We start from the raw sequence: 55,836 nt of genomic DNA, 5'->3' as shown, positions 1-55,836 counted from the left end.
ACGTGAACCAGGCCGCCACCCGCCAGCACACACCCAAGATCGCGTTCGTCGCGCCACCGGCCAGCTACACGGCCTCCAGCGGCAAAGCCATTGACGCCAAAGACATCGACCTGCTGGTGCGCGCTCTCTCCATGGGCCAGCTGCACCACGCCATGATGGGCACGGCAGCGGTGGCCATTGGCACGGCGGCAGCCATCCCAGGCACGCTGGTCAACCTGGCAGCGGGTGGTGGTGTGCGCAGCAGCGTGCGGTTTGGCCACCCCTCGGGCACCTTGCGTGTGGGGGCCGAGGCAGTTCAGACCGACGGCCAGTGGACAGTGACCAAGGCCCTCATGAGCCGCAGCGCCCGCATCCTGATGGAAGGCTGGGTGCGTGTGCCCGGCGGTATTTTTTGATTTTTTCGGCCCCTTCCGCCCGTCCATCAAGCCTTAATAGCTACAAAAACAGTAGCAAACCAAATCCCTTGCAATTCATGAAGACCAAACAACAACTCAAGGCCCTGGCCCACGCCCGCCGGGGTGTCATCGTGCCCGGCGCGTTCAACGCGCTTTCCGCCCGTGTCGTGGCCGACCTGGGCTTTGAAGCCATTTACATCACCGGCGCAGGTGTCACCAACATGTGGTTCGGCCTGCCCGACCAGGCCTTCATGGGCCTCACCGACATTGCAGACCACACGGCCCGCATCCGCGACGCGGTGGAGCACCTGCCGCTCATCGTGGATGCCGACACGGGCTTTGGCAACGCTCTCAACACCTACCATGCGGTGCGAACGCTGGAGCGCGCAGGTGCCGACTGCATCCAGCTCGAAGACCAGGTCAGCCCCAAGCGCTGCGGGCATTTCAGCGGCAAGGAGGTGATCGGCACCGACGAGATGCTGGGCAAGATCAAAGCCGCCGTGGACGCGCGCCGCGACCCCAACACCCTCATCCTGGCACGCACGGATGCCTGCGCCACCCAGGGCTTCGAGGCCGCCGTGGAGCGCGCCCAGCGGTTTGAGGAGGCCGGTGCCGACATCCTGTTTGTCGAAGCCGTCACCACGCTGGACGAGATCCGCGCCCTGCCCCAGCGGCTGGCAGCGCCGCAGCTCATGAACATGGTGATCGGCGGCAAGACGCCCATCACCAGCGCCGAAGAACTGGCCGCCCTGGGCTACGGGCTGGTGCTGTACGCCAACGCCGCGCTGCAGGGCGCGGTGGCGGGCATGCAGAAGGCGCTGACCGTGCTGCGCGACACCCAACGCATTGATGAAGACCCCGCCCTGGTGGCGCCGTTTGCCGAGCGCCAGCGGCTGGTCCAAAAAATGGCCTGGGATGCGCTGGAAGAAAAGTACACATAAAAAGTGCATCCAGCGCTTTAACCACAAGCGCTAACAGCTATCAATTGGATAGCATTCAGCAACCGCCTAATGGATATCCCTTGGGTTGCGGGCTGCATCCATGCCGCACAACAAGGGGGCGCACGGCACAATGGGTCTTCTTGGCACCTTGTGCGCGCTACCCTTCATGCAAAGCATCCCTTCTGAGAACGTGGTGGACCTGCTGCTCGACGCGGTCTGCGTCGTCCATGTGGACAGCACCATTGAGTTTGTAAGCCCGGCGTTCGAGCGCATCTTTGGCTACGCCCCCGAGGAAGTCATTGGCAAGCGCATGTTCGACCTGGTGCACCCCGAAGACCTGGCAGTCACCCAAAGCCAGGCGCAGCGTGTGATGGATGGCCATCTGCAGTTGCAGTTTGAAAACCGCTATGTGCGCAAGGATGGCTCCATCGCGCACGTCCGCTGGACTGCGCGCTGGTTGCCTGACAAGCAGCGGCGACTGGCGGTGGCGCACGACATCACCGAGCGCAAGTTCACCGAGTCCATGCAGGCGGTGATCTATGCCATCTCCGAAGCCGCTCACACCACACACAACCTGCAGGCGCTGTTCCAGCACATTCACCAGATCATCGGGCGCCTGCTGCCTGCGACCAACTTCGCGGTCGCGCTCTACGACGCCTGCAGTGATTCTTTGAGTTTTCCGTACCACGTCAACGAACCGGGCGCCGCCCCCACGCCCCCGGCGCCAGTGCAGGATGCGCTGTGTGCCGAGGTGATCCACAGCGGCAGCACCCTTCTGTTGACGCCCGATACCCCCGACAGCGCCGACCCCCGCGCCGCGCAACTGCGCCGGCAGCTACCCCAGGAACACGCACCGCTCTACTGGCTGGGCGTGCCGCTGCAAACCCAGAAAGGCGCCATCGGTGCGCTGGTGCTGCAAAGCTATACCGAGCAGGCCCGCTACACCGAAAAAGACAAGGAGCTGCTGCAGTTTGTCTCCACCCAGGTCGCAGCCGCCATCGAGCGCAAGCAGATGCATGAGCGCCTGGAGCACATGGCGCAGTACGACCAGCTCACGCACCTGCCCAACCGCCAGCTGTTTCTGGACCGACTCAAGACCGCACTGGCCCGCGCGCGGCGCGACCAAAGCCTGCTGTCGCTGCTGTTCCTCGATCTGGACGACTTCAAGCAGGTCAACGACACCCTGGGCCATGCCATGGGCGACCTGCTGCTACAGCGGGTGGCCCAGCGGCTGCTGGAGTGCGTGCGCGGCTCGGACACCGTCGCACGCCTGGGCGGCGACGAATTTGTGGTGCTGCTCGAAGGCGGCCATGCCCGCGAACACGCCGCCGCAGCGGCCCACAAGATCCTGGCAGCCTTCGGCCAGCCATTTGACCTGGAAGGTATCCGCCTGAGCATCCAGCCGAGCATCGGCGTGGCCATCTACCCCGAGCACGGGGGCGAAGAACACCGGTTGCTGGGCCATGCCGACGAGGCGATGTACCTGTCCAAGAAAAGCGGCGGCAACCAGGTGCGAGTGGCTTCACCCCGGGATGGGCTGGTGCCTTGACGCTGGCTGCCGCACCGCCAGCCTGCTGAGCAGACCCGCCGCGCCCTCTCTCTTTTACTTCCACCCAAACCCTTTATTCCAAACGTTCCACGCCATGCTCTACAACGCGCTCCAGCTCGCCCATGTCCTGTCCATCATCGTGTGGATCGGTGGCATGGTGTTTGCCCATTTCTTTTTGCGCCCCGCAGCGCAGTCGCTGGAGCCCCCGCAGCGTGTGCGGTTCATGCACGATGTGCTGCAGCGCTTTTTCGCTGCCGTGGGTGTGGCCGTGCTGGTGGTGCTGGGCAGCGGACTGTGGATGATCGGACGCGTGGCGAAACAAACGGTGCAGGCCGGGGGCAGCTTTGCCATGCCACTGGACTGGACCATCATGGCCACGCTGGGCCTGGCGATGATGGTCATCTTCGGGCACATCCGGTTTGCGCTGTTCCGACGCCTGCAGCGGGCGGTGGCTGCATCGGATTGGCCCGCCGGCGGCAAGGCCCTGGGCAGCATCCGCAGCTGGGTGGGCGTGAATCTGGCCCTGGGCGTGGTGATCGTGGTGGTCACGCTGCTCGTCTAACGGTGGGCGCCCGCAAGCGACCTGTTGGCCACCACACGCCCTGCGCTGTACCCCATTGATGAAACGCATTGCCTGGATCTCTTGTGCGGCCCTGGCCGTGTGCCTGCTCACCGCAGGCGCGGCCAGCTGGTGGGCGCAGCACCGCGTTGACAGTGCCCTGGCACAGACGGCACAACTGCAGCGCCAAGTGACCGAACTCAACAATGCGCTGCTGGGCTATACCCGCTACACCAGCTACCTCACCGCAGGCAAACAGACGCTGGCCGAGCAGATGAAGCTGCTCGCCGCCACCGTGGTCCGCGAAGAAGGAGCCACGCAGATCATCGAAAAATCGGTGCTGGGCATCGCATCCACCGGTGTAGTAGCCATCACCTACACCGCCGAATACGCCTTCGGCTTTGACCTGCGCCCCGAAAGCTACGAGCTGCACGCCACCAACGGCGGCATCGAGGTGCACATCCACCGCCCCACGCTGGTGGCCGCACCAGCCGTTACCAACCTGCAGCACCGCATCCTCTCGGGCGGGCTGCTGACCGACAACAAGGGCGCTGTCATCAAGCTGAGTCAGGAGGCCGCCAAACGCGCTCGCCAGCAGGGCGAGGCCATGGCGTCCGATCCGGCCGTGCTGGCGCTGTGCGAAAAAAGCCTGACCGAGTTTCTGTACGGCTTTCTGACCAAACAGCCCGGCGTGAAGCAGGTGCCACGCATCCGCGTGGTCTACAAACCGTCGGCGTAGGGGCCTGCTCCTACCCCAATTCCCCACCCATGGGGCTGACCCTCATGGTCCTGAGTGCATTGCGGCCGGGCGCCACAGAGCGGTACCACCGCACGTACCATGGTGGACAAGGAGTTCTGACTTTGTTCCGTTTTTTCGAAAGCCGCCTTCCCCCCTATCCCCCCGCCGAACCTCACCTGCCCCCCAAAGACTTCATGGCCTTTGTGTGGGATGGCACCCGTGGCCTGCGTGGCTATGTAGCAGCCATGGCAGGCCTGTCTGCGGCCATTGCCATCTATGAAGCGCTGCTGTTTGCGGTGCTCGGCCATGTGGTGGACTGGATCTCCAGCACGGCCCCGGGTGCGCTGTGGGCCGAGCGCAAAGGAGAGTTGATTGGCATCACCGCCCTGCTCCTGGCCTCGGTGCTGCTGGTGGCCGTGCAGACCAGCATCAAGCACCAGGTGCTGGCCATCAACTTCCCACTGCGCTTGCGCTGGAACTTTCACCGGCTGATGCTGGGCCAGAGCATGGCGTTCTACGCGGACGAGTTTGCGGGCCGCATCACCACCAAGATCATGCAGACGGCCCTTGCCGTGCGCGACATGATCTTCACGACCACCGACGTGGTGATCGGCATGGGCATCTACCTTGTCACCATCCTCGTGTTGCTGGCCGGGTTCGACGCGCGGCTGCTGGCGCCTTTTGCCGCTTGGATGGTGGCCTATGGCCTGGCATGCTGGTACTTTGTGCCGCGCCTGGGCAAAGTGGGCAAGGCGCAGGCCGATGCGCGCTCTGTGATGACCGGGCGCATCACCGACGCGTACACCAACATCGCCACCGTCAAGCTGTTCTCGCACACGCGGCGCGAGTCTGAATTTGCGCGTGCCGCCATGGACGCGTTCAAGCTCACGGGCTATGCCCAGATGCGCCTGGTGAGCCGGTTCGAGATCGTGAACCACATCCTGGTGGTCGCCATGATCCTCAGCGCCTGCGGCACCGCGCTGTGGCTGTGGTCGGCGGGCGAAGTCGGTGCAGGTGCCGTGGCCGCCGTCACCGCCATGACCCTGCGCGTGTCCGGCCACGCCCACTGGGTGATGTGGGAGATGACCACCCTGTTCGAGAGCGTGGGCACCATCCAGGATGGCATCAACACGCTGACCAAACCCCGCACCGTGGTGGACGCGCCCGACGCTAAACCACTCGTTGTGACGCAGGGCGAAGTGCATTTTGAGGACATGACCTTTGCCTACGGCAGCGGCCCCGGGGCCCGCCCGGTCATCGACCGGCTCAACCTGACCATCCGCCCCGGCGAGAAAATCGGCCTGATTGGCCGCTCGGGCGCGGGCAAGTCCACGCTGGTCAACCTGCTGCTGCGCTTTCATGACGTGCAGTCGGGCCGCATCCTGATCGACGGGCAGGACATCGCCCATGTCACGCAGGACAGCCTGCGCCGCAACATCGGCATGGTCACGCAAGACACCTCGCTGCTGCACCGCTCCATGCGCGACAACATCCTGTACGGCCGCCCCGACGCCAGCGAGGCCGACCTGCACCAGGCGGCCGAGCGCGCCGAGGCGGCGGATTTCATCGCCACGCTCACCGACCTGCAGGGGCGCACAGGCTATGAGGCCCATGTGGGCGAGCGCGGCGTCAAACTCTCGGGCGGCCAGCGCCAGCGCGTGGCCATTGCACGCGTGATGCTCAAGGACGCGCCCATCCTGCTGCTGGACGAAGCCACCAGCGCGCTCGACTCCGAGGTCGAAGCCGCCATTCAGCAAAGCCTGGACGGGCTGATGCAAGGCAAGACGGTAATCGCCATTGCCCACCGCCTGTCCACCATTGCCGCCATGGACCGCCTCATCGTGATGGACGCAGGCCGCATCGTCGAAGAAGGCACCCACGCCCAGCTGCTGGGCCAGGGCGGCGTGTACGCCCGGCTGTGGGGGCACCAGAGCGGCGGGTTCCTGGGCGAATCGGAAGAAGACTGAGTCGGCGAGGACGGATACGAGCCACATGGGCGACACGCTGTCGCGCACGCGGCTGTGCGGCGGGTGTGTTGTCCCTACGGTGGCGGGTTTCAACCACTGGATGGAATCGCACCAATGATCAAAGTCACCGCCGTTTACCGCTGGCGTGAAGACGCCACCTTCAACCACGACTACTACCACTCCGAGCACATGCGCATTGCCCGCGCGGCACTACAGCCACTGGGCCTGCTGCGGCTGGAGAGCGACCGCGTGCTCTACCCTGGCGAGCCTCGCCCGGGCCAGGTGGTGGCGCTCACCAACGCGTTCTTCAGCGACCTGAAGCAGGCGCAGACGGCCGCCAAGCAGACGGCAGCGGCGCTGATGGCCGATGTGCCCAACTACACCAACATCGAGCCCGAGTCGTACCTAGCGCAGCTGAACGAACATAACTTGACCACGGCAGAGTAGCCACCGCAGCGTGTTGCCGATGGTTGAATTTCAATCAGATTGGCCTCTAGCGCTTATCCATAAAGCGTCATAAGCTACATAAAATATAGCGAACCTGCAGATCCTCAGCCCCATTCAGCCCGCCATGACCCCTGAAGCGCCTTTGCCACCTACCCCGCTGCACATGCCCGCTCCCACCGGCGACCAACTCAAGGCCGCGCGTGTTGCCGCTGGCCTGAGTCAGGCGCAGGCAGCGGAGCTGATGGGCTACCCGCTACAAACGGGCAGCCGGGGCGGCGTGCAGTCGCGCACGTGGCAGGCGCTGGAGAGCACCACCGACGAGCGCAACATGCAGGGGCCGGTGTTTGCGATGTTTTTGCTGCTCACGGGGCAACACCAGGATTGGGTACTCGCCCCGCGCAAACTCGCGGGCACCGGCACAGCAGCCGACGCACAGCCTGCGCAGCGATAAAAAAAGCGGAACGGCCCGAAGGCGGTTCCGCCAAGTCTTCACGGGGAGATAAGGGTTACCGGGTGGCTCAGTCCACCTTGATATTGGCGGCCTTGATAACCTGAGCCCACTTCTCGACTTCGGCCTTCTGGAACGCAGCAATCTGGGCCACGGTCATGTCGGCGGGCTCCATGCCAAAGCCCTTCAGGCGGGTTTGCATGTCCGGCTGGGCCAGGATCTTGCGGATCTCGTCGTGCAGGCGCGTGACCACCGGCGTGGGCGTGCCAGCCGGCACAAAGATGGCCTGCCAGGACTGCACCTGGAAGTCCTTGAGTTCTGCCACGCCGGACTCGGCCACGGTGGGCACGTCGGGCATGGAGGCCAGGCGCTGGGGTGAGGTGACGGCAATGGCGCGCAGTTTGCCGCTCTGGATGTGCGGCGCGGCCACCACCGTGGTGTCAAACATCATGTCCACCTGGCCGCTGATCACATCCTGGATGGCCGGGCCACTGCCTTTGTAGGGGATGTGGGTGAACTTCACGCCCGACTTGTAGGCCAGCAACTCCACGGCCAAATGCTGCGAGCTGCCTGTGCCGGCCGAGGCCGACGACAGGCCGCCTTGCTTGCCTTTCGCCCCCGCCAGCACGTCCTTGAGGGTTTTGTAAGGGCTGTTGGCCGCCACCACCAGCACGACCGGGTTGGTGCCGATCAGCGTGACGGGGCTGAAGGACTTGATGGGATCGTAGCCCAGCTTGGGGTAGAGGCTCACGTTGATGGCGTGCGAGCTGACGGTGCCGCCCAGCAGGGTGTAGCCATCCGGCGCAGAGCGCGCAGCAGCTTCAGAGCCGATGCTGCCCGCCGCGCCGCCCTTGTTCTCCACCACCACCGTGGTGCCCAGGGCTGTACCCAGTTGCTGGCCAATCAGCCGCGCCAGCGTGTCGGTGGTGCCGCCTGCGGCAAACGGCACCATGTAGGTGATGGGTTTGCCAGTGGGCCAGGTGCCCTGGGCTGTGGCGGGCAGGCTGACAAGGGTGCTGAAGGCTGCGGCCGCCAGGGCGGCGGTGTGGATGAGAGTTCTGCGTTGCATGGTGGTGTCTCCTGGGTGTTTTGTGGATGGTGAACGGAACGGCGATAGAAAAACGGAGCGCAAAAAAGCCGGTGCGGCTGGCGCGTGCAATGCAATGGACGCTCAGGGCAGATCGACGATCTCGACCCAATTGGGGTTCTTGCCCACCGGCACCCGCGTGGGCGTGCCGGGGATGCCGGTGGCGGGGTCGATGGGGTGTAGCGCCAGGTGGTGCGACTCCTGCCCTGCCGCGATCAGAAAGCGGCCTGAAGAATCCACCGCAAAACCGCGCGGTGATTTCTCGGTGGGCACCTGGCCCAGCGGCTGGAGCTGGCCGGTGGCGGCATCCACGCGGAAGCTGCTGAGCGTGCTGGAGGTGCGCTCGGACGCATACAGCGTGCGGCCGTCGGGCGACAGGTGAATGTCGGCGGCCCAGGGCTTGCCTTTAAAGCCTGCGGGCAGTGCTGTGGTGTGCTGCACCGGGCGCAGCGTGCCGCGCTCCTTGTCGTAAGCCATCACATGTACGGCGGCATCCAGCTCGTTCAGCACATACATGGTGCGCTGGGCGGTATCCCACACAAAGTGGCGCGGGCCGGATTTTTCGGGAGCAACCTGCGTGAGCGCGGGTTCATGGGCGGTGAGCCTGCCGCTCTCGGCATCAAAACGCCAGGCCGAAAGGTTGTCGCCCCCCAGGCTGGTGGCAAACACATGGCGGTTGGCCGCATCGGCGTGGATGGCGTGCGCGTGGGGCGCCGTGGGGATGAGCTGCTGCACCGCACCCACCGCCCCATCCTTGCCAATGCTGTTGACCGTGATCTTGTGGCCGGGGTACGAGGCCGCAAACAGCCAGCGCCCCGTGGCATCGGTGTCGATGTTGGCCATGCTGTCGGCCAGCGGGGCCTCGCCCAGCTTGCGCAGCTTGCCGCTGGTGGGGTCGATGGCCAGGCTCACCACTCGGAATGGCTGCGAGCGCAACGCCACGTACAGCACCTTCTTGTCCGGGCTCACGGCCATCGGCATGGCGGTGCCGCCCAGCGGCACGGTGTCTACCGGCTTGAGCGTGGCATTGCTGCGGTCCAGTTCCAGCACCGAGACATCCTGGCTGTCCGCGTTGGCGACATACACCCAGGTTGCCGCCCAGGCGCCTGGGGTGGACAGGGCGGCAACGGCTGCCAGTGCCAGTTGTGCCACCCGGGTGCGTATGCGTGGTGTAGAGGTCATTGCCGTCTCCCGAAGGGGTCTGCGCGGTAGCAGGGCCTGGACCGCGGGTTGTGTGGGTGGATGGTCATCTGCCGGGCTGTGTGCTGAGGCACCCAGCTGTTGGCGGAGCGGTTGGGTTTTGTCATACGTTATATGTTGTCGTACAACAAGATCAGCATTGTCACCACAAGCCTGTCTTACACACGCAGGGATTACCCGAATTTCGACGAACAATCTGCAAGGATTCCCCACCTGCCTAGCAGAGGAGGAATGCGGTCAGGAAAGAGCTAGTGAAAACCCTCAATCCGCCCCAAGACCACCCAAAATTCTCACGGCATGTATTGCCATTTTGCAATCTTAGTTGTACGATGACTAACAACATCACTCAGGAGACATTCCATGACCCTGCGCCGTAGAGCCGCCCTTCTCGCCTGCATCGCCACCCTGGCAGCGGCCTCCGCCACCGCACAAAGCGCTGACTGGCCTGCAAAAACCCTGCGCATCGTGGTGCCCTACCCGCCCGGCGGCAGCTCGGACATCATTGCCCGTTCCATCAGCCAGGCGATGTCCGAGGCGCTCAAGCAGTCGGTCATCGTGGAGAACAAACCCGGCGCCAACGGCAACCTGGGCGCCGACTTTGTGGCCAAAGCCGAGCCCGATGGCTACACCATGCTGCTGTGCGACGTGGGCGCGCTGGCCATCAGCCCTTCGGTCTATACCAAGCTGTCGTTCGACCCCTCCAAGGACCTGCGTGGCGTGACCATGCTGGCCTACTCGCCCCACCTGCTGGTGGTGCATCCCTCGGTGCCGGTCAGCAACCTCAAGGAGCTGGTGGCGTACTCGAAGAAGAACGACCTGAACTTCGCCGTCACCGCCACCGGCAGCGCCCCCCATGTCGCTGGTGTGGCACTGGAACGCGCCGCCGGTGCGCGCTGGCAATACATCCCCTACAAGGGCGGCGTCACCGCCATCCAGGACACCGTGGCCGGGCAGACGCAGATCCTGATGAACGGCATGCTCGCCACCCTGCCCCACGTGCAAAACGGCAAGCTCAAGGTGCTGGGCGTCTCCAAGGCCACGCGCATGCCGCTGATCGGCGACGTGCCCACCATTGCAGAGCAGGGCGTGCCCGGTTTCGAATCCGGCACATGGCAAGGCATTCTGGTGCCGCGTGGCACGCCGGAAGCCGTCGTGCAGAAGCTCAACAAGGCGCTGATCACCGCCATTCGCGCGCCCGAGATCCGTTCGCGCCTGGCCGGCCAGGGCGCCGAGGTGGTCACCATGACCCCTGCCGAACAAGACCAGTTCTTCGCCAAGGAGCGCGCCCGCTGGGCCACCGTGGTGAAGGCCGCCAACATCAAGCTCGACTAAGAAGGTGTCAGCGAACCTCTCATGCCCGCTCATCCCGCCAAAACACGCCCACTCGTCGTTGCAAATGCTCGCCATAGCCCGCGCTATGGCTGCGCTTTGCGCCTAGACCGGCCGCGTTTTGGCAGTCTGCTCGGACATGCAGTATTCACTCACACCTCCTCCCTCGCCTTCCCATTTCCAACTACCGCCCCGCACTGACATGACTCCCCAAGAACTCAAAACCATCATGGGCTCCGGCCTGCTGTCGTTCCCGATCACGGACTTTGACGAGCAGGGCGAATTCCGCCCCAAGACCTATATCGAGCGCCTGGAATGGCTGGCCCCCTACGGCGCCAGCGCGCTGTTTGCCGCCGGTGGCACGGGCGAGTATTTCTCGCTCTCGGGCCCCGAGTACGGCCAGGTCATCAAGACCGCAGTGGATACCTGCCGTGGCAAGGTGCCCATCATTGCCGGTGCCGGTGGCCCCACCCGCACGGCCATTGCCCATGCGCAAGAGGCCGAGCGCCTGGGTGCGCACGGCATCCTGCTCTTGCCCCACTACCTGACCGAAGCTGGACAGGAAGGCCTGATCGCCCATGTGGAGCAGGTCTGCAAGAGCGTGAAGTTCGGCGTGATCGTCTACAACCGCGACCGCACCAAACTCACGGCCGAGTCGCTGGCCATCCTGGCCGACCGCTGCCCGAACCTGGTGGGCTTCAAGGACGGCGTGGGCAACATCGAGGTGATGTCCTCCATCTACATGAAGATGGGCGATCGCTTTTCGTACCTTGGCGGTCTGCCCACGGCCGAGGTGTATGCGGCGGCCTACAAGGCGCTGGGCACACCGGTGTATTCGTCGGCGGTGTTCAACTTCATCCCCCGCACGGCGATGGAGTTCTACAAGGCCGTGGCCAGTGACGACACGGCCACCCAGCACCGCTTGCTCAAATCCTTCTTCATGCCCTACCTGGCCATCCGCAACCGCGTGGAAGGCTATGGCGTCTCCATCATCAAGGCAGGTGCCCGCATCGTGGGCCACGACGGCGGGCCAGTGCGCGCGCCGCTGACGGACTTGAAGCCCAGCGAGATGGAAGAGCTCAAGGCGCTGATCGACAAGCTCGGCCCGCAGTAAGCACGGCCTGACAGATGCCTCCAAGGGCCTGGTTCTCCAGGCCCTTTTTTCAGCGATTCCACACACCACGCGCCTGGCCGTGCACGGGCGTGTGGTGCCAACGCGGCACGCCAACACACAACACCATCAGGAGACAGACAACATGCTCAAGACCCTCATCCTCGCCGCAGCGAGCGCCCTGGCCCTTGTCACGCTGAGCGGCTGCGCCAGCCACGCGACCACCGCCGCAGCGCCCCCTGCACCGGCCGCTTCCGAGCAGGCCGTGGCCGCCGCTGCCGAACGCCTGCGCCTGGCCATGATCGACCCCACGCCCGCTGCACTGACCGCCCTCGTCGCCGACGACCTGAGCTACGGCCATTCAGGCGGCCGCGTGGACACCAAGGACAGCTTCATCGGCGACCTGATCGCTGGCAAGTCCGACTTCGTGACCATCGCCATCACCGACCAGACCATCAAGGTGGTGGGCAACACCGCCATCGTGCGCCACACCCTCACGGCCGACACCAACGACTCGGGCAAGCCCGGCAAGGTGCAGATCAAGATCCTGGGCGTGTGGCAACAGCAAGGGGGCCAGTGGAAGCTGCTGGCGCGCCAGGCCGTGCGCGTCGCGGCATGATGTAGACACATCGGGGCGGCTGTGTGCCGCCGTATGCCGCCCCTTGCATTTTTTGGCACTGTTGCCCCACGAAACCATGACCACGACTCCCCCTCGCATCCTGCAAATCGGCCGCCTGCCCCTTCCCGCACTTGAAGTCGAACTGGCTGCCCGTTACAGCGTCGCCTGCCTGGCCGACCAGCCCGATCCGGCGGCTTTTCTGGCGTCGCACGGTGCAGAGTTCACGGGGGTGGTGACCACCGCAGCCATCGGCCTCAAGGGCGAAGTCATTGCGGCATTGCCCAACCTTCACGTCATCAGCAGTTTTGGCGTGGGTTTTGATGCGCTGGACATCGATGCAGCCAAGGCCCGTGGTGTGCAGGTGGGCTACACACCCGGCGTGCTCAACGACTGTGTGGCCGACATGGCGTTCGCGCTGATGCTGGATGTGTCACGCCACGTGGCCGCCAGCGACCGTTTTGTGCGCCGTGGTGAATGGCCGAAGGCCAGATACGCACTGGGCACCCGAGTGTCCGGCAAGCGGCTGGGCATCGTGGGCATGGGCCGCATCGGGCAGGCCGTGGCCGAGCGTGCGAGCGGGTTTCGCATGGAGGTGGGGTACCACAACCGCCGCCCGGCGCAGGAATGCGCACTGCCCTACTTCGAGTCGGTGACCGCGCTGGCGCAATGGGCCGACTACCTCGTGCTCACCGTTGCAGGCGGCGCTGCAACGCGCCACCTCGTCAACCGCGATGTGCTGGAGGCCTTGGGCCCCAACGGATTTCTCATCAATGTGGCGCGTGGCACTGTGGTGGACGAGGCGGCACTGATCGATGCGCTGACCGAGCGCCGCATTGCCGGCGCCGGGCTGGACGTGTTTGAGAACGAACCCAGCGTGCCCGCCGCGCTGATGGCGCTGGACAACGTGGTGCTGACCCCGCACACCGCCAGCGCCACCCACGAAACCCGCCTCGCCATGGCAGACTTGGTGCTGGAGAACTTGGAAACCTTCTTTGCAACCGGCACCGTGCGCACGCCGGTGCCGGGCACGCCGGGCGCTTGAGCCCGCCACGGCGCCCTGTGTAACGCAGCTGCCCTCACAGGGAGGGTGTGGGGCAGTTCAGCGCGTCACTTCACGCGGTCGCGCGAGATGTCCATGATCATGCGCGTGGCCAGGTACAGGCGCGGCACGATGGTGTTGATCTGCACGTACTCCGCATCGTTGGAGTGCGCGCCGTAGCCCGACAGGCCCATGCCCTCCACCACCGCGCCCTTGGTCTTGAGCGCCGCAAACGCTGCGTCGGTGCCGCCGCCGGTGGCTTTTTCCACCACATTGAGCGACATGCCCAGCTCCTGGTAGATGACCTTGCCGTAACCCGCCACGCGGCGGGATGCGTCGCTGGCCTCCAGCGGCGGGCGGCGCACTTCAAACTTCACATCCACCTTGGATGCGGGCAGCAGCTTGCTCTTGACCTTCTCTTGCAGGCCTTTCTCCAGCCCGTCAAAGTCCGCCACACGCAGCGCGCGCGCATCGGCCTGGGCCGTGGCTTCGGCCGGAATCACGTTGCGGTTGGTGCCTGCCTTGGACACCGTCCAGTTCAGCTTGAGGCCCTCGTCGGTCTTGGACAAATCCTTCATTTGCAGCAGCTGGTGCGACAGCTCATACAGCGCGTTCACGCCATCCTCGGGCTTGGCCCCGGCGTGCGACGCCTTGCCCTGCACCGTGAGGTAGGCCGCCCCGATGCCGCTAGTGGCCAGACGCAGCGTGCCGTCGGTGCCGCCACCTTCGAAGGAGAACACCACATCTTGTTCAGCCGCCACACGGGTGATGGTGCTGCGCCAGCCGGGCGAGCTGATTTCCTCGTCGCCGTTGATCAGCACGGTGAGCGTGCCGTAGTCCTTGAAGTTGAGCTTTTGCAGCAAGGCCACGGTGTGGATGATGAGCGCGATGCCCTGCTTGTCGTCCGAAATGCCCAGGCCATAGGCCTTGTCGCCATCGATGCGGAACGGCTGGCCTTTGAGCATGCCTTTCAGGTACACCGTGTCCATGTGCGCGATGAGCATGATCTTCTTGCTGCCCGTGCCCTTGAACACGGCCTGCACAGCAGGGCCCACCTTCTCGGGGGTGTCGTCGAGGCGGTAGATGTCGCTGGTTTGCAGCACGTCCACCGTGCCGCCCAGTTGCTTGAGCTGGCTGGCAATGCGCTCGGCGATCTGGTTCAGGCCTTCGATGTCCTTGCTGCCGGACTCGATGTGCACCAGGTCACGCAGGGTGTCGAGCAGCGGCTGCTGCTCCTTCTGGGCCAGCGCATGGACATCAGCCACCGGCGCAGCGTGGGCCACGGCGGCGGCAAACGCCAGCGCCAGCGAGGCCATCAGGGGGCGGACAAACGAAGGGGCTGAGTGTGGGCGGCGCTGCGGATGGTGCATGGTGCAAAGGCTCGGTGAAGGGATGAGGAAAGCGATTATGGAGTCTTGCAACACCAATTTCAAACACTGATCCTCCTTGCAATGTTTCGGTCAACGCCTGCGTGCCAGACTCAGCCCGCAGGCGCAAACACCTCGAGACCCAGCCGTGACTTGTGGCCCCGGGGTTCGAACAGCCACATGCCATACAGCGGCAGAGATTCCGCCAGCCGCAGGGGCGCCACCAGCGTGGACGCACCGCCCAGCAACGCAGGGTGCGGCACAACAGCCAGCAGGTCGGACTGCGCCACCAGGTGCAACAGGCTGGCAAAGTCGGGGCAGCGCACGGACATCTTGGGCGCGGGCATGCGGCGCACACGGTGCGCTTCCGTCAACACATCCACCGGCCCGCTAACGCTGGGCCCCACACAGGCCCATGCAGCGCCCTGCAGTTGCACCAGCGACGGGGCCCGGGCCAATGGGTGGCCTTTGCGCGCATAGACCTGGGGATGCAACTCGTACAGGGGCCGCTCCACCACGTCGGGGTGCACAAAGTTGCGCGGCTTGGGGGCGATGACCGCATCAAAGCGCCGCTGCAGCAGGCCTTCCAGCAGGCTGCCTTCATCGGCTGTCGCCATCTCCAGGGAGCGCCGGGCGTTGGGCAGGCACCAGCTGGCATACAGCAGCGGCCCACAGACCAGCGCCGCTGAAGACGTGAGCCCCACCCGCAGCCGATGCTGGTCTGCCGCAGTCACCGAAGCGCGGGGCAGCGCCTCCACCCCTTGTGCCAGGGGCAGGGCCTGCACAGCCACGGCCCGGGCCAGGTCGGTGGGCACATGGCGGCGCCCCTCCCGCACCAGCAAGGGCTGCGCGAAGTGGGCTTGCAGTGCTTTCATGCCATGGCTGATCGCAGGCTGCGACACGCCGCAGGCCTTGGCCGCCAAGGCGAACGAGCCCTGTTCGATGACCGCGTGGAGGTATTGCAGGTAGCGCAGATACATAAACACCTTTTATGTATAAGCCACCATTGTCTCTTGTCGTGCGGCGCGGAGTTGGCGACGCTACGCACTCCACTCCACGCCCTTTGCATCGCCACGTATGAGCCACACCCCCATCGACACTGTCCGCACCTACCTTGCCCACCTGCACGCCAGCCACACCGACGGGCTGATTGCCTGCTTTGAAGACGATGGCGTGGTGCATTCGCCCTTTCTGGGCACCATGCGCGCGAGCGACTTTTTCCAAAAGCTCGCCCAGGCTTCCAGCGGCAGCGTGATCACCGTGCTGGATCTGTTCGTCTCCGCGCAACCAGACAACGGCGGCGCCGTGCGGGTCGCCGCCTATTTCCGCTATGACTGGACTTTGAACGATGGGCGCGAGGTGACGTTCACCTGCGTGGATGTGTTCGCGTTCGACGCGGGCAGCACCCTCATCCGCGACATGAACATCGTCTACGACACCCACCCGCTGCGCGAAGAAGTGGGCGACAAGTACGCGCCCGATCCGGTCACAACAGCTCCACGCCCTTGAGCGTCACGAAACTGGTCTCGCGCGTCACCTGCACAAAATCCTGCAGGTACGGCTTGCCCGACAGGCTGGGCAGGCAGGCGGCGTGCAGCTCGCCGCGCAGGCCGTTGCTTCCGATGGGCCGCGCCGTCACATAGCCCCGGTCCAGATAACTCTGCACCGCCCACAGCGGCAGCGCCGCCACGCCGCGCCCGCTGGCCACCAGTTGCAGCATGGCCACCGTCAGCTCGGTGGTGCGGCGCGGGGGGCGCACGCCGGCGGGCTCCAGCACCTGGCGGATCAGGTCCAGCATTTCGTCGGGCACGGGGTAAGTGATGATGGTCTGGTCGGCGAAGTCCTGCGCCACCAGATGCGGCTTGGCCACCAGCGGGTGCGTGTTGGCCAGCAGCGCGCGGATCTCGAAACCAAAGAGCGCGTGATAGTCCACGCCCGCCTCGTCGGCATCCACCTCGGACACGATCGCCACATCGGCCCGGCCCTGGTGCAGCAGGCCCACGGGGTCGGCATGAAAGCCGCTCACGATGTCCAGCTCCACCTCAGGCCAGCGGGTGCGAAACGCATCCATGGCGGGCATCAGCCAGTCAAAACAGGTGTGGCACTCCACCGCAATGCGCATCTGCCCGCCCTGCCCCAGCACCAGGCGGGCAATATCGCGCTCGGCCCCTTCCACCTGCGGCAGCATGGCATCGGCCAGCGCCAGCAGGCGTTCGCCCACGGCGGTGAACTGCGGCGGCACCGATTTGCGCTCGAACAGCGGCTGGCCGTAGCGGTCTTCCAGCAGCTTGACCTGGTGCGACAGCGCCGACTGCGTGAGGTTGAGCAGCTGCGCGGCCCGCACCAGGCTGCCGCTGTCACGCAAGGCCACCAGCGTGCGCAGATGGCGCACTTCCAGAATCGACTGGTTCATTATTAATTTTCAAGTTGAACTACCAAAACTTTCGTTTGAATAATAAACGAGCCCGCGCGACCATCGGTGCCTTCATTGCATTGCTCCATTCAGAAGAAGGAAATCACCATGTCGCTCGCCGCTCCAACCACCCGCCGCCCCGTGCTCACGCACACCCTGGGCTTTCCGCGCATGGGGGCGCAGCGCGCGCTGAAGTTCGCGCTCGAATCCTTCTGGCGCAGCGACAGCACCGAGGCTGAATTGCAGGCCACCGCTGCCCAGCTGCGCCAGCAACACTGGCAGGCGCAGGCCGATGCGGGCCTGGGATTTGTGACCGTGGGCGACTTTGCTCTGTACGACCATGTGGCCAACCACATCCAACTGCTGGGCTGCGAGCCTGCGCGCTTTGGCTTTGATGCCCACACGCCCGAGCTGGCGCGCTACTTTGCAATGGCGCGGGGTGTGTCGGCGCACGCCTCAGACGACCACCAAGGCTGCAGCGCCGGTTGCACCGCAAAACACACCACCGCTGGCCAGCCCGCGCTGGAGATGACCAAGTGGTTCGACACCAACTACCACTACCTCGTGCCCGAGTTCAGCGCCCACACCCAGTTCCACCTGGCCAACGAGCGCCTGTTTGCCGAGGTGGCTGAGGCCCAGGCACTGGGCCACCGCGTCAAAGCCGTGCTGCTGGGGCCGCTGAGCTTTTTGTGGCTGGGCAAATCCAAAACGGCGGGCTTTGACCGATTCAGCCTGCTGACCCAACTGCTGCCCGTGTACGAGGCCGTGCTGGCACGCCTGAAGGCCCAGGGTGTGGAATGGGTGCAGATCGACGAACCCATTCTGGGCCTGGACCTGCCCGACACCTGGCGCCATGCGTTCGAGCCCAGCTACTGGCAACTGGCGCGCAGCGCGCCCAAGCTGCTGCTGGCCACTTACTTCTCGCCCCTGGCCGAGAACCTGCGCCTGGCCTGCCAACTGCCCGTGGCCGGCCTGCATGTAGACGCCGTGCGCGCGCCCGACGAGCTGGTGGGCGTGGCCGACTGGTTGCCTTCGCACAAAGTGCTGTCGGTGGGCATCGTGGACGGCCGCAACATCTGGCGCACCGACCTGGATGCGGCGCTGCAAAAGCTGCGGCCCGTGGCCGACAAGCACCAGGGCGAGCTGTGGCTGGCACCGTCGTGCTCGCTGCTGCATGTGCCGTTCAGCCTGCAGGCCGAGACGCAGCTGGATGGCGAGGTGAAGTCGTGGCTCGCGTTTGCGGTAGAAAAGCTCGATGAGCTGCGCGTGCTTGCCACCGCCTTGTCGCACGGCGAAGCGGCGGCAGACGACGAACTGCACGCCGCCCGCACGGCCCTTGCCGCGCGCCGCGCCAGCCCGCGTGTGCACCGCTCCACCGTGGCGGCCCGCATTGCCGCGGCGGCGCCAGGGGCCGACCAGCGCGCCAGCGCCTTCCCTGCCCGGCAAAAGGCCCAGCGCGCACGGCTGAAGCTGCCGCTGCTGCCCACCACCACCATCGGCTCGTTCCCGCAGACGGCGGAGATCCGCGCCGCACGCGCCGCCTTCAAGCGCGGGGCACTGGATGCGGCCCACTACCAACAGAAGATGGAAGCTGAAATTGCCCTGGCTTTGCGCAAGCAGGAAGCCTTGGGGCTGGACGTGCTGGTACACGGCGAAGCCGAACGCAACGACATGGTCGAATACTTCGGCGAGCAGCTCGACGGCTTTGCCTTCACCGCCAACGGCTGGGTGCAAAGCTACGGCTCGCGCTGCGTGAAGCCGCCCATCATCTACGGCGACGTGGCCCGCCCTGCGCCCATGACCGTGGCCTGGACCCAGTACGCGCAAAGCCTCACCGCCAAACCCATGAAAGGCATGCTCACCGGTCCCATCACCATCCTGCAATGGAGCTTTGTGCGCGACGACCAGCCCCGCGCCACCACGGCCGACCAGATCGCCTGGGCGATCCGCGACGAGGTGTGTGACCTGGAGGCCGCAGGCATCGCCATCATCCAGATCGACGAGCCCGCCATTCGCGAAGGGCTGCCGCTGCGCCGCGCGGGGTGGAAGAGCTATCTGGAGCGCGCCACGCGCGCCTTCCGCATCAGTGCCAGCGGCGTGCGCAACGATACGCAGATCCACACCCACATGTGCTACAGCGAGTTCAACGACATCCTGCCCGCCATCGCGGCCATGGACGCGGATGTGATCACGATTGAGACGAGCCGGTCGGACATGGAGCTGCTGCAGGGCTTTGGGGACTTCAAGTACCCCAACGAGATCGGCCCCGGCGTGTACGACATCCACTCGCCCCGCGTGCCCGGAGTGCAGGAGATGGCCGCACTGCTGGAAAAAGCCGCCGAGGTGGTGCCCGTGGAGCACCTGTGGGTGAACCCCGACTGCGGCCTCAAGACTCGGGGCTGGCCCGAGACCGAAGCCGCCCTGCGCCACATGGTGCAGGCCGCGCAGGAAGTGCGCGAGCGGTTGCTGGAAGAGGCGGCGCTGGCCTGACGGCCCCCCGGTTCAGCCAGCAGCGCGCTTCATCTCGGCCAGCTTCACCAGCACCTGCAGCGCGTGGTTCAGCGGCGTCGGCACGCCCAAAGCGGCGCCGCGCTTGACCACGTAGCCATTCAGGTGGTCGATCTCGGTGGGTTTGCCACGCGCCAGGTCCTGCGCGGTGGACGAGTACTGGCCCGGCATGGTGCTGGCAATGCCGCGCACCGCCGCCTGCACATCGCCCGGAATCGTCACCCCGTCAGCAGCCGCCACGGCCAGGCACTCGGCCACGATGTCGGCAATCACCTGCGTCACGCCGGGCACCTGCACCAGCGGACCATAGGGCTGCTGCGACAGTGCCGACAGCGCGTTGTAGGCGCTGTTGAGCACCAGCTTGGCCCAGAGCGCGCCGCGCACGTTGTCTGACACCTGGGTGGGAATGCCCGCCGCCGTGAACTGGCGGGCCACCTCGTCGCTGCGTGGCGAAGGTGCGATCACCAACTCGCCCCGGCCATGGTGTACGACGTGCCCGGGGCCGCCCATGGCAGTAGCCACATAGACCACAGCGGCTGCCACGGGGGTGCTGGCGTGCAGCACGGCGCGCACGCGCTCGTCGTTGTCCACGCCGTTCTGCAAGGTCAGCACCAGCGCGCCGGAGGCCAGGTGGGGGCGAATCTGCTGCGCCGCGTCTTCCGAGTCGGATGACTTCACGCAGAACAGCACCACGTCCGCGCCGTGCACGGCGCTGGCCTCGGTGCTGGCCGCCAGGGGCACTTGCACGTCCATTTCCGCCGTCTGCAGCCGCAGGCCGTTGTCGCGCACGGCCAGCACGTGGGCGGGCCGCCCGATGAGCGTGACGGCATGGCCCGCCCGGGCCAGCAAGGCGCCAAAGTAGCAGCCTACGGCGCCCGCGCCCATCACAGCAAAACGCAGCGGTGGGATGGCGGAAGGGGCGGATGCGAGCAAGGGAGATTCGGTCATAGGGCAGTCTGCAGGCTGAATCAGTGGGTGAATGAAGGTTTGAGCGCGCATGGTATCGCCCTATACCCTTACACGGAGAGAGTGAGGCCGGCAGAGCACTTTGCTTTCACGCCCTGATTGGCGCAAAATGCGCCAATCAGGAGATAGCCATGTCCGCCACTGCCTTTTCTTCCGTCAAGCTCCCCGCCCACCTGGTGGAGCAGGCCCGCCAGGCCGCGCAGCCCATGCGCCGCTCGGTGGCCAGCCAGATCGAATACTGGGCCACGCTGGGCCAGATCGTGGAACACACCGGCCTGAGCGTGCAGGAAGCACGCAGCGCCATCGAGCAGTACGAAGCCGCAGCTGCACGCACCGCCGCCCTGGCGGCCCCCACGTCGGTGGATGCCCTCACCGCCCGCCTGCTGGCAGCCCAAACGCGCGGCACGCTGGCGCAGCGGGTGCGTGAAGTGGTGCAGGAGAACCAGGCCAAAGCCGCCACCCCTGTCGCCTGACCTTGCATGGTGGCCCCCGCCCGGCAGCCCTTCTCACCGCCCCGCCACCAAACGCCACCCCGCTGGTTCCACCTGCTGGCAGGCCCGAACGGCGCGGGCAAATCCACGCTGTACCGCGCCCTGGTGCGCGAAGGCATCCTGGGTCCGCCGCTGGAGTTTGTGAACGCCGACCTGTATGAACAGGCGCACCTGCAGCACATTGCTGACCCCGAAGCCCGGTCCGAAGCCGCCCGCCAATGGGCCGATGACCGTCGTGCCACCCTGCTGCGCGAAGGCGCAGACTTCGCCAGCGAAACCGTGTTTTCGCACCCCTCCAAACTGGCGCTGATCGAAGAAGCCCAGCGCTGCGGCTACACCGTGGCCCTGTACATCGTGGCGCTGGACGACCCGGCCCGGCTGCTGGCCCGCGTGGCGCAGCGCGTGCGCGAAGGTGGGCACCCGGTGCCGCCCGAACGCATCCTGGCCCGCTACCCCCGCACCATGGACAACCTGGCCCTGGCCGTTCGGCAGGCCGATGTGTCCTATCTGTATGACGCTGCCGAGGCCACCGGCACCGGGCCGCAGTTGGTGGCCGTGTGCTTCCCCGCCCAGGTCACGCCCTTGGCCCAGCCGCTGCCCGCCTGGGCGCAGCGCCTGACCGGTCAATAGCCGATACGTCCACGCGCTGCACGGGCCTGCGCGGGCGGCCCACTCTCATCTGCTGTACCGTCGGCTCAATGCCAAATTGGTCCCCTGCACACGTCTGTATTCATCTATAGCTATCTCTTTGATAGCAATCATGACCCCGTAAAAACCCTGAGTACATCACGGGTATTATCTATTTGCCAAGACAATCATTGTCTAGTCAATTAAATTCACCCTCCATGACTTCCCACACCTCCTCGCCGTCGCAGCCCGGCCCGGGCTTCTACAGCCCCCACCAGCTTCAGCCTGAAAACAGCGTGGGCTACCTGATGCGCAAGGTGATGACGTCCATCCGCACCCAGGCCGATGCGCAGCTGTCCACCCACGACCTGACCTACGCCCAGTGGTTGCCGCTGTTCAAGATCTCGCGCTGCCCCACCACCACCGTGGCCAGCCTGGCGCGGGACCTGGAGACCGACCCGGCCTCCATGACCCGCGCGCTCGACCGCCTGGAGGCCAAGGGCCTGGTGGCGCGCGAGCGCTCCACCACCGACCGCCGCGTGGTGCAACTGGCGCTCACCCCCGAGGGCGACAAGGTAGCAGCCCAGGTGCCCCCGGTGCTGGCCGACGTGCTCAACGGCCACCTGAGCGACTTCACCCATGACGAATGGCAACTGCTGCTGCGCCTGCTGCGCCGCATGCTGGCCAATGGCGAAGCGCTGCGCCAGCAGCGCGGCGCAGACGCCGACTGAACACACAGACAGCCCACACCGTTTTCCTCCACACAACACCCCAAAACCATTCTGGAGAACCCCGTGAACACCCCATCCCCCCTGCCCTCCACCCGCTCGGCCCTGGCGGCCCATTTCGCGGTATCGGCCCTGGCGCTGGCCGCAGCCCTCCTGCTGGTGGGATGCGCCAGCCCCGGCACTGCCCACACGCCGCTGGCGCAAACCACCCCTTCGGCCGCGGGCCTGAACGCCGCAGCCACCGACACCGCCGCCCCCAGCCAGTGGTGGAAAGCGCTGGGTGACGAGCAGCTCAACACCCTGATCGACCAAGCCCTGCAAGGCAACCCCAGCCTGGCCGTCAGCCGCGCGCGGCTGGAGCAGGCCGTGGCGCTGAGCCAGGTGCGCGAAGCCGCCAACGGCCCGCAGGCCACCCTGGGCGTGGACGCCACCCGCCAGCGCTACACCGCCAACGGCCTGGTGCCCGCGCCGGTGGCAGGCAACACCTACAACAGCGGAACCGTGCAGGCCACGCTGAGCTGGTCGCCCGACTTCTTCGGCCAGCACGCTGCCGAGCTGCAGGCCGCCCTGGGCCAGGCGCGCGCCGCCCAGGCCGATGCGGCTGCCGCCGCCAACACCCTGGCTGCCCAGGTGGGCCGCAGCTATGTGGCGCTGGCCCGGCTGGTGGCACAGCGCGACGTGGCCACGCGCGCGCTGGCGCAGCGGGAAGAACAACGCAAGCTCACCCAGGAGCGCACCGCCGCAGGCCTGGACAGCCAGGTCGAGCTGACACAGGCCCAGGCCGCCGTGCCCGATGCCCGCACGCAGATCGAGGCGCTCGAAGAGCAGATCACCCTGGGCCGCCGCCAACTGGCCGTGCTGACCGGCCAGGCGCCCGACGCCCTGCCCCAGCTCACGCCCCGCCTTGCCGCCCTGCAGCCCATCGCCGTGCCCGAGGTGCTGGGCGCCGACCTGCTGGGCCGCCGCCCCGACGTGGTGGCCGCGCGCTGGCGCGTGGAGGCAGCGGCGCAAGGCGTGAACAGCGCGCGCAGCGAGTTCTATCCCAACATCAACATTGGCGCCTTCATTGGCCTGAACTCGCTGGGGCTGGACCGCTTGTTCAACGGCAGCTCGCGCCAGATGGGCGTGACTCCCGCGCTGCGCCTGCCGATCTTTGACGGCGGCCGCCTGCGCGCCCAGCTGGGCGGCCGCGCTGCCGAGCTGGACGCCGCCATCGCCCAGTACAACGCCGCCGTGCTGGATGCGGTCAAGGAAGCGGGCGACTCCGTGGCCTCCATCCAGTCGCTTACCCGCCAGCAGGCGCTGCAAGACGAAGCCGTGGCCAGCGCCGAAAAGGCCTACCGCTTTGCGCAGGAGCGCTACCGCGCAGGCCTGGGCAACTACCTGGTGGTGCTGAGCACCGAAAGCCAGGTGCTGGCCCAGCGCCGCCTGGCCGTGGACCTGCGTGCCCGCCAGCTCGACACACGCCTGGTGCTGATGAAGGCCCTGGGCGGCGGCTGGACAGATGACACGGCGGTATGAAACACCCCCTGAGCCGCTTCGCGTCTTCCCCCTCTCTCGCTTCGCGGGAGGGGAACGCACCCAGTGGCCTGGCAAAGCCAGTTCCACGGGTGCACTGGCCTCGGCCGCGCCCGTTGCGTGAGTAGCTGGCAAGGCCCGACCCGATCAAAAACACATAACAACACATTCCTGAAAGACCACCGCCATGACCGCTAACAGCGAACCCCTCACCGCCAACGAAGCCAACACCGCCCGCCGCCGGGGCCTCACGATCATTGCCGCCGCCGTTGCGCTGGTGGCCATTGGCTGGGGCGGCTGGCACTGGGCCAATGGCCGCCATGTGGAGACCACCGACAACGCCTATGTGGCGGGCAACGTGGTGCAGATCACGCCGCAGATCGGAGGCACCGTGGTGTCCATCGGCGCGGATGACACCGACTATGTGAAGGCCGGGCAACTGCTGGTCAAGCTGGACCCCGCCGACGCCCGCGTGGCGCTGGAGCAGGCCGAGGCCCAGCTGGCGCAGACCGTGCGCGAAGTGCGCACCCTGTACGCCAACAACGCCACCTTGAAGGCGCAGGTCAGCCTGCGCAGCGCCGACCTGGCCCGCGCCCAGGCCGATGCCGCCCGCATGCAGGATGACGTGAACCGCCGCGCACCGCTGATGGCCAGCGGCGCCGTGGGCAAGGAAGAGTTCCAGCACGCCACTGCCCAGCTGGCAGCCGCCAAGAGCACCGTGGCCGCCGCCCAGTCGGCCGTGCTGGCCGCGCAAGAGCAGCTGGCCGCCAGCCAGACGCAGACCGAAGGCACCTCCATCGAGCAGCACCCCAACGTTGCGCGTGCCTCGGCCCGCGTACGCGAGGCCTACCTGGCCGTGCAGCGCGCCCAGCTGGTCGCTCCGCTGGACGGCCACGTCGCAAAGCGCGGCGTGCAGGTGGGCCAGCGTGTGCAGGCCGGTGCCCCGCTGATGACGCTGGTGCCCCTGAACGACCTGTGGGTGGATGCCAACTTCAAGGAAAGCCAGCTCAAGACCCTGCGCATCGGCCAACCCGCCGAGCTGGAGGCCGACGTGTATGGCACCAAGGTCGTCTACCACGGCACCGTGACCGGCCTGGGCGCCGGCACCGGCGCCGCCTTTGCGCTGCTGCCCGCGCAGAACGCCACCGGCAACTGGATCAAGGTGGTACAGCGTGTGCCCGTGCGCATCGCGCTCGACCCCAAGGAAGTGGCGGAGCACCCGCTGCGCGTGGGCCTGTCGATGGAAGTCAAGGTGGACACCGCCGACCAGAGCGGCAAGACGCTGGCCGACACACAGCGCACCACGCCCGTGGCCGCCACCGCTGTTTTCGACGCGCAGTTCAAGGCCGCCGACGACGAAGTGGCCCACATCATCGCCGCCAACCTGGGCCGCAGCGGCAAGGCGGCCGTGGCCGTGGCATCGCCCAAGGTGGGCAAGGCGCCAGCGCAAAGCCAGCAGCAACACGCTTCGGCCCCGGTGGCCTCGGCAGTGCAGTCGCCTGTGGTGCAGTAAACGGGGTGGAAGCGCATGACCGCCGCCAACCCCACTGCAGACGCAGCCGATCAGGCGCCCGCGAAGGCGACGCCCGCAGCTATGCAACCACCGGCCCCCGCCGCCTATCCACCGCTGCAGGGCACCGCCCTGTTGCTGGGCACCCTTTCGCTGTCGCTGGCCACGTTCATGAACGTGCTGGACTCGTCCATCGCCAACGTCTCCATCCCTGCCATTGCCGGTGACCTGGGCGTGAGCCCCGGCCAGGGCACCTGGGTCATCACCAGCTTTGGTGTGGCCAATGCCATCTCGGTGCCGCTCACCGGCTGGCTCACGCAGCGCTTTGGCGCGGTGCGCCTGTTCACCATGAGCGTGATGCTGTTTGTGCTGACCTCCTGGCTGTGCGGCTTTGCCTCGTCGCTGGAAATGCTGGTGTTCTTCCGCGTGCTGCAGGGCCTGGTGGCCGGGCCGATGATCCCGCTCAGCCAGACGCTGCTGCTCGCCAGCTACCCCAAGGCCCTGGCGGGCACGGCCCTGGCGCTGTGGGGCGTGACCACGCTGGTCGCACCCGTGGTGGGGCCGCTGCTGGGCGGCTGGATCACCGACAACATCTCCTGGCCGTGGATCTTCTACATCAACGTGCCCGTGGGCCTGCTGGCCGGGCTGCTCACCTGGGGCATCTACCGCCAGCGCGAGACACCCATCCGCAAGCTGCCCATCGACACGGTGGGCCTCAGCCTGCTGGTGCTGTGGGTGGGCGCGCTGCAGCTCATGCTCGACAAGGGCAAGGAGCTGGACTGGTTCGCCTCGGGCGAGATCATCACCTTGGCCGTGGTCGCGGTGGTGGCGTTTGCGGTCTTCCTGGTGTGGGAGCTGACCGAGAAGCACCCGGTGGTGGACTTGAAGCTCTTCAAGGGCCGCAACTTCACCTTTGGTGCGCTGGCGCTGTCGGTGGCCTACGCCCTCTTCTTCGGCAACGTGGTGCTGCTGCCGCTGTGGCTGCAACAGTGGATGGGCTACACCGCCACCTCGGCCGGCATGGCGCTGGCGCCGGTGGGCATTTTTGCCATTTTGCTCACACCGCTGGTGGGCAAGAAGGTAGGCCAGTGGGACCCGCGCCGCATGGCCACAGGCGCGTTCATTGTGTTCAGCACGGTGCTGTGGATGCGTTCGCAGTTCACGGTGCAGACGGATTTCATCCACATCCTGATCCCCACCCTGCTGCAGGGGGCTGCCATGGCGTTCTTCTTTATCCCGCTGACCACGCTGACGCTGGCGGGGATCGCGCCTGACCGCATACCTGCAGCGGCCGGTTTGTCGAACTTCGTGCGCATCACCGCCGGTGCCATGGGCACGTCGATCGCCACCACGCTGTGGGAGAGCCGCGCCGCCATGCACCATGCGCACCTGACCGAAGGGCTGGTGCAGGGCCAGGGCGTATTTGCGCAAACGCTGGACAACCTCACCGCGTCCGGCCTCACGCAGATGCAGGCGCTGGCGCAGATCAACCGGCTCATCGACCAGCAGGCGTTCACACGCGCGGCCAACGACATCTTCTTGGGCTCCGCCGGGTTGTTCCTGCTGTTGATCGGTCTGATCTGGCTGACCCGCCGCCCCGCCAGAACGGGGGGCGCAGGCGCTGCAGATGCAGCCGGGGCGCACTAATTTGATAAAAATTGGCTGCTAGCGCTTATCCATAAAGCGCTAACAGCTATATTTTCAATAGCACTTTATTGTTTCCCATCAGCACGACCTCAGCCCTCCATCCCACACGGCGTGTCGGAAAACCCTGACCACCGTGCGGGCGTGGCACCTGCGGGTAGCGCGCTGGATGCACCCAACAATGCATTCACCGCAACCACAACAAGGAACCGCCATGTCACTCTCGCTGATTCTCCTGATCGTCCTGATCCTCATCCTGGTCGGCGCGCTGCCCACCTGGGGCCACAGCCGCTCATGGGGCTACGGACCCAGCGGCGGGATTGGCCTGGTGGTGCTGATCCTGGTGATCTTGCTGCTCATGGGTCGGATATAGACCTCCGACCGCACTGCGCACATGCCGCCAGCCCCTGAAAAGTGGGCAGCGGCCACCGCAAAAAGCACAACGGCCCGTCTCGGGCCGTTGTGCTTTTTTGTGAACGGAACCGCGTATCGCGCCCAGACGAAGCCGCCGCTTACGCCACCCCAGCCCGCTTGGCGCCCGTCGCGGCAAACGCGGTCGAAAACGCAGCAAACTCTTTGTCCGCCACACTGCCATCGGCATTGCCACTGCGATCCATCAACTGCATCACGGCCTGCGAGAAGTCGCTGCCCGCCTGGGCGCCCTTGGTCTTGGCCAGGCCCTTCAAGAATTCATCCTGCGTGATCGAGCCGTCCTTGTTCGCATCAAAGCCCGCCGTCAGTTGCGCCTTTTGCGCATCGTCGGCGCCAAAACGGGTCAGCAGTTCCTGAAAATCCTGAGTGGACACCGGGCGGCCCGACAACGCGGCCGACGCTGCATTGGCGGCCGAACCCGCGCTGCCGCGTGCCACCGCACCGAGGGTGTTCTCCAACTTGCCCTGCGACACCAGGATGCCCTTGCCTGCAAAGCCCGCCAGAGCCTCCGCCTGCGGGCTCAGGGTGAGCACGGCAGACGGCTCGGGTTCCACATCGGCCCCGCTGCGCCGCGACGCAGACGACTTGCCAGGGCCACCGGCGGTGGCGTTGAAAATCAAGGAGGCGACCGAAGCCAGGCCAGAGATAAGGGGGGACATCGCTGTGAACTCCTGTGTGACGAAAGCCCCGGTGCCTGTGTCAAAAGGACAGGCCACCGCTTCGCCCAGTGAGCTGAGGGTACGCGACCCCCATTGCTGCAATGCCCGGATGAAACTGGGTAAACCGCGTTACTTCAGCACGTAGCTGGCCAGCACCGACTGCACCTCATAGATGCTGAGCTTCTTGTTGAACTGCTTTTGAAACGGCGCTGCTGAGCCAGAGATCCAGATCTTGAGCTCTGCATCCAGATCGAACGTGCCACCGGTCTCGATGCTGAAGTGCGTGATGCTCTTGTACGGGAGGGAGTGGTATTCGACCTTGCTGCCCGTCATGCCCTGCTTGTCCACCAGCACCAACCGCTTGTTGGTAAACACAAAATAGTCGCGGATCAGCTGGTAGGCATGCTCCACCACCTCCCCCGGGGCCAGGATGCGGCTGAATTCCTCCTGAATCTTGGCAGCATCAATCTTGGATGCGTTACCCATCACGCCATCAAGCAGTCCCATGTTTTGTGCTCCGGTGAAGTCGTTGGATCGCGTGTTGTACCTCAACGGCTATGAATAGCCAGGCCCAAAGGCCACAAACTCCCCCACCAGCTGGCCCGCAGGCTGCCCCTGGTAGTGCAGCGCGGAAGCCTGCGCGATCCGCCCTAGCCCCTTGCGCTGCAGCATGCGGGTGAACGGCTGCCAGGTCTCTGGCGCAGGAGCCTGGGCCACGGCGGTGAAGGTGCCGTCGATGGGTGCCAGATAGTCCATGGTGTTGCGCTGAATCACCAGGCGGCTGCCCAGCCCCTCGGCCGACAGCCGCAGGTGCAACATCGACCACGCAGCCAGGATGGCCACGGCCGACGCGCTACCGCCAAACACCGTCTCGCGGTGGTTGATGTTGGGAGCCAGCGGCGCGCTCAGCACCACCTGGTGCGGCGATGCCTCGACCACGGTGACTTCCATGGCCTGGGACAAGGGGATGTGCTGGTGCAGATAGGACTGAAGTTCGAGAGGGTTCACGGCTTGGCGTCAGAGGGTCAGAGGGTCAGAGGGTGACGAAACAGGACGCTCACGGAAACTGCCCGGCCCCCGCGACCACAACTCCGTCAGAGGGCTCTGGCAGCGTGTCGATCAACGTGGCGCCGCCCAGAGCGGTGATGCGAACCTGCAGCGGGCCTGTGGCGATCGCGCTGGGGTGGACGAAGTAGTTGTAGTCGGTCCGCGCCACGGCAATCCAGTCTGCGCTGCCGCTGGGCTTGATCTCCAGCCCGGTGATGGGCAAGCGGTGGTTGCGCACCTGGATGGCCACCCACCAGCGGCTGCTGCCCTCCTTGTAGCGGTAGCTCACCGGGCCCGTCACATCCCCCGGCACCACATGCCAGCGGATGGGAACACGGCCTGCGACGGGGTCGGCAATGCGGGCGAATGCGGACTCGCTCAGGTCCAGGTCGCCCGTCTTGCACTCGGGGCACTGGTCGGTGATGCGCACGGTGACGGCCCCCTTGGGCCCGGTCACCGCCACGAACTGGCCGCAGACGGCACTGCCCGCGTAGTCAGGGCCGTTCATCGCCGCCACCAGGAGGTTGCCGGGGCTCGCGTCGAAAGTGCAGTTGCCCTCGCCCGTGGCGCCGTAGAACGTGCCTTCGCCGGTGTAGGTGGGCGACAGCGCACCGGGCACGGACGGTGCAGGGGATGCCCCCGGTGCGGGCGCCGGGGCCGGGGCCGGAGATGGCGCAACGGCACCTGCGGTGGGTCCGTCGGCCGAGCCGCCGCCACCACAGGCAGCCAGGGAGACCAGCAAAAGCAGTGCGGTGAGCCGGACCCAGCGGGTTGGATGGGCCTGAGAATTTTGGGGAGTCATCGTCGTCATCCTGTGGTGAGGGCAGTGTGTTGATGGGCACCAGCCGTTCCATCCGTTTTTTGCGGGGGAGTATCGCGGTGCACGATGTGCAGAACGCCTGCGGGCTCCTGCTTCAAAAAGTCGCCCAGGAATGCCCGCAGGAAGGCAGGCCGAATATCCAAGCCGGCCAGCTCGGCGGCAGAAAACCAAGCAAACACCAGCCTGCGAGCGCCCTCCACGCCGTCATAGGGGCCATCAGTCGCTGCCAACGGGCTGCCGGGCAGAGGGCTGGCGCGCAGATACAGCCCGATCTCGTGGTACGACACGCCCCCATAGGCAAAAAAATTCTCAGCCACCACGGCCAGGGAGCCCACGGCGATGCACGTGCCCCTGTCCGCGCCCAGCTCTTCTTGCAGCTCGCGCGCCAGGGCATCGCACGCGCTCTCGCCAGGCTCGATCGCGCCGCCGGGCAGAGCCCAGAAGCTGTCGCCGTCCAGCTGGTGCAGCAACACCCGTCCGCCGTGGGTGACGAGGGCTGCGGCGCGGTGGCGCACACACCAGGGTGGAGTGGATGGAGGCAGGCTTGGGTCAGGCATGGGAAATCAGCGTGGGGCGAAGGACAGCAGCGAGGCGATCCTATCCACTTGCGCCCGCTGGTCCACTCCCGCCGCCGATCAGCTTGAAAGCAATCGCAACAAGGCATGCCACGGTGAGTGGCGCTTCATGTTGCGCGTGCCCAGGGCACCACCACCCGGATGCAGGTGCCGCCGTGCTCGCCCTAGAGCACCTGCAAATCTCCACCCGCCAGCGTTGCCCTGTGCGCCATCCCTGCCATTCCTTTGCCAGTGGCCACCGTGCTTTGCGGCCCCGGCGGCTCCATACCCCGGCCGTTGTCGCGGATTTCCATGCACCAGGCCCCGGTGTCCAGGAGGTTCCTCGCGCGCACCTCGATCTCGGTGCCCTGCGCATGTTGCAGCGCATTGCTCAAGGCCTCCTGAACAATGGCTACGAGATGGGTCGTGCTCTCCGGGAGCGGAAAATCTGCACATGGGGGCGTTTCAACATCCCACAGCATGCGGATGCCGCGCTGCGCCAGCACAGGACAGATGCGGTATCTCAGCTGCGCCAGGCGATCCGCCAGCGGTGCGTCCGCACTGTCCATGAAATCCACGATCAACCGCAGGTCGAGCAGGCACTTTTCCAGCGCCGCATGAAGCGCGGGCTCGCGGAGCTTCGAAGATTCCAGCAAGACCAGGGCGCAGACCAGTTGGGCGCCCAGGTTGTCATGCAGATCCCTGGCGATGCGCCGCCGCTCGGCAAGGACCTCCGTACTGGGCCGCGGGCTGAGCCGGGGGCGCCACTGCAAGGCCCTGGGCAGTTGCACCAGCAGCATTGCACCAAGCCCCATGGTCGCGCCCACCACAGCCAGTTCCCACCAGCGCTGCATTGACGAACTTACGGACCCGATCCAGTGAAATGCCACGGCAATCAATGCCATCTGTAGTAGCCAGATACCAACGCAAACGACGGCAAACCATGGTGGGCGGGTGCGAAACATAAGGGCATCTGCCTTTCCGGGACCTGCACATCTACAGCGGCTCCCCCCAATGAACGCTCGCTAAAACAGTCCCCGCAGCGAGGCAAAACGCACCGCTTGCGCGCGCGTGCGCACCTGCAGCTTGCGGTAGATGTTGCGCAGATGGGTGTTGACTGTCATGCCGCTGATCAGCAGGCGCGAGCCCACTTCGGCGCTGGTGTAGCCGCTGGCCACCATGCGCAGGATTTCTTTTTCGCGCTCAGACAGGCGCTCTGCCTCGTCGGGTTGTCGCCGCTTGGTCTCGGCGCCGTGGATGCGGTCAAAACGCTGCAGCAGCCTGCGGGCCAGGTTCGGCGTGATGGATGCGCCACCGTTGGCCACCTGCAGCACCGCCATCGAATAGTTGCGAAACCACGAGTTCTTGGCCACGTAGCCTGCAGCTCCCAGTTCGAATGCGCGCATGACCTGCTCGTCGTTTTCCATGACCGAAATGACCACGGCCTGCGCAGAAGGCCGCGCCGACTTGAGGAGCCCCAGCAAATCAAAGGCATCGCCATCGCCGAGATTGAGGTCCACCAGCAGCACATCAAAATCATGCTGCTTGATCGCTCTGCGCCCTTCCCTCACGCTGCCGGCCTGCGCAACGAGCAGGGTGCGGGGATCTGCCATCAGCTCCTGGGCGATGACAAGGCGGATATGCGGGTCGTCATCCACCAGAAGCACCCGCACCGGGCTGGCCTTTTGCCCCGTGAGAAAGGCAGGCCACACAGAAGGCGGGCTGTCAAAAGTGTCGAATTGCCCAGATGACCACTGCGGCGCTGGCATTGCATCTGCAAAGGGTAAGCAGGCCAACGCCGGCACGGGCGGGTTCGGAGAGTTGTCAGGCTGCCAGTTGCTCATCACTAGAAACTCCTGCGGACTTGGTCCATTGCGACTCAATGACGGTTTTCGCTGCTGTATCTCTGTACGAGGCTCCAAAGCCGACGCGGCTTTCAATTCCATTTTTTCCGCGCGCCACCCCAAGGGGCTGCGGCGCATCAAGATGCGGCAAAAAAAGATTGAAATCTATAACTAATTGTGAACTTCACAAACTTCACAAATGGTTACTACCTGAAATTCAGCGCTCGTTCCCCGCTTTTTCCTATTCACAGCAGTGCGCACCTTTGACCATGGCAGAGGAAGCAAAGTGAACGCAAGAAGCGGGTCGCTCCATAGATTGAGGTAGCCCGCCCAGCGTATTTGCGGCCGACACATCCAGGAACACACTGAAACCAGACAGCGCCACACGGCCATCGCCCCCTTCCGGGCACTGACCAGACAGCCTGTCCAGCCCTGCATCGCAGATTCGCTGCGGTTGCAGCATGTGTCGAAGTTCATCCTTGAAGGATCTGTCATGAAAACCCTTGCTTTCATCGCACTCAGCGCCGTTGCCACTGCCGCCCTGGCCACCGGTCCCGTAGCTTCCAGCCCGGAAATCACCATCACCGGGAACTCCACCCAGTCTGTGTCCCTGACTTCGGTGTCGGTGAACAACAACTCGACAGGCGCAAAGAGTGAAGCGTTCCAGAACCTCGCTTCCAACACAGGCAACGTCACCATCAGCGGCAACTCGGTCCAGACCGTGACCGGTTTCGGCGGAAGTCTGACCAACACCGCCAGCGGCAGCGAAGCCTATGCCAGCCAGAACCTCTCCTCCAACGTTGGCGAGGTCACCATCGGCGGCAATTCCAACCAGTTCACCGCCATGATCAATTCGTCGGTCAACAACCTGTCCAGCGGCAGCAACAGCAAGGCCGTGCAGAACATTGCCTCGAACAATGCCTGCTTCACCTGCCAGCCCACCAAGACAGTTGGCTGGCCCCACTGAGAGCGCCGCCACTGCGGCACACAACGGCCGATGGCGGCCTGGGTCCGGGCCGCGCGCAGCTGCCCGGACGTGTTTGCCAAGGAGCGCACTGGCATGGCTGCATTGGCAGCCCGGGTGCGGTCCTTTCCCCTTTCCAGGAGGTGTTCCATGAGCACACGTTTTTTTGCACACTGGGCGACATGGGCAGCCGCCTTCGCGGCCGTGCTTTTTGCGGTCCCGGCGTGGGCCCAGGCCCCCGGCGAAGACCCGGTCGTCCTCACCAAAAAGCTCACCATCCAGATGCAGCCCACAGGGGCGGCAGCGGCATCCACAGGCCTGGACAACGCCAGCACCATGCCGTCGTGGCTGCGCGCCCGCATTGCACGCTATGAGGCCAAGGCTTTCTCCGACGACCCGGGCGGCGTTCCGACCAACAACGACGTCGTCACCACCGCCAACGCGCAAGGCATGCAAAAGACCTGCGTTCAGGAGGTGGGCAGCAACACCGTATCGGGCGCCGCAACGGGCACGGGCAAATATGGCCCAAACCAAGCCCCCCAGGTGGTGGTGCTGCGGGGCGATCTCGTCAACATCTGCAAGTAACCCGTTCTGCCCTGCAGTTCCTGCAGCGAGGAGAGACAACATGCCGCCCATCGCACTCGGCCAGGCCCGTGCCGACAAGCACACCCAAGCGGGTCCCCACCACGCAACGCTGGGGGCGGTGCTGCTGGCACTGGTGCTTGGCGGCTGCGCCACCCCCCGGGACCAGCGCAAGGACCAGGAGTTTCAAAGCCTGGCCTCCATCACCGACCGGCCCGTGGTGCGCCCTACCCGCTCCATCTCCAGCTTTTCCGATTCGCTGATGTGCATGGACCACCTGCTGCGCGACGCACAGCTGCCGACCACGCTCATCACCAGCAAGCAGATCCCCGACTACTCCACCCGCGTGACCGTGGCCACCAAGGACATGGTGATCACCGCGCTGTCGCAGATGTCGCGCCTGAGCAATGCGTTCCGCTTCGTCGACTACGAGGTGGACATTGCGCGCCAGGACACGGTGCAGAACCTCACGACGATCCTGCTCAACAACAACCAGATGCAGTTGCAGCGGCCCGCGCTGTACCTGTCGGGATCGATCTCGTACGTGGACCAGAACGTCATCAACAACCGGTTCGATACGGGGCTTTCCGGACCGCGGATCGACCTGGGCTACAGCCAGAGCCGCAACGCCACCATCATCGGGCTGGAGATGCACCTGGGCGACTTTCGCACCCGTACGCTGATCCCCGGGCTCGACTCGGCCAACGAAGTCATCATCGGCAACGGCGGCCAAGGCGTTGATCTGGCCGGGCGCATCGGCACCTATGGAGTCCAGTTCAATGTGGGGCGCGACTACACGCAGGGATCGGGCGGCGCCGTGCGGACCCTGGTGGATCTGGCCACCATCGAGCTCGTCGGCAAATGGGCCCGCGTGCCGTACTGGCAGTGCCTGACGCTGGAGCAAAACCACCCGGATTTCCAGCGGCAGCTGCGTGACTGGTTTGACGAGGGCTCGCCTGCAGTGCGCACGCAGCTGGTGGCGCGCTCGCTCGCCAGCCAGGGGTATCTGGCACCCAGCGCTACACCGCTGCCCGACAACAGCCCTCTATTGCGCCGGGCGCTGGCGCGCTTTCAGGCCGACAACGGCATGGTGGTGACAGGGGTGGTGGACTTCCCCACCTACGAACGCGCGTTGCGCAACTTTGTGGGACTTTCGGCCCAGGGCACGCTGGCCCGCATTGGCTGGGCCAGCACGCATGCTGAGCCCGTGGCACAGGCCGCCGAAGGGCAGGCAGGGCCAGATGCTTTGGACGATGTGGTGACAAGCACGCAAAGTGCGGTGAAGTATGGCGCCACACCGCCCGAGCGCACCATCAACCTGCAGATCGAGAACGTGCTGCTGGAGCGCACAGCCTTCGAAGTGGGCGAGCAGATCTTCCTGTCCGCCACGGTGTCACGGGCCTCCTATTTGCAGTGCTATCTGGCTGATGCGACCGGAACCGTCATACGCCTGCTGCCCAATCAGGCACACCCTACAGGATGGGTATCTGCCAACCAGGCAATCCGCATCCCCGACTGGATGAGCCCCAACCCCGGTTTCATCATGGATGCGGCCAGCCCCGGCACCGAAGGTGTCGCCTGCTTTGCCACCGACGAAGACAGCACGCCCCGGCTGCCGGAGGCGCTGCGTGGCCCGCCGCTCAAGCCCCTCAAGAACTACCACGCACTGGAGCGGCTGAACGAAGCCTTTGCGGCGGCCTGGGGCGCTGGGGGATACACGGGCAACGCGGTGTACTGGAACGTGGTGCCCCGCAGGGTGGTACCGCCCGCCCCCGCACAACCCGCTGTGCGCAAGTAAGGACCGGCCCGCAAAGCCAGGCCATCCAGCACCGCGCAAGCCAGCAATGACCGCCCTGCCCCTCACCCGCCGCCGCTTCAACTGCGGCCATGTGGCCCATGCACTGGCAGCGGTCGGCACAGCCTTTCTGGGCCTGGCCTTGCCGGCGCTGGGGTCCGTGCATGCACTGCCCTCACCTGCCGAAGCCCCCATCGAACGTTCCTCCCTGCATGCAGCATCGCCACGCGCACCGGGGCCTGACCATCCTGACCGGGAGAAAAAGTTGCAGACACTTCGCCGCACAGCGCAAGGCGATGGGGCGGCCATGCGCAAACAGCGCCCCTCTGCGGTCCGTGTGACCTCCGACATGACCCCTGCCGATGCGGCCTGGTTGCTGGGCTTGCTGGCGCTGCATGGCCTGGCCATGCCCGCAGACCCGCCACAAGCCCAGCATTGGTTCGAGCGCGCGCAAATGCTGGGCCACCCACTGGCACCTGCCGGCCTGGCGTGGTGCCAGCTCAGCGGCTGTGTTGCAGCGCCCAACCCGGTCGCGGCCATGCACTGGATCGCTCTGGTGCGCCGTACAGAGCCTGGCCTGGCCAAGTACCTGCAATGGCATGCCGCCAAGGCACTGGCCCCCATGGACGAGCCCCGTGCCGCAGCACCGGCGCGGGACGCAGGCGCGTTGGCCCCGCCCCCATCGAGCCCCACCCTGCTGAAGCTGCTGACCGAGGCCAGCCGCGCGGGCAATGCACAGGCCAGAAATGAACTCGGTTTGGAATACCTGGCGGCAGGCGACTTCGAAAAAGCGCTGGCCCAGTTCCAGTCGGCGTCCACACGGTCTGAAGCCGCGGCAGCGAACGCCAGCCTGCTGACCAGCCGCATCCAAAGCGGACCCGCCGGGGGCGCACGGTCCGCACGCTACAGCGCAGCAGACTGGTACATCGAAGCCCGGAGGTATCACCAGGGCGATGGCGTTCCCGCCAACTACACCGAAGCCGTGCGCCTGTACCAGATCGCTGCCAGCAGCGGCGATCCCCAGGCGCGCCGGATGCTGGCGCTGATCTTCTCCCGCCCCGCGCCCGACGGCACCGTGGACGTCACCTGGATGCAGCAACTGGCCGCCATCGACATGGGTCCAGGCGGCGGCCTGCCCGCAGGCACGGCCCGGGCCGTGGCGCCCCAGGGCTGGCAGCGGGACCCCAGCCCTTTGTATGAATGGGTTCCAGCAGAGTGGAGAACCTCCGCCACAGCAACCCGGCACTGATCGGCCCCGGCGCCAGCGGGATGAACACGGCTTTGGTGGGCAAAAAATGAATAAAAACAGGCCCTGGCGCTTGTAGATAAAGCGCAAAACGCTATTATTTATATAGCAAATTCAAACAACTGCTGGCAACAAGAGCCCCTGCTGCGCTGCCACGGCTTCGCGCAAGAACGCCCACGTGGCCTGCATACGTGCAACGTGTTTGTTCTCTGCAGGCATCGACATCCAGAACGTTCGCTGAAACCGCGCCAGCCCAGGCAGCACCGGGATCAGCGACGGGTCCTGCGCCGCTACGAACGCAGGCAGCACCGCAAGCCCAGCGCCGGCACGCGCCGCCTCGTACTGCGCCAGGATGCTGGTGCTGCGCAGCACAAAATGCGCCGGGCGGTGCAGTTCGTCCAGGATCTGCAGTTCCTTGCTGAACAGCAGGTCATCCACATAGCTGATGAAGGTGTGGCCGCGCAAATCATCGGCCGTATGGATGGGCGCATGACCCGCCAAGTAGTTGCGCGCACCGTACAGCTGCAGCACATAGTCAGTGAGCTTGACCACCAGCACCGCCCCACGCGCCGGGCGTTCCAGCGAGATCACGATGTCCGCCTCGCGCCGCGACAGGTGCACCAGCCGGGGCAGCGCCAGCAGGTCCACCACCAGACCCGGGTGGCCCAGCGCAAAGCGGGCCAGTTGGGGCGCCAGGATCAAATTGCCAAAACCTTCGGTGGTGCCAATGCGCACCAGGCCGTGCAGGCCCTGGCGCACACCCGGGGCCGCGCTCTCGACCGCAAGAAAGGCCGTCTCCATCGCCTCCACCTTGGGCATCAGCTGCCGCCCGGCCTCGGTCAGCCGGTGGCCGCCTGCTTCACGGGCAAACAGGGCGGAGCCGACCTGCTTTTCCAGCGCCTGCAACCGGCGCGACACGGTGGTGTGCTCCACCCCAAGGCGACGGGCGGCGCCTGCCAGCGTGCCAGCGCGCGCCAGCTCCAGAAAATAGCGGAAATGGTCCCAATCCATGGCCCGATTGTGGCGCTCCGCGCAGAGATGGCGGAAAAACACCCGGCCCAGCGCCGCCGAAATCAGCCCGGTCCGGCCCCACCAAGACCCACGGGATAGGAACGTCATGTCGCCACGTATCGTTTGATACATGTCATTTAACAATTTACACAGTATGCTTTCTATTGCACACTCCGCCCGCGCTGAAACCTGCACACAGAACAGGGCAGCGCACCGCAACCAGAGCCATACGGGTCTACACACCCGCCATGGCGGCCAGCAACAGTTCAGCGCAAGGGAGAAAAGATGAACGCATTCGCGCAGCCTCCGGGGCTGTCTGCCGGCATGCCCATGCCGTGCAACGGGTCCCACCGGCTCCCGCGCCTGTCAGGGCGTTCACCTTCGCGGCCACGGGCCATTTGTCACCCCTCCCATCTTTTCGCACCACGGGGCCTGTCCTGTCCTGCCCTGCTTCGCCCACCCGCATCCTTAGCCTTCAACCTCTATGAAACGCACCACTTTTCCCTATAAGTCGCTTTGGGCTGGTCCGGCCTGCCTGGCACTGGCCACTGTGTCCGTCCACGCTGCGGATATAAGTTTCACGCCCCCGGCAGGTGGTGGATTCGTGGTCAAGGGGCCGGGCAATACCGAGCGCCTGCGCGTACAAGACTCTGGCGAAGTGCGGGTTCCCAGTCTCTCGGGAACGGCCAATACCAATGCCAATGTGCTGTGTTTTGACGGCCCGACCGGGCGTCTGGGCCAATGTGCTCCCGGGGTCACCACCGGAGCGACAGGTGCCACCGGTGCAACAGGAGCAACAGGCCCGGCGGGCCTGACAGGGGCCACAGGCGCCACCGGCCCGGCCGGTGCCACCGGCGCCACGGGCAGCGCAGGTCCAACGGGTGCCACGGGCTCGGCCGGTGCTACAGGCGCTACCGGACCAGCGGGAACACCCGGCGCCCAGGGAACAGCAGGCCTTACCGGCGCCACGGGTGCCACCGGCTCGGTGGGCCCGGCAGGTGCCACAGGGGCCACCGGCCCCCAGGGTCCTGCAGGCAGCAACGCGATCACTGTCAATATTCGGCCAGCCACTGGCACAGGCACGGCAGACAGCTGCGCTGTGACCTCCTGCTGCAATGCGGGCGAGAAAGTCATCGGCGGCGGGTACGAAGGGGCCAGTGGCGCTGGGGGGATCGAAGCAGACGGTGTATATGTGGCGGCCAACCGCCCCGTCGAAGGCGGTGCTTGTGCGGCCGGGGTGCAGGGCTGGTCAGTCCGCCTGCTCAACTCCTACCGCGTTCCCGCTTTGACGACCGCCTGCAGTGCTTACGCCATCTGCACGCAATGACGTCTGCGGAATCATCGCTTGCTGAACTGCCACCACGGGGCCTGTGGGTGCAGGGCGCGCAGACAGCTCGGCTGCCCTGGCGGTTTGACACCCCCGCCGCCCTGGCAGAGGTGAATGCGCTGCCGGCCTCCCTCTGGCGCACCCATTTCAATGAAGGCCGCCATGACGGGGGATGGCAGGCGCTGGCGCTGCGTTCTGCGCCCGAGGCACCTATCGATGTCGTTCCCGTGGATGTGGCTGCCTCGCGCTATGCCGACACACCGGCCCTGGACCAATGCCCCACGCTGCGCGCCATGCTGGACACCATGGCATTGCCATGGAAGTCCGTGCGGCTGATGCAATTGCTGCCGGGCTGCGAGATCAAGGAGCACACCGACGCCGACCTGTGTGTGGGGCGCGGTGAGGCCCGCCTGCATGTGCCGCTACAAACCGGCGAACGGGTGTTCTTCCATGTGGATGGAGAGCGCATTCCGCTGCGCGCTGGCGAATGCTGGTATGTGGATGTGTCGCGCCCGCACCGGGTGCGCAACCGTGGAACCCTGAGCCGAGTCCACCTGGTGGCCGACACCTCGGTGGACATGCGCTTGGTCGATGCCCTGCGCGCGAGCGACTGCGGTGACCCCCTGCCCGACGCGGATGACCCGTGGCGCCAGTTCATCCAGTTCCGCGACCTGGTGGGGACCAGCGCTGACTACGCAGAGCGACTCAGCACCATCACCAACCTGGCCGACTTCGTGCGCGAGTCGGTGCACATGGGGCAGGCCGCGGGCTTTCAATTTGACGCATCGGACGTGGAGTCGGCCATGAAGGCCGGGCGCCGCGCATGGACTGAGCAATGGGTACTGTGAACTTCAGCGGCTGGCGACCCATTCGCTTTTACATCGCCCAGGGCCAGGTGATGGTGGACTGGGCTCGCCTGCTGGACACGCCGCTGCGTGAACCGTTTTTCCAGCATGGCATCCAGAATCAACTGAGGCACCCGTTCCACCTGGCGTTTCGGCGCCAGACGCCGCTTCACGACCTGCTGGCCTGGCATGAGCAATCCCCAGGTCTCGATCCTTCGCTCGTCATCTTCCATGTGTCGCGCTGCGGGTCCACCCTGATCACACAAACGCTGGCAGAAAGCCCCCACCACCTGCAACTGTCTGAGCCCGGCCCCGTGGACTTCCTGGTAAGACAGGCGCTGGCCAGTGGGCTGATCGACGAAGCCCAGGTAGTCCGTGCGTTGCGCGCGTGGACCAGCGCCTGGGCGCAACGCTGCGACAGCGCCAGCCCACCGCTGCAGACCATGAGCCTCAAGCAGGACGCCTGGAACACCGACAAGGCAGCGCTGTTTGCAAAAGCCTGGCCCGATGCGCCTTGGGTCTTCCTCACCCGCGAGCCGCTCGCGGTGCTGGTGTCCCAGATGCGCGAGCGTGCGTTTTTTATGATCCCAGGCGCGCTGGGTCTGAACTTTGGTGAGGTCAACCCTGGCGAAATGCCCGCCATGTCTGCTGAGCTGCACTGCGCCCAGGTGCTTGGCAGTATCTACGCAGCCATGGCGCAGCAGTTCGACCCCACACGCGCGCTGTTGCTCGACTACGCCCAACTGCCCGATGCCATCGAAACACAGGTGCTCCCCCACATGCGCTGGCAGGTCTCGCACGCGGATCGCGAAAGAATGCGCGAGCGCGCCACACGGCATGGAAAGCAACCCCACGAAGTCTTTGAACCAGATACACAAACCAAACACAGCATGGCAAGCGACCTTCTCCAATCCTTGACTGCGCAGTGGATCGCACCTCATTACGAGAGGCTCCATGCGCAGCGGCGCAGCCGCCCTGCGGCAGTTACCACCCAGTCTGAGGAAGCACTGCAATGATTGCGGCACTGCATCGACGCCATTTTCTGGCCACCGGCGGGGCCGCAGCGGCCACCGGCGTTCAGGCTTCCACCCCCCTCCTGAACTCCCTGGGCACAGCAAACCCACGCTGGCGCATCTTGGCCATCGCCCCCAGCTCTGCAAAACTGCCGGAGCTGACCCGTGACTACCAGCAAGGTGTGGAGTTGGGGCTGGCCCAGGCCGGAGCCTCGTCCCAAGTCGCCCTGACCTGGCTGACTGCAGGCTTGCTGCCGTCAGCGCCAGCCAAGGCAGTGGGTGCGGCGCTTCAAGCCAGGCCGTTTGACGCGGTGATGGGATGGATGCCTCCCGCGCTGGCAAACAAAGTGTCGCCCTTGACAGAGTCGGCAGGCGTGCCACTGTGGATCAGCGACACGGGCGCAGACATGGTTTCGCAGTCTGATACCCACCCGCTGACGGTTCGCCACAGCCTGGAACTGTGTGCCATGGCCACAGCCCTCGCCGACCGGGTGTACGCGCAATGCGGCCCGCGCGCCTTTCTCAGCATGGGGCGGCACGAGTCGGGCTTTGACTTCCTGCAGTCTTTTCAGCAACGCTGGCAGGCGCTGGGTGGGAAGGTGGTGGGCCGCCACATTGCCGACATGCCGGGCAACGCCTCCGAATTTGGGGGCCTGAAGCAGTCCATCATTTCGCACCAGCCCGATGCGGTGATTGCACTGTATTCGGGCCCCCAGTCGCAGCGCTTTGCGCAATGGTGGCAAAAGCACTCTGCGGCGCTCCACACCAACCTGGCGGGCTTGCCGTGGCTGCCTGAACACAACCCAGGTGTTCATGCGCACACGATTGCGACCTGGCCCCAGGCCCAATCGGCCGACGCTGGCTGGAGGGCCCGCTTGGCCCAGGCGGGCCTCGGCTGGACGGCGGCTGCACTGCTGGGTGCCGAGGCGGGCGCCACCCTGGGAACAGCCCTGGTCACTGCTCCCCTGGGCACCCACATGCGCGACCTTTGGGCCGGCCTGCACCACACCCCCCTTGTAGGCCCCCGCGGGGAGCGCCAATGGGTGAATGCAGGCACCGACAGCGCGGGCCCCCTGTGGGAAAGCACCCTCTTGGGCGTCAGCGCCCGACGACAACACCCTACCTCACACCCCACACCAGCAGCAGTCGTTGCACAGCGCGGCTGGACCACTGGCTATCTTTTGACTTAAGGAGTACACCTATGTCCAATCCATTTCTCGGCGAAATACGAATGTTCGGAGGCACCTTTGCCCCCGCTGGCTGGGCGTTTTGCAATGGCCAACTTATAGCTATCTCACAAAACTCTGCATTGTTTGCCCTGCTGGGCACCACGTATGGAGGAAACGGGCAAACGACCTTCGGCCTGCCCGATCTGCGAGGGCGAGTTCCCATGGGCCAAGGTCAGGGTCCGGGACTTTCATATCGCAACCTTGGTGAGGTTACAGGCATCGAAAATGTCACGTTGCTCTCCACCAATTTACCGGCACACACGCACACCGTCTCTCTCTCATCCCCCGCAACCACCAGCCTGGGCACGCTCATGGAACCGGGTCCAGGTGCGATACCAGCAGCATCCAACCAGCGCAATGCGCAGTACGCGCCCAGCGCCAGCGCCAATACGCAACTGCCGGTGAGCACTGGCAACACCACAAGCGCTGGAAACAACTCGCCTGTTTCCGTGATGCAACCGTCTCTGGCTGTTAGCTTCATCATCGCTTTGCAAGGCATTTTTCCCTCCAGAAATTGAGTGCTCCGCGCTGCGCGCATCAGGAAAAGGGGCAGGCCGCAGGGCCTGCCCTTTTTTTCTGGAGGCGGACCCTCCCGTCGATGGGGTGAAGCGCAAGCTCCAAAGGCTTCCCCTTCATCTGGAAGCCCATGAACTGAAGGGCGAAGGTGCAAGGCAAATAATGTGCGTAAAAGCACATCCAAATTGCAATTTGACGCATTGCAATTACATATTTGCACGCATACCATGCACAGGTTGGCCCCTTTGCAGGCCCTTCACCACACCCCGGAGACAAACCCATGAACGCACCCACCAACGTGGCCGCACTGGCCCCCACCGTCAAGCTGCTGATCGGCGGCCAGTTCGTCGAATCCAAGACCACTGAATGGCGCGACGTGGTCAACCCCGCCACGCAAGAGGTGCTGGCCCGCGTGCCGTTTGCCACCGCTGAAGAAATCGACGCCGCCGTGGCCTCGGCCAAGGAAGCGTTCAAGACCTGGAAGAAGACGCCCATCGGCACCCGCGCCCGCATCTTCCTCAAGTACCAACAGCTCATCCGCGAAAACATGGCCGAACTGGCCGCGATCCTGACGGCAGAACAAGGCAAGACCCTGCCCGACGCCGAGGGCGATGTGTTCCGTGGCCTCGAAGTGGTCGAACACGCTGCCAGCATCGGCAACTTGCAACTGGGCGAGCTGGCCAACAACGTGGCCGGTGGTGTCGATACCTACACCCTGCTGCAGCCGCTGGGCGTGTGTGCGGGCATCACCCCCTTCAACTTCCCGGCCATGATCCCGCTGTGGATGTTCCCGATGGCGATTGCCACGGGCAACACCTTTGTGCTGAAGCCTTCGGAGCAAGACCCGATGGTGACCATGCGCCTGGTGGAGCTGGCGCTCGAAGCAGGCATTCCACCCGGCGTGCTCAACGTGATCCACGGCGGCGAAATGGCCGTGAACGCGATCTGCGACCACAAGGACATCAAGGCCGTGTCGTTCGTGGGCTCCACCAAGGTGGGCACCCATGTGTACAACCGCGCCACCCTGGCCGGCAAGCGCGCGCAATGCATGATGGGCGCCAAGAACCACGCCATCATCCTGCCCGACGCGAACAAGGAGCAAACGCTCAACGCGATTGCCGGTGCCTCGTTTGGCGCCGCTGGCCAGCGCTGCATGGCCCTGCCCGTGGTGGTGCTGGTGGGCGAGGCACAAAAGTGGATTCCCGAGCTGGTGGCCAAGGCCAAGACGCTCAAGGTCAACGGCGGCACCGAAAAGGGCACCGATGTGGGCCCGCTGGTGTCCTGCGCCGCCCTCGCCCGCGTGGAAGGCCTGATCGAGCGCGGCATTGCCGACGGCGCCACGCTAGAGCTCGATGGCCGCAAGCCCACGGTGCCCGGCTATGAAAAGGGCAACTTTGTGGGCCCGACGATCTTCTCGAACGTGAAGCCCGGCATGGCCATCTACGACCAGGAAATCTTTGGCCCCGTGCTGGCCCTGGTGCCCGCCGCCGACATCGACGAAGCCATCGAATTCATCAACGCCAACCCCAACGGCAACGGCACCGCCATCTTCACCCAGTCGGGTGCAGCAGCGCGCAAGTTCCAGGAAGAGATCGACGTGGGCCAGGTCGGCATCAACGTGCCAATCCCTGTGCCAGTGCCGCTGTTCTCGTTCACCGGCTCGCGCGCTTCCAAGCTGGGTGACCTGGGCCCATACGGCAAACAGGTCGTGATGTTCTACACACAGACCAAGACGGTAACGGCCCGCTGGTTTGATGACAGCACGGTGAGCCAGGGCGTCAACACCACAATTAGCCTGAAATAACCGCCCTGAGCGGCTGCGCCGCTTCCCCCTTTTCTCTGCATCGCTGCGCGATGCCGAAGGGGGACGCCACCCGTGCCTGAACCGTGAGATGGCGGCCCTTGCACGGTGGCGCTGGCATTGGGCCGCGCCGGTTTCGACTGCATTGGTCGGTGGTAAAAGCAGGACATGCAAATTTTCAAACTGAAGAATTGGGTGTCAACGGTGGCTGTAATCGCGGGCACCGTGGGTGCGTTGTTGCTGAGCCCCAGCGTGCACGCCCAGGCAGGCGCAGCATGCCGCGACGCCGGTAGTCTGGAAGAGACCAACGCGTGCGCAGTCAAGGCCTACCAGGTCGCGGACACGCAGATCGCCATCCTCTACGGTGATGTGATGCGCGCCCTGTCGGCCCATGAACGCCCCCAGCTGCGCCAGGAGCACACCAACTGGCAGCGCGACCGCATCACGCGCTGCAAGCAGGCCACACGCGCCAGTGAGTCAGAACCCGAGTGGCCGCGCCTGTACCACGACTGCCTCACCGCAGAGACCGAGAACCGCCGCAGAGGCCTGATGCGCTGGCTGACGCTGGACCATCCGTCTGCCAAGCCTTAAAAACTCCACCCCAGAACAACAAGAACCAACGAGACAAGCAGCATGGACTTTGAACTCACCGAAGAACAACGCGCCTTTGCCCAGACGGCCCGCGACTTTGCACAAGCTGAGTTCGCACCCCACGCCGCGCACTGGGACGAGGAAGGCATCTTCCCGAAGGAAGCCATCGCCAAGGCGGGCGAGCTGGGCTTTTGTGGCCTGTACGCACCCGAAGCCGCCGGTGGCCTCGCCCTGCCCCGGCTGGACGCCACGCTGGTCTTTGAAGAAATGGCGGCTGTGGACCCCAGCACCACCGCCTTCATCACCATCCACAACATGGCCACCTGGATGCTGGGCACCTGGGCCACGCCCGCCGTGCGTGACCACTGGGGCCCGCTGCTCACCACTGGCGAAAAGCTCGCGTCCTACTGCCTCACCGAACCCGGCGCGGGCTCCGACGCCGCCTCGCTCAAGACCCGGGCCGAGTTGGTGGGCAACGAATACGTCATCAACGGCAGCAAGGCCTTCATCAGCGGCGCAGGCAGCACCGACGTGCTGGTGCTCATGGCCCGCACGGGTGATGCGCAATCGGGCGCCAGCGGCATCAGCGCCTTTGCCGTGCCCGCCGATGCGCCCGGCATCAGCTACGGCAAGAAGGAACAGAAGATGGGCTGGAACAGCCAGCCCACGCGCACCATCAGTTTTGACAACGTGCACATCCCTGCCGACCACCTGCTGGGCCGCGAGGGCGAAGGCTTCAAGATCGCCATGAAGGGCCTGGACGGCGGCCGCATCAACATCGCCACCTGCTCGGTGGGCGCGGCGCAAGGGGCACTTAACGCTGCCCAGCGATACATGCAAGACCGCAAGCAGTTCGGCAAACCCATCGCCAGCTTCCAGGCCCTGCAGTTCAAGCTGGCCGACATGGCGACCGAGCTGGTCGCCGCCCGCCAGATGGTGCGCCTGGCCGCCAGCAAGCTCGACGCCGGTGCGCGCGACGCATCCACCTACTGCGCCATGGCCAAGCGCTTTGCCACCGACGCAGGCTTTACCGTCATCAACGACGCCCTGCAGCTGCACGGCGGCTACGGCTACATCCGCGAATACCCGCTGGAGCGCCTGCTGCGCGACGCGCGCGTGCACCAGATCCTGGAAGGCACCAACGAAATCATGCGCGTCATCATTGCGCGGCGCATGCTGGATGGGGATGCGACGGAGGCGATTCGCTAAGCGGTTACTCCTATTTTCATAGCTGTTAGCGCTTATCCAATGGGCGGTAACGGCCAATTTCCCTCATGAAATACATATCTCAGACAGGAACATCAGCCCACGCACACGCAGGGGCGCTGGGGGGTTACCCCCTCTCCCCTCGCGGGAGAGGGTTGGGGAGAGGGGGCCCGCACCCGCGCCGCGCCCGTTTCACCCCCTCTCCCCGGCCCTCTCCCACAAGGGGAGAGGGAGTGAGAGCCATCTGAGATAGCTACCTCATCAGCCCATGTGAATCAGAAGCCATGCCCGCCCGCCCCCTCTCCGACGAAACGCTGCACCTGATCGACGCTGTGCGCACGGCGCTCGCGCATCGCAGCGACGTGGAAGAGCGGCCGCTGTTCGGCACCTACGCCTTTTTTGTGGACGGCAAGATGTGCATCGCCGTCAAGGGCGAAGACCTGCTGGTGCGCCTACCGCCCGAGCGCCACGGCGAGCTACAGGAGATGCAGAACACCCGCGAACTCTCGCCCGGCGGCGGCATGCAGGGCTACTTCTGGGTGGAGCCCAACGGCTACGCCACCCGCACGCAATGGAACTACTGGGTGGATGAAGCCTTGGCCTACAACCCGCTGGCCAAGGCATCGCCGCGCAAGAAGACCGGCTCCCCAGCGGCGGGCAAAAAAGCGCCATCCGCCACCCGCAAGACGCCGAAAAAAACCGCTGCCAAGAAGCACAGCATCTTCGAAGCCGACGACTGAGCCACCCTTACCTACCACGACCCGGAGCCCCACCATGCCCCTACGCATCGTCCGCCTTGGCACCCCGCGCGCCGCTGGGGAAGGCACCCGCATCGGCACCGTGCGCCGCCCGCCGCGTGGCGTGCCCAAGGCCGAGTTCGCCAGCCGCGACTACTACGACGTGTGGTACCCCCTGCTCTCGCCCAGCGCCGACCTCATGGCCCAGGGCCAGCAGGTGCCCATCGGCCAGGAAGGCGCCAAGGCGTGGGAGGCTTTCGCCAAACAGTTCCGCAAAGAACTGGCCCAGCCCGAGGCCAGCCGCACACTCGACTTGCTGGCCGCGCTGTCGCACCACAGCGCCATGTCGCTGGGCTGCTACTGCGAGGACGAAGCCCGCTGCCACCGCTCGGTGCTGCGCGCCGAGCTGGCCCAGCGCGGGGCCGACATCAGCCCCTAGATTTCAAGCTTTTTAGGCCGTTACCGCTCGATGGACAAGCCTTTCTAGCTATCAAATTCATACCAAACCTACACACCTTCCCTTTCACCATCACAACGACATCCAGGAGCAACACAGCATGAAAATCGCATTCATCGGCCTCGGCAACATGGGCGGCCCCATGGCACACAACCTGCACAAGGCAGGCCACGAAGTGCGCGCATTCGACCTCTCGCAACCCGCCCGCGACAAGCTGGCCGCAGACGGCGTGCCCATCGCCGCCGACGCCAAGGCCGCCGTGGCGGGTGCCGAAGTCGTCATCAGCATGCTGCCCGCCAGCCAACATGTGGAAGGCCTGTTCCTCGGCGCGGGCGAGTTGCTGGCCCAGTTGCCTGCGGGCACGCTGATCATCGACTGCTCCACCATCGCAGCCGCCACCTCGCGCAAAGTGGCCGAGGCCGCCAAGGCCAAGGGCGTGGCCTTTATCGATGCACCCGTGTCGGGCGGCACTGGCGGCGCCATCGCAGGCACCCTCACCTTCATGGTGGGCGGCGACACCGCCGACCTGGAACGCGCCCGCCCCGTGCTCGAAAAAATGGGCGCCAACATCTTCCACGCAGGCAGCGTGGGCGCAGGCCAGACGGCCAAGATCTGCAACAACATGCTGCTGGGCATTTTGATGGCGGGCACCAGCGAAGCCATTGCCCTGGGCGTGGCCAACGGCCTGGACCCCAAGGTGCTGAGCGAAATCATGCGCCGCAGCTCGGGCGGCAACTGGGCGCTGGAGAAGTACAACCCCTTCCCCGGCGTGATGGAAACCGCGCCCGCCAGCAAGGGCTACGCGGGGGGCTTTGGCACCGACCTGATGCTCAAGGACCTGGGGCTGGCGCAGGAGAACGCGATGGCGGTGAAGGCTGCCACGCCGCTGGGGGGCATGGCGCGCAATCTGTATGCGGCGCACAGCCTGGCGGGGCATGGGGGGCTGGATTTTTCCAGCATTATTAAGATGGTGCAGAAGGGGTAATCAGCAGTCTTTCATCAACCAAATAAAACGCCAGCCACTGCTGGCGTTTTATTTGGCAGACCGGAGTTCAAAAAAACTTAGATTATTTCGAGATGAACATTAAAACCTGTTTTAATGCGACTTTTGTTCTTCAGAGCCGCCTTGAGAGGCACTAATGCGTTGAGCCTCAGCAACAACCTGGGCTATTGCATTACCAAATGATTCAAATGGACAAATCGCAAGAACACCTTGCATCCTGTACCAGGCACTCTGTACTCCGATAACCCGATACTCCCAGTCCATACCTTCATGCTTATGAAGTGAGAAAACTGGGCCACCGCTCATACCGTCCAGATCGTCAATATACCCCTCTGGGCTTGCTGCAAACGTTGCGTAAAATTGATTAGCAGACTTGTCGCCGGCAGTCGGCGGCACGGGGCTTTTTTGGAGCGGAATCGTGACGACTTTTGCCGTCAAATGAGTGGTGCCATCAAAATGAACCGATTCGGAAGGGATACCAATCAAAGCCCACCCATCATTGGCATTTAAGTGGGTCCCCCAAGCCCTAGAACAGAGCGGCTTTACGCCGCCCGCTTCCAACTGCGCTCGGTAGAAGTCGGCAACCGGGAGAGCGGCGTAGTCAAGCCCTTGCTCACTATCTCGGATAACCATCCAATCATCAATTCGAAAATCGTAGGGAATCGCAAAGCCATTGAACGGATTTTTTGCGGCGCTGTCATCTAAGCGCCACCTATCAAACTCTGCACCTGCAGAAATTGCAGCTTTAATGTCTTCAAGAATGTGCCCTGCGGTGACGTAGAGCCAGAGTTCGTCAATCTCTACCAAAAATCCGGAGAACATCAGCGCTTTATCGCTCTGCCCGTTAGGCATGATTTGTATACAAGAAAGGGTCACAAAGTGGTGCCCTGCTGATTGATAGAGCATCTGAATGATGTTCAAGATCGAGCCTTTCATCGAGATATGGGAGGCTGGTAAAACGTCCAAACATTTAGCCTTGCTAGCCCAGAGCCGTCATCCAACTTAAGCGGCTCGAGTTCAGAAGGCATCCTCTCAAAATGGTGGAGCCTGAAGAATTTCTCAGCTTCCCGCATTCGAGCGCTAGAAGCGGCCGGATCGATAAATTTTTTGTATGTCGTACGAATTACGTGCTTATTATGCAGATGGGCCTGAAGTTTTTCGTCGTCGTCGAGCATCACAAGCTCAGCAATCGCATAGACAACGATGCCATCAGCTGCCTGCTTTTTCGGACCGGGCCTCCTCTCAATTTGACTCTTCGCCTCTGTAATGCGGGCCGGAATCAAACTGTGTTGAGCAGCGAAGTTCACCTTAAACTCGCATCTCGTGCGTGATTCTGGGTTGTCCTCTGCGCCACAAAGCAGGAGGTCGGCGCGTTGTCCAGATTCCGTGAACGCCGTTCTTCGCGTCCGATCTTCTATGTAGGGCATACACACATTTCGCAGTGTCTGCTCGAATCCACCGTTCCGAACGCCACTCCTAAAGGGCGGTTTCCATAGCGCCTTGAGTCCTGCATCCAAGCCGTCTCGAAATCGTTCAATCATAAGCACTCCTATCTCAAAGCATGGTAGTTCTATGCGAAGCACATGCAAGTGAAAAACCGCCGTGCCGTATTAGTGGGCCGAGCCGGATGGTGCCCATCGAGCTGCCTCCATCAGGTTTGAACGTTCCATTTTTAGCCTCTGTAACCAGCCAAATCCCAGTTTCGCGCCGAGTCGGGTAACGGGTATCTGAGCTCCCAAAATTAGTCCACCAAGTACCCCACTCGCAGTTGAGTATGATTCGCATCCCCATGCTGCGCCGCACCATTCCCGCCCTGCCTTTCCACATCGTGCTTCTGCTGGTGGCGTTGTTCAACGCGCTGGCGGGCGCGCCCTTGCATGAGGCGCGGCACATTCAGGAGCTGGTGCGCAGCGCCACAGCCTCGGCAAGCGCAGGCGATGTGGATGCGTTGACAAACAACGCCACAGCCAGCGACGAACACAGCGAAGAGACACACACCACCTGCGCCTGGTGCCTGACCCACGCGCTGGAGGCGGGGCTGGCGCATGCACCGGCCCGCCAACCGCAACTCCCCGCAGAACCCAACGCCATTGCGCCGCACAGCGCAAACCCCATCACGGCCCAGCAGGTGCGCTGGCCGTTTGCTGCACGCGATCCTCCGCCAGCCCAGCGGGCCTGACACGCGTCGGGCCCCAGCCAGCCTGCGCTCCCCAGCGCATCCCCTTTTCGTTTTTGCCCTTGCATTCACCCCCGTGGGGTGCGTGCGGGCACGCGGCCATGTGCGCTTCCTCTCCAGGCGCGCCGGGCCCCGTTTTTGCGTTCATCTGCTTTTCTGGACTGGTTTGCCATGCGTTCTTCGTCTTCTCCTGATTCTTCTTCACGCCGTGCGCCCCTGCCGCGCCCCACATTGACGGCCATGGCGGCTACCGCCCTGCTGGCTTCTCTCCACCCCGCCTGGGCCGCAGACGGCGATGCCGTCACCGCCCCCACCCTGTCGGCAGTGGACGTGGTGGGCCGCAGTGCCTCGGGCGCCTACTACGCCGACGAGGCCGAGGGCGCCAAGACCAGCCTGCCGCTGCGCGAGCTGCCGCAATCCGTGCGCGTGATGTCGCGCCAGACGCTGGACGACCTGGGCGCCACGCGGCTCGATGATGTGCTGGACTATGTGGGCGGGGTCTCGCGCCAGAACAACTTTGGCGGGCTGTGGGACAACATCGCCATCCGGGGCCTGCCGGGCAACGAGAACACGGGCATGGCGACCTTGCTCAACGGGTTTTCGTCCAACCGGGGCTTCAACGCGCCGCGCGACTTGGCGGGGGTGGAGCGGGTGGAGTTCCTCAAGGGCCCGGCGGCCGCGCTGTATGGCAGCAGCGAGCCCGGCGGCACGCTCAACATCGTGAGCAAAAAGCCGCTGTGGAAGGCCGCCCATTCGGTGGAGGCCTACGCGGGCAGCTACGGCCTGGGCCGCGCGGCGCTGGACACCACCGGCCCCATCAACGACCGGCTGGCCTACCGCCTGAACGTGGCGGTGGAAGACAAGGGCAGCTTTCGCGACCATGTGCGCGCGCAGCGGCAGGTAGTGGCACCGGCGTTGACCTGGAAGCTCTCGCCCGACACGGTGCTGGAGTACACGGCCGAATTTCTGCGCCACGCCACGCCGCTGGACCGGGGCGTGGTGGCGGTCAACAACCGCCTGGGCGCGGTGCCCGCCAGCCGCTTTCTGGGCGAGCCTGCCGATGGCGATGTGACGGTGACCAACCAGACGCACCAGCTGGTGCTGTCGCACGAGTGGAATCCCGACTGGCGCAGCCGCGTGGGGCTGTCGTACCGCGAGACGGGAATGGAGGGCTTCTCGACCGAGGCCACGGCGCTGCAAGCCAATGGCCGCACGCTGACGCGCCAGCGGCGCCATCGCGACTTCCAATCGGATGACGTGGCCGTGCAGGCCGAGCTGCAGGGCAACCTGCGCACGGGCGGGCTGGAGCATGAGCTGCTGGTGGGGGTGGAAAGCTACCGGTTCAGCATGGATTCGGTGATGCTGCGCGTGAACCCCAGCACTGCCGCGCCGTATGCCATCGACATCTTCAACCCCGTGTACGGCCAGTCGCAGCCCACGCCCGGGCGCAACACCGACACGCTGGAGAAGCAGCGCAACACGGCGCTGTATCTGCAAGACACCCTGAAGCTGGGCGAGCAGTGGCGCGTGATGGCCGGGCTGCGGGCCGACAACTATGACCAGAGCCTGCAAAACCGCATCACCAACCGCACCACGGCGCAAAGCCCCTCGGCCGTGTCGCCGCGCCTGGGGGTGAGCTGGCTGCCCACGCCGGGGTGGACGGTGTATGCCAACGCGGGCAGTTCGTTCCGCCCCAACACGGGCAGCAATGTGGCGGGCAATGGCTTTGACCCCGAAAAATCCCGCGCGCTGGAGCTGGGCGCCAAGTGGGAGAGCGCCGACCAGCGCCTGGGCGCCACGGCGGCACTGTTCGACATCACCAAGCGCAATGTGCTGACCAGCGACCCGCTGAACGCGGGATTTTCGGCCGCCGCTGGCGAGGTGCGCAGCCGGGGGCTGGAACTGGACCTGGCCGGCCGCCTGAGCACCCACTGGCGCGTGAATGCCAGCCTGGTCATCAACGATGTGGAGGTGACCCGCGACAACACGCTGGAGGTGGGCGGCCGCCTGCTGAACGTGCCCCGTGTGAACGGCAGCGTGCTGGCGGTGTACGAAAACCAGTTGGCCAACGGCCAGCGCTACGGCGTAGGCGGTGGCGTGACCCACATGGGCAAGCGCCTGGGCCAGGCCCGCACTCAGGCCGAGGCGAATGCAGGCACCGCCGCGTTTGAGCTGCCCAGCTACACCACGGCCAAGCTGATGGCGTACTGGCGCCTGAGCCCCACGCTGAACCTGTCGCTGGACGTGGACAACGTGTTTGACAAGGTGCACTACACCAGCTCGTACAGCCGCGTGTGGGTGGCGCCGGGGGCGGCGCGCACGGTTACCGTGGGTTTGCAAGCCAAGTTCTGAGTGGTGCCGGTGAACTGCATGACAACACTTTCAGCCGTCCCCAAACCCCTGACGCGGCGCCGTGCCTTGCAAGCTCCCGTGGCTGCGCTGGCGGCGGGCGCCCTGCCCGCTGCCTGGGCGCAGGGCACACCACCCGCCTCCCCCCCCGCACCGCTGCAAATCGTCGGCCCGTGGGAGATCAGTGGCCTGGCGCCCGCCAGCAGCGGCTATGTGTTCACGCGCATGCAGGTCACCGAAACCCTGCTGGACGCGGCAGACGACGGCCAGCCCCGGCCCGCGCTGGCGCGGCTTTGGCGCCGGTCGGCGGATGGGCTGGTGTGGCACTTTGAGCTGCGGCCCGGGGCGCGTTTTCATGACGGAACGCCGGTAACGGCCGCCGCCGTGGTGCGCAGCCTGCAGGCCGCGCAGGTGGCGCCCGCACTGCTGAGCCAGGCGCCCATCGAATCCATCACCGCGCCTGACGAAGGCACAGTGATGATCCGCCTGCAGCGCCCCCACACCGCCCTGCCCGCGCTGCTGGCGCATTCCAGCACCATGGTGCTGGCCCCGGCCAGCTATGGGGCCGACGGCAAGGTGCGCAGCATCATTGGCAGCGGCCCCTACCGCATTGCGGTGCTGGTGCCTCCGCAGCAGGTCGAGACCGTGGTGTTTGACGCCTACGACGGCCCGCGCCCCGCCATTGCCGCCGTGCGCTACCTGGCCGCCAGCCGTGCCGAAACCCGCGCGCTGATGGCCGAGAGCGGCCAGGCCGATCTGGCCTACGGGCTGGACCCGGCCAGCCTGCGGCGGCTGCAGCGCCATGCGCAAAACCCCACACTGGCGCGCCGCACCGCAGTGCGGATTGCCTCGGTCACGCTGCCGCGCACCGTCATCGTCAAGCTCAATGCGGGCATGCCTGCGCTGCGCGACGTGCGCGTGCGCCAGGCGCTGAGCCTGGCCATCGACCGCGCGGGCATTGCGCTGGCGCTGATGGGCGACGAGGCGCTGGCTGCCACGCAGCTGCTGCCGCCCACGCTGGGCGCGTGGCACAACCCGCACCTGCCCCCGCTGCCGCACGACCCCGAAGCCGCCGCGCGCCTGTTGCGGGCCGCTGGCTGGCAGCGCCACAGCGACGGCCTGCGCGATGCTGAGGGCCAGCCGCTGCACCTGGTGATCCGCACCTTTGTGGACCGGCCCGAGCTGCCGCTGATTGCCACCGCCTTGCAGGAGCAGTGGCGACTGGCGGGCATGGCGGTGAAGGTAAGCATCGGCAACTCGGGCGACGTGCCCCGGGGCCACCGCGACGGCAGCCTGCAACTGGCGCTGGCGGCACGCAACTACGCCAACGTGCCCGACCCCACAGGCACGCTGGCGGGCGACTTTGCCGCCCAGGGCGGCGACTGGGGCGCCATGGGCTGGCACAGCGACACCGTGGTGCAGGCCCTGCGAGAGCTGACGCGCACCCAGACGCCGCCCGAGCGCACGCGCGCGCTGCGGCAAACCATCACGCACACCCTGCAAACGGAGCTGCCCGTGATCCCCGTGGCGTGGTACCGCCAGCATGTGGCCGTGGCCCCCCGGCTGGCGGGCGTCACGCTGGACCCGCTGGAGCGTTCTTACCGCCTGACCGGCATGGAGTGGAACAACCCATGAACCCCTTGATGTCAAAACCCTGGGCAGCCCTGCTCGGCCGCAGGCTGGTGCAGGTGCTGGCCGTGTCACTGCTGATCGGCACGCTGTGCTTTTTGATGGTGCGCGCCCTGCCGGGCGACCTGGCCATGCGCGTGGCGGCGGGCCGCTATGGCTACGACCTGGTGAGCAACGCCGCCGCCGACGCGGTGCGCGCCGAGCTGGGGCTGGACCGCCCCGGCTGGCTGGCGCTGCTGCACTGGTGGCGCGACATGGCCACCTTCAACCTGGGGCAGTCGCTGGTGTCGCAGCGCTCGGTGTGGCACGAGGTCACGCACCACCTGGGCGCCACGCTGCGCCTGTCTGCCGCCGCGCTGGCCATTGCCTTTGCCGTGGGCGTGCCCCTGGGCGTGTGGGCCGGGCTGCGGCCCCAGGGCTGGGTGGACAAGGCCAGCTGGCTGATGGCCGTGGTGCTGCGCGCGCTGCCGCCGTTTTTGCTGTCGGTGCTGCTCATCCTGCTGGTGGCGGTGCAGTGGGGCTTTTTGCCTGCGGGCGGTGACGAGAGCCAGGCCAGCCTGGTGCTGCCCGCGCTCACGCTGGGACTGGGCCTGGCCGCAGGCCTGGCGCGCGTGACCCGCGCCGCGATGCGCGAGGTGGTGGTATCGCCCTTTTTCGAATTTGCGCGCACCAAGGGCCTGAGCGACTGGCAGGCGCTGGTGCACCACGGCCTGCGCAATGCCGCCGTACCGGTGACGGCCTACCTGGGCGTGCAGGCGCTGTTTCTGGTGGAGGGCGCACTGGTGGTGGAGACGCTGTTTG

The 55,836-nt window shown here is 65.4% G+C and carries 56 protein-coding genes (2 of these 56 running past the window's edge); 40 read left to right on the top strand and 16 right to left on the bottom strand.

All coding sequences use genetic code 11. The annotated features are described in order from the left end of the window. From C8C93_RS06320 to C8C93_RS06285, 8 genes are all read left to right on the top strand, one after another. Positions 1-395: the 3' portion of a PrpF domain-containing protein gene (locus tag C8C93_RS06320; RefSeq protein WP_199726990.1), read on the top strand. It extends 883 nt beyond the left edge of the window; only the last 395 of its 1,278 coding nucleotides appear in the window; its start codon lies beyond the left edge, outside the window; the stop codon is at positions 393-395. 77 nt (positions 396-472) lie between these two features. Continuing rightward, on the top strand, positions 473-1,336 hold the full coding sequence (locus C8C93_RS06315; protein WP_121506287.1) for an oxaloacetate decarboxylase: 864 nt from the start codon (positions 473-475) through the stop codon (positions 1,334-1,336). 166 nt (positions 1,337-1,502) lie between these two features. Beyond that, positions 1,503-2,885 carry a diguanylate cyclase domain-containing protein gene (locus C8C93_RS06310; RefSeq protein WP_121506286.1) on the top strand — a complete coding sequence of 461 codons (1,383 nt, stop codon included), beginning with the start codon at positions 1,503-1,505 and terminating at the stop codon, positions 2,883-2,885. Between the two features lie 94 nt (positions 2,886-2,979). Further along, entirely contained in the window at positions 2,980-3,447 is a 468-nt protein-coding gene (locus C8C93_RS06305; protein WP_121506285.1) for a CopD family protein, read from the top strand. A 58-nt stretch (positions 3,448-3,505) separates the two neighbouring features. Continuing rightward, on the top strand, positions 3,506-4,183 hold the full coding sequence (locus C8C93_RS06300) for a hypothetical protein (RefSeq protein ID WP_121506284.1): 678 nt from the start codon (positions 3,506-3,508) through the stop codon (positions 4,181-4,183). A gap of 122 nt (positions 4,184-4,305) precedes the next feature. Then, positions 4,306-6,150 carry an ABC transporter ATP-binding protein gene (locus C8C93_RS06295; RefSeq protein ID WP_055397816.1) on the top strand — a complete coding sequence of 615 codons (1,845 nt, stop codon included), beginning with the start codon at positions 4,306-4,308 and terminating at the stop codon, positions 6,148-6,150. A 114-nt stretch (positions 6,151-6,264) separates the two neighbouring features. After that, the gene (locus C8C93_RS06290; protein WP_121506283.1) at positions 6,265-6,597 is read left to right on the top strand and encodes an EthD family reductase; all 333 of its coding nucleotides are present in this window, start codon (positions 6,265-6,267) and stop codon (positions 6,595-6,597) included. A gap of 163 nt (positions 6,598-6,760) precedes the next feature. Then, positions 6,761-7,048 carry a helix-turn-helix transcriptional regulator gene (locus C8C93_RS06285; RefSeq protein WP_233559245.1) on the top strand — a complete coding sequence of 96 codons (288 nt, stop codon included), beginning with the start codon at positions 6,761-6,763 and terminating at the stop codon, positions 7,046-7,048. Between the two features lie 67 nt (positions 7,049-7,115). Here C8C93_RS06285 and C8C93_RS06280 read toward each other — a convergent pair whose 3' ends face one another. Then, complete coding sequence (locus tag C8C93_RS06280) at positions 7,116-8,114, bottom strand: tripartite tricarboxylate transporter substrate binding protein (RefSeq protein WP_121506281.1); 999 nt, start codon at positions 8,112-8,114, stop codon at positions 7,116-7,118. Between the two features lie 102 nt (positions 8,115-8,216). Next, the gene (locus C8C93_RS06275) at positions 8,217-9,314 is read right to left on the bottom strand and encodes a beta-propeller fold lactonase family protein (protein WP_121506280.1); all 1,098 of its coding nucleotides are present in this window, start codon (positions 9,312-9,314) and stop codon (positions 8,217-8,219) included. 378 nt (positions 9,315-9,692) lie between these two features. On the opposite strand from C8C93_RS06275, the gene C8C93_RS06270 reads away from it, so the two are divergent. From C8C93_RS06270 to C8C93_RS06255, 4 genes are all read left to right on the top strand, one after another. Beyond that, entirely contained in the window at positions 9,693-10,664 is a 972-nt protein-coding gene (locus C8C93_RS06270; protein ID WP_121506279.1) for a tripartite tricarboxylate transporter substrate binding protein, read from the top strand. Between the two features lie 199 nt (positions 10,665-10,863). After that, positions 10,864-11,775, top strand: a complete 912-nt coding sequence (gene kdgD / locus C8C93_RS06265; RefSeq protein ID WP_121506278.1) for a 5-dehydro-4-deoxyglucarate dehydratase — start codon at positions 10,864-10,866, stop codon at positions 11,773-11,775. A 142-nt stretch (positions 11,776-11,917) separates the two neighbouring features. Beyond that, the gene (locus C8C93_RS06260; RefSeq protein ID WP_121506277.1) at positions 11,918-12,391 is read left to right on the top strand and encodes a nuclear transport factor 2 family protein; all 474 of its coding nucleotides are present in this window, start codon (positions 11,918-11,920) and stop codon (positions 12,389-12,391) included. A 76-nt stretch (positions 12,392-12,467) separates the two neighbouring features. After that, a complete protein-coding gene (locus C8C93_RS06255; RefSeq protein ID WP_121508667.1) occupies positions 12,468-13,433 on the top strand; it encodes a 2-hydroxyacid dehydrogenase in 966 nt (321 codons plus the stop codon). Between the two features lie 65 nt (positions 13,434-13,498). Here C8C93_RS06255 and C8C93_RS06250 read toward each other — a convergent pair whose 3' ends face one another. Both C8C93_RS06250 and C8C93_RS06245 read right to left on the bottom strand, forming a co-directional pair. After that, a complete protein-coding gene (locus tag C8C93_RS06250; RefSeq protein WP_121506276.1) occupies positions 13,499-14,800 on the bottom strand; it encodes a M20/M25/M40 family metallo-hydrolase in 1,302 nt (433 codons plus the stop codon). 110 nt (positions 14,801-14,910) lie between these two features. Next, positions 14,911-15,777, bottom strand: coding sequence for a LysR family transcriptional regulator (locus tag C8C93_RS06245; protein WP_121506275.1), 867 nt, complete (start codon positions 15,775-15,777; stop codon positions 14,911-14,913). A 97-nt stretch (positions 15,778-15,874) separates the two neighbouring features. Between C8C93_RS06245 and C8C93_RS06240 the strand changes: the two genes are divergently transcribed. Then, positions 15,875-16,306, top strand: coding sequence for a nuclear transport factor 2 family protein (locus C8C93_RS06240; protein ID WP_121506274.1), 432 nt, complete (start codon positions 15,875-15,877; stop codon positions 16,304-16,306). Here C8C93_RS06240 and C8C93_RS06235 read toward each other — a convergent pair. Beyond that, positions 16,284-17,210 (bottom strand): LysR family transcriptional regulator, encoded by a 927-nt coding sequence (locus C8C93_RS06235; RefSeq protein WP_121506273.1) that lies wholly within the window; start codon positions 17,208-17,210, stop codon positions 16,284-16,286. The genes C8C93_RS06240 and C8C93_RS06235 overlap by 23 nt on opposite strands. A gap of 108 nt (positions 17,211-17,318) precedes the next feature. On the opposite strand from C8C93_RS06235, the gene metE reads away from it, so the two are divergent. Next, positions 17,319-19,700 (top strand): 5-methyltetrahydropteroyltriglutamate--homocysteine S-methyltransferase, encoded by a 2,382-nt coding sequence (gene metE / locus C8C93_RS06230; RefSeq protein WP_121506272.1) that lies wholly within the window; start codon positions 17,319-17,321, stop codon positions 19,698-19,700. 12 nt (positions 19,701-19,712) lie between these two features. On the opposite strand, the gene C8C93_RS06225 is transcribed toward metE, so the two are convergent. Next, on the bottom strand, positions 19,713-20,666 hold the full coding sequence (locus tag C8C93_RS06225; RefSeq protein ID WP_121506271.1) for a ketopantoate reductase family protein: 954 nt from the start codon (positions 20,664-20,666) through the stop codon (positions 19,713-19,715). A gap of 149 nt (positions 20,667-20,815) precedes the next feature. Between C8C93_RS06225 and C8C93_RS06220 the strand changes: the two genes are divergently transcribed. From C8C93_RS06220 to C8C93_RS06190, 7 genes are all read left to right on the top strand, one after another. Next, positions 20,816-21,157 (top strand): hypothetical protein, encoded by a 342-nt coding sequence (locus C8C93_RS06220; RefSeq protein WP_121506270.1) that lies wholly within the window; start codon positions 20,816-20,818, stop codon positions 21,155-21,157. 6 nt (positions 21,158-21,163) lie between these two features. Then, a complete protein-coding gene (locus tag C8C93_RS06215) occupies positions 21,164-21,805 on the top strand; it encodes a zeta toxin family protein (RefSeq protein ID WP_121506269.1) in 642 nt (213 codons plus the stop codon). Between the two features lie 215 nt (positions 21,806-22,020). Further along, entirely contained in the window at positions 22,021-22,533 is a 513-nt protein-coding gene (locus C8C93_RS06210; RefSeq protein ID WP_121420256.1) for a MarR family winged helix-turn-helix transcriptional regulator, read from the top strand. A 63-nt stretch (positions 22,534-22,596) separates the two neighbouring features. Further along, the gene (locus C8C93_RS06205; RefSeq protein WP_233559244.1) at positions 22,597-24,051 is read left to right on the top strand and encodes an efflux transporter outer membrane subunit; all 1,455 of its coding nucleotides are present in this window, start codon (positions 22,597-22,599) and stop codon (positions 24,049-24,051) included. Between the two features lie 184 nt (positions 24,052-24,235). Then, entirely contained in the window at positions 24,236-25,561 is a 1,326-nt protein-coding gene (locus C8C93_RS06200) for an HlyD family efflux transporter periplasmic adaptor subunit (RefSeq protein WP_121506268.1), read from the top strand. Positions 25,562-25,576: 15 nt separating this feature from the next. Continuing rightward, entirely contained in the window at positions 25,577-27,205 is a 1,629-nt protein-coding gene (locus C8C93_RS06195) for a DHA2 family efflux MFS transporter permease subunit (protein ID WP_305000486.1), read from the top strand. A gap of 211 nt (positions 27,206-27,416) precedes the next feature. Further along, positions 27,417-27,575: a DUF3309 family protein gene (locus C8C93_RS06190; RefSeq protein ID WP_007856361.1), complete on the top strand. Its 159-nt coding sequence runs from the start codon at positions 27,417-27,419 to the stop codon at positions 27,573-27,575. 139 nt (positions 27,576-27,714) lie between these two features. Here the strand turns inward: C8C93_RS06190 and C8C93_RS06185 are convergent, their stop codons facing one another. The 7 genes from C8C93_RS06185 to C8C93_RS06155 form a co-directional block, all read right to left on the bottom strand. Continuing rightward, positions 27,715-28,293 (bottom strand): hypothetical protein, encoded by a 579-nt coding sequence (locus C8C93_RS06185; protein WP_121506267.1) that lies wholly within the window; start codon positions 28,291-28,293, stop codon positions 27,715-27,717. 129 nt (positions 28,294-28,422) lie between these two features. Continuing rightward, positions 28,423-28,800 carry a PH domain-containing protein gene (locus tag C8C93_RS06180; RefSeq protein ID WP_121506266.1) on the bottom strand — a complete coding sequence of 126 codons (378 nt, stop codon included), beginning with the start codon at positions 28,798-28,800 and terminating at the stop codon, positions 28,423-28,425. A 48-nt stretch (positions 28,801-28,848) separates the two neighbouring features. Further along, positions 28,849-29,301, bottom strand: coding sequence for a YiiD C-terminal domain-containing protein (locus C8C93_RS06175; RefSeq protein ID WP_055397783.1), 453 nt, complete (start codon positions 29,299-29,301; stop codon positions 28,849-28,851). 49 nt (positions 29,302-29,350) lie between these two features. Continuing rightward, positions 29,351-30,142, bottom strand: a complete 792-nt coding sequence (locus C8C93_RS25605) for an expansin EXLX1 family cellulose-binding protein (RefSeq protein WP_121506265.1) — start codon at positions 30,140-30,142, stop codon at positions 29,351-29,353. Between the two features lie 5 nt (positions 30,143-30,147). Further along, positions 30,148-30,717 (bottom strand): NUDIX hydrolase, encoded by a 570-nt coding sequence (locus C8C93_RS06165; RefSeq protein ID WP_121506264.1) that lies wholly within the window; start codon positions 30,715-30,717, stop codon positions 30,148-30,150. Between the two features lie 182 nt (positions 30,718-30,899). After that, on the bottom strand, positions 30,900-31,619 hold the full coding sequence (locus C8C93_RS06160) for a sensor histidine kinase (protein WP_158603244.1): 720 nt from the start codon (positions 31,617-31,619) through the stop codon (positions 30,900-30,902). Between the two features lie 120 nt (positions 31,620-31,739). Then, positions 31,740-32,483, bottom strand: a complete 744-nt coding sequence (locus C8C93_RS06155; RefSeq protein WP_121422759.1) for a response regulator transcription factor — start codon at positions 32,481-32,483, stop codon at positions 31,740-31,742. Positions 32,484-33,051: 568 nt separating this feature from the next. Between C8C93_RS06155 and C8C93_RS06150 the strand changes: the two genes are divergently transcribed. From C8C93_RS06150 to C8C93_RS06135, 4 genes are all read left to right on the top strand, one after another. Then, entirely contained in the window at positions 33,052-33,525 is a 474-nt protein-coding gene (locus C8C93_RS06150) for a hypothetical protein (protein WP_121420263.1), read from the top strand. 147 nt (positions 33,526-33,672) lie between these two features. Then, positions 33,673-34,107 carry a hypothetical protein gene (locus tag C8C93_RS06145; protein WP_121506262.1) on the top strand — a complete coding sequence of 145 codons (435 nt, stop codon included), beginning with the start codon at positions 33,673-33,675 and terminating at the stop codon, positions 34,105-34,107. Positions 34,108-34,147: 40 nt separating this feature from the next. Beyond that, entirely contained in the window at positions 34,148-35,902 is a 1,755-nt protein-coding gene (locus C8C93_RS06140; RefSeq protein WP_121506261.1) for a DUF4384 domain-containing protein, read from the top strand. Positions 35,903-35,948: 46 nt separating this feature from the next. Then, positions 35,949-37,148: an SEL1-like repeat protein gene (locus tag C8C93_RS06135; RefSeq protein ID WP_121506260.1), complete on the top strand. Its 1,200-nt coding sequence runs from the start codon at positions 35,949-35,951 to the stop codon at positions 37,146-37,148. A gap of 111 nt (positions 37,149-37,259) precedes the next feature. On the opposite strand, the gene C8C93_RS06130 is transcribed toward C8C93_RS06135, so the two are convergent. Beyond that, positions 37,260-38,156, bottom strand: a complete 897-nt coding sequence (locus tag C8C93_RS06130; protein WP_121506259.1) for a LysR family transcriptional regulator — start codon at positions 38,154-38,156, stop codon at positions 37,260-37,262. A 484-nt stretch (positions 38,157-38,640) separates the two neighbouring features. Here C8C93_RS06130 and C8C93_RS25220 point away from each other — a divergent pair, with 484 nt between their 5' ends. The 11 genes from C8C93_RS25220 (at position 38,641) to mmsB (ending at position 48,863) form a co-directional block, all read left to right on the top strand. Continuing rightward, the gene (locus C8C93_RS25220) at positions 38,641-39,483 is read left to right on the top strand and encodes a collagen-like protein (protein ID WP_199726989.1); all 843 of its coding nucleotides are present in this window, start codon (positions 38,641-38,643) and stop codon (positions 39,481-39,483) included. Next, a complete protein-coding gene (locus C8C93_RS06120; protein ID WP_121506258.1) occupies positions 39,480-40,331 on the top strand; it encodes an aspartyl/asparaginyl beta-hydroxylase domain-containing protein in 852 nt (283 codons plus the stop codon). Before C8C93_RS25220 ends, C8C93_RS06120 begins: the two co-directional genes overlap by 4 nt. After that, on the top strand, positions 40,319-41,344 hold the full coding sequence (locus C8C93_RS06115) for a sulfotransferase family protein (protein ID WP_121506257.1): 1,026 nt from the start codon (positions 40,319-40,321) through the stop codon (positions 41,342-41,344). The genes C8C93_RS06120 and C8C93_RS06115 overlap by 13 nt, the downstream gene beginning before the upstream one ends. After that, positions 41,341-42,531 carry an ABC transporter substrate-binding protein gene (locus C8C93_RS06110; protein ID WP_121506256.1) on the top strand — a complete coding sequence of 397 codons (1,191 nt, stop codon included), beginning with the start codon at positions 41,341-41,343 and terminating at the stop codon, positions 42,529-42,531. The genes C8C93_RS06115 and C8C93_RS06110 overlap by 4 nt, the downstream gene beginning before the upstream one ends. Positions 42,532-42,542: 11 nt before the next feature. Beyond that, positions 42,543-43,088 carry a phage tail protein gene (locus C8C93_RS06105; RefSeq protein ID WP_121506255.1) on the top strand — a complete coding sequence of 182 codons (546 nt, stop codon included), beginning with the start codon at positions 42,543-42,545 and terminating at the stop codon, positions 43,086-43,088. Positions 43,089-43,366: 278 nt separating this feature from the next. After that, entirely contained in the window at positions 43,367-44,890 is a 1,524-nt protein-coding gene (locus C8C93_RS06100) for a CoA-acylating methylmalonate-semialdehyde dehydrogenase (RefSeq protein WP_121506254.1), read from the top strand. A 165-nt stretch (positions 44,891-45,055) separates the two neighbouring features. Continuing rightward, positions 45,056-45,478 carry a lysozyme inhibitor LprI family protein gene (locus C8C93_RS06095; RefSeq protein ID WP_121506253.1) on the top strand — a complete coding sequence of 141 codons (423 nt, stop codon included), beginning with the start codon at positions 45,056-45,058 and terminating at the stop codon, positions 45,476-45,478. A gap of 42 nt (positions 45,479-45,520) precedes the next feature. After that, positions 45,521-46,687 (top strand): acyl-CoA dehydrogenase family protein, encoded by a 1,167-nt coding sequence (locus tag C8C93_RS06090; protein ID WP_121506252.1) that lies wholly within the window; start codon positions 45,521-45,523, stop codon positions 46,685-46,687. A gap of 281 nt (positions 46,688-46,968) precedes the next feature. Next, complete coding sequence (locus C8C93_RS06085; protein WP_121506251.1) at positions 46,969-47,424, top strand: TfoX/Sxy family protein; 456 nt, start codon at positions 46,969-46,971, stop codon at positions 47,422-47,424. 34 nt (positions 47,425-47,458) lie between these two features. Continuing rightward, positions 47,459-47,860: a DUF488 domain-containing protein gene (locus C8C93_RS06080; RefSeq protein WP_121506250.1), complete on the top strand. Its 402-nt coding sequence runs from the start codon at positions 47,459-47,461 to the stop codon at positions 47,858-47,860. Positions 47,861-47,915: 55 nt separating this feature from the next. Then, on the top strand, positions 47,916-48,863 hold the full coding sequence (mmsB, locus tag C8C93_RS06075; RefSeq protein ID WP_255424301.1) for a 3-hydroxyisobutyrate dehydrogenase: 948 nt from the start codon (positions 47,916-47,918) through the stop codon (positions 48,861-48,863). Positions 48,864-48,974: 111 nt separating this feature from the next. Here the strand turns inward: mmsB and C8C93_RS06070 are convergent, their stop codons facing one another. Both C8C93_RS06070 and C8C93_RS06065 read right to left on the bottom strand, forming a co-directional pair. After that, positions 48,975-49,817, bottom strand: coding sequence for a hypothetical protein (locus C8C93_RS06070; RefSeq protein WP_121506248.1), 843 nt, complete (start codon positions 49,815-49,817; stop codon positions 48,975-48,977). After that, positions 49,814-50,308, bottom strand: coding sequence for a hypothetical protein (locus C8C93_RS06065; RefSeq protein WP_147433733.1), 495 nt, complete (start codon positions 50,306-50,308; stop codon positions 49,814-49,816). Before C8C93_RS06065 ends, C8C93_RS06070 begins: the two co-directional genes overlap by 4 nt. A 347-nt stretch (positions 50,309-50,655) precedes the next feature. Between C8C93_RS06065 and C8C93_RS06060 the strand changes: the two genes are divergently transcribed. From C8C93_RS06060 to C8C93_RS06045, 4 genes are all read left to right on the top strand, one after another. After that, the gene (locus C8C93_RS06060) at positions 50,656-51,060 is read left to right on the top strand and encodes a DUF2946 family protein (RefSeq protein WP_121506246.1); all 405 of its coding nucleotides are present in this window, start codon (positions 50,656-50,658) and stop codon (positions 51,058-51,060) included. 237 nt (positions 51,061-51,297) lie between these two features. Then, on the top strand, positions 51,298-53,409 hold the full coding sequence (locus C8C93_RS06055) for a TonB-dependent siderophore receptor (protein WP_121506245.1): 2,112 nt from the start codon (positions 51,298-51,300) through the stop codon (positions 53,407-53,409). A gap of 18 nt (positions 53,410-53,427) precedes the next feature. Beyond that, positions 53,428-55,041: an ABC transporter substrate-binding protein gene (locus C8C93_RS06050; RefSeq protein ID WP_233559243.1), complete on the top strand. Its 1,614-nt coding sequence runs from the start codon at positions 53,428-53,430 to the stop codon at positions 55,039-55,041. Next, positions 55,038-55,836, top strand: the 5' portion of a protein-coding gene (locus tag C8C93_RS06045; RefSeq protein ID WP_121506243.1) for an ABC transporter permease. The gene runs 170 nt beyond the window's last position; only the first 799 of its 969 coding nucleotides appear in the window; it begins with the start codon at positions 55,038-55,040; its stop codon lies beyond the right edge, outside the window. The genes C8C93_RS06050 and C8C93_RS06045 overlap by 4 nt, the downstream gene beginning before the upstream one ends.

Origin of the sequence: Acidovorax sp. 93, assembly GCF_003633835.1 — a bacterium.
GTDB classification, from domain to species: Bacteria; Pseudomonadota; Gammaproteobacteria; order Burkholderiales; family Burkholderiaceae_C; genus Acidovorax; species Acidovorax facilis.
Note: the sequence above shows the minus strand (reverse complement) of the source record. Positions and strands in the feature narration are given on the sequence as shown.

What these genes read in the sequence shown, in the direction of transcription:
- C8C93_RS06315 (WP_121506287.1), top strand. Translation starts at nt 473, where the DNA reads ATGAAGACCAAACAACAACTCAAGGCCCTGGCCCACGCCCGCCGGGGT.
- C8C93_RS06310 (WP_121506286.1), top strand. Translation starts at nt 1,503, where the DNA reads ATGCAAAGCATCCCTTCTGAGAACGTGGTGGACCTGCTGCTCGACGCG.
- C8C93_RS06305 (WP_121506285.1), top strand. Translation starts at nt 2,980, where the DNA reads ATGCTCTACAACGCGCTCCAGCTCGCCCATGTCCTGTCCATCATCGTG.
- C8C93_RS06300 (WP_121506284.1), top strand. Translation starts at nt 3,506, where the DNA reads ATGAAACGCATTGCCTGGATCTCTTGTGCGGCCCTGGCCGTGTGCCTG.
- C8C93_RS06290 (WP_121506283.1), top strand. Translation starts at nt 6,265, where the DNA reads ATGATCAAAGTCACCGCCGTTTACCGCTGGCGTGAAGACGCCACCTTC.
- C8C93_RS06285 (WP_233559245.1), top strand. Translation starts at nt 6,761, where the DNA reads ATGCCCGCTCCCACCGGCGACCAACTCAAGGCCGCGCGTGTTGCCGCT.
- C8C93_RS06280 (WP_121506281.1), bottom strand. Translation starts at nt 8,114, where the DNA reads ATGCAACGCAGAACTCTCATCCACACCGCCGCCCTGGCGGCCGCAGCC.
- C8C93_RS06275 (WP_121506280.1), bottom strand. Translation starts at nt 9,314, where the DNA reads ATGACCTCTACACCACGCATACGCACCCGGGTGGCACAACTGGCACTG.
- C8C93_RS06270 (WP_121506279.1), top strand. Translation starts at nt 9,693, where the DNA reads ATGACCCTGCGCCGTAGAGCCGCCCTTCTCGCCTGCATCGCCACCCTG.
- kdgD (WP_121506278.1), top strand. Translation starts at nt 10,864, where the DNA reads ATGACTCCCCAAGAACTCAAAACCATCATGGGCTCCGGCCTGCTGTCG.
- C8C93_RS06260 (WP_121506277.1), top strand. Translation starts at nt 11,918, where the DNA reads ATGCTCAAGACCCTCATCCTCGCCGCAGCGAGCGCCCTGGCCCTTGTC.
- C8C93_RS06255 (WP_121508667.1), top strand. Translation starts at nt 12,468, where the DNA reads ATGACCACGACTCCCCCTCGCATCCTGCAAATCGGCCGCCTGCCCCTT.
- C8C93_RS06250 (WP_121506276.1), bottom strand. Translation starts at nt 14,800, where the DNA reads ATGCACCATCCGCAGCGCCGCCCACACTCAGCCCCTTCGTTTGTCCGC.
- C8C93_RS06245 (WP_121506275.1), bottom strand. Translation starts at nt 15,777, where the DNA reads ATGTATCTGCGCTACCTGCAATACCTCCACGCGGTCATCGAACAGGGC.
- C8C93_RS06240 (WP_121506274.1), top strand. Translation starts at nt 15,875, where the DNA reads ATGAGCCACACCCCCATCGACACTGTCCGCACCTACCTTGCCCACCTG.
- C8C93_RS06235 (WP_121506273.1), bottom strand. Translation starts at nt 17,210, where the DNA reads ATGAACCAGTCGATTCTGGAAGTGCGCCATCTGCGCACGCTGGTGGCC.
- metE (WP_121506272.1), top strand. Translation starts at nt 17,319, where the DNA reads ATGTCGCTCGCCGCTCCAACCACCCGCCGCCCCGTGCTCACGCACACC.
- C8C93_RS06225 (WP_121506271.1), bottom strand. Translation starts at nt 20,666, where the DNA reads ATGACCGAATCTCCCTTGCTCGCATCCGCCCCTTCCGCCATCCCACCG.
- C8C93_RS06220 (WP_121506270.1), top strand. Translation starts at nt 20,816, where the DNA reads ATGTCCGCCACTGCCTTTTCTTCCGTCAAGCTCCCCGCCCACCTGGTG.
- C8C93_RS06215 (WP_121506269.1), top strand. Translation starts at nt 21,164, where the DNA reads ATGGTGGCCCCCGCCCGGCAGCCCTTCTCACCGCCCCGCCACCAAACG.
- C8C93_RS06210 (WP_121420256.1), top strand. Translation starts at nt 22,021, where the DNA reads ATGACTTCCCACACCTCCTCGCCGTCGCAGCCCGGCCCGGGCTTCTAC.
- C8C93_RS06200 (WP_121506268.1), top strand. Translation starts at nt 24,236, where the DNA reads ATGACCGCTAACAGCGAACCCCTCACCGCCAACGAAGCCAACACCGCC.
- C8C93_RS06195 (WP_305000486.1), top strand. Translation starts at nt 25,577, where the DNA reads ATGACCGCCGCCAACCCCACTGCAGACGCAGCCGATCAGGCGCCCGCG.
- C8C93_RS06190 (WP_007856361.1), top strand. Translation starts at nt 27,417, where the DNA reads ATGTCACTCTCGCTGATTCTCCTGATCGTCCTGATCCTCATCCTGGTC.
- C8C93_RS06185 (WP_121506267.1), bottom strand. Translation starts at nt 28,293, where the DNA reads ATGTCCCCCCTTATCTCTGGCCTGGCTTCGGTCGCCTCCTTGATTTTC.
- C8C93_RS06180 (WP_121506266.1), bottom strand. Translation starts at nt 28,800, where the DNA reads ATGGGACTGCTTGATGGCGTGATGGGTAACGCATCCAAGATTGATGCT.
- C8C93_RS25605 (WP_121506265.1), bottom strand. Translation starts at nt 30,142, where the DNA reads ATGACTCCCCAAAATTCTCAGGCCCATCCAACCCGCTGGGTCCGGCTC.
- C8C93_RS06165 (WP_121506264.1), bottom strand. Translation starts at nt 30,717, where the DNA reads ATGCCTGACCCAAGCCTGCCTCCATCCACTCCACCCTGGTGTGTGCGC.
- C8C93_RS06160 (WP_158603244.1), bottom strand. Translation starts at nt 31,619, where the DNA reads ATGGCATTGATTGCCGTGGCATTTCACTGGATCGGGTCCGTAAGTTCG.
- C8C93_RS06155 (WP_121422759.1), bottom strand. Translation starts at nt 32,483, where the DNA reads ATGCCAGCGCCGCAGTGGTCATCTGGGCAATTCGACACTTTTGACAGC.
- C8C93_RS06150 (WP_121420263.1), top strand. Translation starts at nt 33,052, where the DNA reads ATGAAAACCCTTGCTTTCATCGCACTCAGCGCCGTTGCCACTGCCGCC.
- C8C93_RS06145 (WP_121506262.1), top strand. Translation starts at nt 33,673, where the DNA reads ATGAGCACACGTTTTTTTGCACACTGGGCGACATGGGCAGCCGCCTTC.
- C8C93_RS06140 (WP_121506261.1), top strand. Translation starts at nt 34,148, where the DNA reads ATGCCGCCCATCGCACTCGGCCAGGCCCGTGCCGACAAGCACACCCAA.
- C8C93_RS06135 (WP_121506260.1), top strand. Translation starts at nt 35,949, where the DNA reads ATGACCGCCCTGCCCCTCACCCGCCGCCGCTTCAACTGCGGCCATGTG.
- C8C93_RS06130 (WP_121506259.1), bottom strand. Translation starts at nt 38,156, where the DNA reads ATGGATTGGGACCATTTCCGCTATTTTCTGGAGCTGGCGCGCGCTGGC.
- C8C93_RS25220 (WP_199726989.1), top strand. Translation starts at nt 38,641, where the DNA reads ATGAAACGCACCACTTTTCCCTATAAGTCGCTTTGGGCTGGTCCGGCC.
- C8C93_RS06120 (WP_121506258.1), top strand. Translation starts at nt 39,480, where the DNA reads ATGACGTCTGCGGAATCATCGCTTGCTGAACTGCCACCACGGGGCCTG.
- C8C93_RS06115 (WP_121506257.1), top strand. Translation starts at nt 40,319, where the DNA reads ATGGGTACTGTGAACTTCAGCGGCTGGCGACCCATTCGCTTTTACATC.
- C8C93_RS06110 (WP_121506256.1), top strand. Translation starts at nt 41,341, where the DNA reads ATGATTGCGGCACTGCATCGACGCCATTTTCTGGCCACCGGCGGGGCC.
- C8C93_RS06105 (WP_121506255.1), top strand. Translation starts at nt 42,543, where the DNA reads ATGTCCAATCCATTTCTCGGCGAAATACGAATGTTCGGAGGCACCTTT.
- C8C93_RS06100 (WP_121506254.1), top strand. Translation starts at nt 43,367, where the DNA reads ATGAACGCACCCACCAACGTGGCCGCACTGGCCCCCACCGTCAAGCTG.
- C8C93_RS06095 (WP_121506253.1), top strand. Translation starts at nt 45,056, where the DNA reads ATGCAAATTTTCAAACTGAAGAATTGGGTGTCAACGGTGGCTGTAATC.
- C8C93_RS06090 (WP_121506252.1), top strand. Translation starts at nt 45,521, where the DNA reads ATGGACTTTGAACTCACCGAAGAACAACGCGCCTTTGCCCAGACGGCC.
- C8C93_RS06085 (WP_121506251.1), top strand. Translation starts at nt 46,969, where the DNA reads ATGCCCGCCCGCCCCCTCTCCGACGAAACGCTGCACCTGATCGACGCT.
- C8C93_RS06080 (WP_121506250.1), top strand. Translation starts at nt 47,459, where the DNA reads ATGCCCCTACGCATCGTCCGCCTTGGCACCCCGCGCGCCGCTGGGGAA.
- C8C93_RS06070 (WP_121506248.1), bottom strand. Translation starts at nt 49,817, where the DNA reads ATGAAAGGCTCGATCTTGAACATCATTCAGATGCTCTATCAATCAGCA.
- C8C93_RS06065 (WP_147433733.1), bottom strand. Translation starts at nt 50,308, where the DNA reads ATGCCCTACATAGAAGATCGGACGCGAAGAACGGCGTTCACGGAATCT.
- C8C93_RS06060 (WP_121506246.1), top strand. Translation starts at nt 50,656, where the DNA reads ATGATTCGCATCCCCATGCTGCGCCGCACCATTCCCGCCCTGCCTTTC.
- C8C93_RS06055 (WP_121506245.1), top strand. Translation starts at nt 51,298, where the DNA reads ATGGCGGCTACCGCCCTGCTGGCTTCTCTCCACCCCGCCTGGGCCGCA.
- C8C93_RS06050 (WP_233559243.1), top strand. Translation starts at nt 53,428, where the DNA reads ATGACAACACTTTCAGCCGTCCCCAAACCCCTGACGCGGCGCCGTGCC.